This window comes from Streptomyces sp. NPDC017520, from assembly GCF_044329855.1.
GTDB lineage: Bacteria > Actinomycetota > Actinomycetes > Streptomycetales > Streptomycetaceae > Streptomyces.
Map to the genome: position 1 here is coordinate 1 of NZ_JBIRKB010000026.1, position 57,671 is coordinate 57,671.

Sequence of the window (57,671 nt, forward strand, 5' to 3'; positions counted from 1 at the left end):
TTCACCGCGGACCCGTTCACCGTCCACACCCGGTGGATCGAGACCGAGTTCGTCAACGACATCAAGCCCTTCGCCGCACCCGCCGACGCGGACACCGACGACGAGGCCGGCCGGGAGACCGTCGTCGTCGAGGTCGGCGGCAAGCGCCTGGAGGTCTCGCTCCCCTCCTCACTGGGCATGTCCCTGGCCCGCACCGGCCTCGCCGCCGGCGCCAAGCCCAAGCGCCGCGCGGCGAAGAAGGCCGGCTCCGCCGCCTCGGGCGACAGCCTCGCCTCGCCCATGCAGGGCACCATCGTCAAGATCGCGGTGGAGGAGGGTCAGGAGGTCAAGGAGGGCGACCTCGTCGTCGTCCTGGAGGCCATGAAGATGGAGCAGCCGCTCAACGCGCACCGCTCCGGCACCGTCAAGGGGCTCACCGCCGAGGTCGGCGCCTCGGTCACCTCCGGCGCCCTGATCTGCGAGATCAAGGACTGACCGCCCGCACACCCCGAAGGGGCCCGGTCCACGTCGTGAAGACGCGGGCCGGGCCCCTTCGTCACAGTGGCATCCTGGAACCCACAGAAGGTCCGAGGTCCGAGGACCGAGGGAGGGACGGAAGCCATGGCAGGGGCGATCCCGATGGAGACGAGCACGGCACAACCACCGGTCCGGCCGATGCGCGCGGACGCGCGCCGGAACCACGACCGGCTGGTGGGCGAGGCTCGCAGGGTCTTCGCCGAGCACGGCACGGACGCGTCGCTGGAGGACATCGCCCGCCGGGCGGGGGTGGGCATCGGCACCCTCTACCGGCACTTCCCGAACCGGGACGCCCTGATGAACGCGGTCTTCCAGGACGCCCTGAGCTCGCTCCTGGACCGCTCCCGCGAGCTGGCGGCGGCGGAAGCCCCGTGCCGGGCGCTGGTGGACTGGCTGGGCGCGATCGTCACCCATGCGGGTGAGTACCGCGGCCTGGCCCACGGCCTGATGTCCGCCTCGCACAACGGGAGCTCGGCACTCGTCCAGTGTCACCTGCCGCTCCGGGAGGCGGGCGCGGGGCTGCTGCGCCGGGCCCAGGAGAGCGGGTCGGTGCGGGCGGACGTCTCGATCGACGATCTGCTCCAGCTCACCAACGCGATCGCGCTGGCGGCCGAGCAGTCGCCCGACGACCCGGAGTTGGCGGAGCGGCTGCTGCGGCTGACGCTGCGCGGGCTGAAGTAGCGCGCGTGAACCCGGGGCTCCGCCCCTGCGCCCGGCGTGGTCGGCGCTGCGCGGGGCCTCTCCCCGCCCCGCCCCTTCCCGAACCCGGGGCTCCGCCCCCGGACCCCGCTCCTCAAACGCCGGAGGGGCTGAAAGGCGGCCCTACCGCCGCCGCAGGTCCGCCACCCGGGCCCGCTGCTCGCCCGGCACGTCCGCCAAGGCGGAAGCGCTGCGGAGCTGCGGTCCGAGACCGCCGTTCTGCGTGCGCCGCTGGCCGGGCAGCGGCATGTCCCGGCGGGGCTGACGCCCCGGTGGGGGGCCGTCCCCGCCGGACGCGTCCGCGCCCGGGCCGGCCACCGTGATCTCCACACCCTGGTCCGCCAGGGACTGGAGCTCGGCGGCGGCCCGCTCGTCGTGGGGCGGGGGCTCGTCCGTGACCAGGCGGGTGATCAGTTCGGTGGGCACCGTCTGGAACATGGTGTCCGAGCCGAGCTTGGTGTGGTCCGCCAGGACGACCACCTCCGCGGCGGCCTGCACGAGAGCCCGGTCGACGCTGGCCGAGAGCATGTTGGAGGTGGACAGGCCGCGCTCCGCCGTGAGACCGCTCCCGGAGATGAAGGCCCGGGAGACCCGCAGCCCCTGGAGGGACTGCTCGGCCCCGCTGCCCACCAGCGCGTAGTTGCTCCCGCGCAGGGTGCCGCCGGTCATGACGACTTCGACCCGGTTGGCATGGGCCAACGCCTGGGCCACCAGCAGGGAGTTGGTGACGACGGTCAGACCGGGGACCCGCGCGAGCCGGCGGGCCAGCTCCTGCGTGGTCGTGCCGGCGCCGACCACGATGGCCTCGCCCTCGCCGACGAGGCCTGCGGCCAGGTCGGCGATGGCAGTCTTCTCCGCGGTGGAGAGATGGGATTTCTGCGGAAAGCCGGACTCCCGCGTAAAACCGCCCGGCAAGACCGCACCGCCGTGCCGGCGGTCGAGGAGTCCTTCTGCCTCCAGTGCCCGCACGTCCCGCCGTACGGTCACTTCGGAGGTCTGGACGACGCGGGCGAGCTCACGGAGCGATACCGCCCCGTTGGCACGCACCATTTCGAGGATCAACTGACGACGTTCTGCAGCGAACACGGAACTGACAGTAACCTGACCGCAGGTGAGTTTTCAGCAGTTTGCGCCGAATAGCAGAAGTTGTACTTCAAAGGGGCCTCCAAGTGGTATAGGAGGCCCCTTTGTTGGTCGGCGGTGATCGCCAGGCGGTCACCGCGCCGCCCGGACTGCTGCCCCGTTGCGGCGAGATGCCGGAAATGTCGCGCTTGCCGGGCTCTCAGCCCTCGCCCGTGAGCTTGCGGGTGTGCAGTTGCCGGGCCACTTCGGCGATCGATCCGGACAGGGACGGGTACACGGTGAATGCGTTTGCGATCTGTTCCACCGTCAGGTTGTTGTCGACCGCGATCGAGATGGGGTGGATCAGCTCGCTGGCGCGCGGCGCGACCACGCAGCCGCCGACCACGATCCCCGTACCGGGACGGCAGAAGATCTTGACGAAGCCGTCGCGGATGCCCTGCATCTTGGCGCGCGGATTGCGCAGCAGCGGCAGCTTCACCACCCGGGCCTCGATCTTGCCCGCGTCGACCTCGGCCTGGCTGTAGCCGACGGTGGCGATCTCCGGGTCGGTGAAGACGTTGGCGGAGACGGCCTTGAGGTTCAGCGGGGCGACCGCGTCACCCAGGAAGTGGTACATCGCGATGCGGCCCTGCATCGCGGCGACCGAGGCCAGCGCGAAGATCCCGGTGACGTCACCGGCCGCGTAGACGCCGGGGGCGCTGGTGCGCGAGACCCGGTCGGTGAGGACGTGCCCGGAGTCCTTGAGCCGTACGCCGGCCTCCTCCAGCCCCATGCCCGCGGTGTTCGGGATGGCGCCGACCGCCATCAGGCAGTGCGAGCCGGTGATGACCCGGCCGTCGGCCAGCGTCACCTCGACCCGGTCGCCGACGCGCTTGGCGGACTGGGCGCGGGAGCGGGCCATGACGTTCATCCCGCGGCGGCGGAAGACGTCCTCCAGGACGGCGGCGGCGTCCGGGTCCTCGCCGGGCAGCACCCGGTCGCGGGAGGAGACGAGGGTGACGCGCGAGCCGAGCGCCTGGTAGGCCCCGGCGAACTCGGCGCCGGTGACCCCGGATCCGACGACGATGAGCTCCTCGGGAAGCTCGTCGAGGTCGTAGACCTGGGTCCAGTTCAGGATGCGCTCGCCGTCGGGCTGCGCGTCCGGGATCTCCCGGGGGTGGCCGCCGGTCGCTATCAGCACGGCGTCGGCGGTGAGCCGCTCCTCGGTGCCGTCGGCGGCGGTCACGACGACCTGGCGGGACCCGTCGGCGGCCTGGAGCCCGTCGAGCCGGCCCCGGCCGCGCATCACGCGGGCGCCGGCCCGGGTGACGGAGGCGGTGATGTCGTGGGACTGGGCGAGCGCGAGGCGCTTGACCCGGCGGTTGACCTTGCCGAGGTCCACGCCGACGACCCGGGCGGCCTGTTCCACGTGCGGGGTGTCGTCGGCGACGATGATGCCCAGCTCCTCGTACGAGGAGTCGAAGGTGGTCATCACCTCGGCCGTGGCGATCAGGGTCTTCGAGGGCACGCAGTCGGTGAGGACCGAGGCCCCACCCAGACCGTCGCAGTCGACGACGGTCACCTCCGCACCGAGCTGGGCGCCCACCAGGGCTGCCTCGTAGCCGCCGGGGCCGCCGCCGATGATCACGATCCGGGTCACGAAAAGTCCGCCTCGCGTTGTGTAACCCGCGGCCGTCTGCCGCCCCGGCCGGGGGTCCGGGGGATCGCCCCGGGGGAATGCAGTACGTACTCCATTGTCCCGCACGCGCCAAAGCGCTTCGCCCCGGGGCCCTCCATACGGGAAAGAGGGCGTCCCCCGCACGGGACGGAACGGTCGGGAAACCGCACCGGGGCCCACCCCGCGCTCCCCCGACCGGGGCCTTCGTCACAGGAACCGCCGCTCCCGCGCCCACCTCCCGTACCCTCGGTCCCATGTCGCTCTACGCCGCGTACGCCGGCAACCTCGACGCGCGGCTGATGACCCGCCGCGCTCCGCATTCCCCGATGCGCAGCACCGGCTGGCTCAACGGCTGGCGGCTGACCTTCGGCGGGGAGCAGATGGGCTGGGAGGGGGCGCTGGCCACCGTGGTGGAGGCGCCGCGCTCCCAGGTCTTCGTCGCGCTGTACGACCTGGCGCCGATGGACGAGGACTCGATGGACCGCTGGGAGGGTGTCGGGCTCGACATCTACCGGCGGATGCGGGTGCGGGTGCACACCCTGGACGGCGAGGAGCCGGCCTGGATGTACGTGCTGAACGGCTACGAGGGCGGGCTGCCCTCGGCGCGCTATCTCGGCGAGATCGCGGACGCCGCGGAGTCCGCCGGCGCACCGCACGACTATGTGATGGAACTGCGCAAGCGCCCCTGCTGACCAGGGCGGACCAGGGCCCGGTCGCCCCGCCTTCATGCAAAAGCACAAGGACCCGCGGCGCGTCTTTGCGCCAGGACATCTACGCGCGTAGGGATTCAGCGGTTACGCTCGTCCGCGTGAACGCATCTGTTATTCCGGACAACATCCAGGCCGACCCGCGGGCAGCCGCCGCCGGGGCCGCCGCACGCCTGCGCGAGCTGACCGGCGTCGAGACCCATGACGTCGCCCTGGTCATGGGCTCCGGCTGGGCGCCCGCGGGCGAAGCACTCGGCGTCCCGGAGGCCGAGTTCCCCGTGACCGATCTGCCCGGCTTCCCGGCGCCCGCCGTCGAGGGCCACGGCGGCATGGTCCGCTCGTACAGGATCGGCGAGAAGCGGGCGCTGGTCTTCCTCGGCCGCACGCACTTCTACGAGGGCCGGGGCGTCGCCGCCGTCGCCCACGGGGTCCGTACGGCGGTGGCCGCGGGCTGCGGGACCGTCATCCTGACGAACGGGTGCGGTGGGCTGCGCGAGGGCATGCGCCCGGGACAGCCGGTCCTGATCAGCGACCACATCAACCTGACGGCCGCCTCCCCGATCATCGGCGCCAACTTCGTGGACCTGACCGACCTGTACTCCCCGCGGCTGCGCGCGCTGTGCAAGGAGATCGACGACACCCTCGAAGAGGGCGTCTACGTCCAGTTCCCCGGCCCGCACTACGAGACCCCGGCCGAGATCAACATGGTCCGGGTCATGGGCGGCGACCTGGTGGGCATGTCCACGGTCCTGGAGGCCATCGCGGCCCGCGAGGCGGGCGCGGAGGTGCTCGGCCTCTCCCTCGTCACCAACCTGGCGGCGGGCCTGTCCGGAGAACCCCTCAACCACGAGGAGGTCCTCCAGGCCGGCCGCGACTCGGCGACCCGGATGGGCGCGCTGCTGGCGAGGGTGCTCGACCGCGTCTGAGCCGAGCCCTCCGGGACCGGTCCTGGCTTGGACCCTTCGGGACCGGTCCTGGGGACCTTCGGGACCGGTCCTGGGGACCTTCGGGACCGGCTCAGGCGAAGGCCTCCGGACCAGTCCCGGCTGGGCCCTCCTGGCCGAGCCCTCCGAGGCCGGTCCTGGCTGGGCCCTCCAGGGACAGGCTCCGCCCGTTCCCGCCCCTCTTTGCCCCCTCGCCCCTATGCCCTCCTCGGCCCGCCCGGCAGCGTTTCCAGCCCGTCCGGCGTTTGAGGACCGGGGTCCGGGGCGGAGCCCCGGTTTCGGGAAGGGGCGGGGAGGGGAACAGCCCGCGCAGCGCTTACACCACGCCCCGCCCACACCGCCCCGCCCGCACCCCACCCCCGTACCCCCACCCCCGCACCCCCGAAAGGCGGACCCCGTGCAGCACGACCTCATCGCGCAGGCCAGGACCTGGCTGGCCGAGGACCCCGACCCCGAGACGCGCGCGGAGCTGGGCGCGATCATCGAGGCGGGCGACGCCCAGGAGCTCGCCGCCCGCTTCGCGGGCACGCTCCAGTTCGGCACCGCCGGGCTGCGCGGGGAGCTAGGAGCCGGGCCGATGCGGATGAACCGGTCCGTGGTGATCCGGGCGGCGGCCGGCCTCGCCGCGTATCTGAAGGACCGGGGCGAGAAGGGCGGGCTCGTCGTCATCGGCTACGACGCCCGCTACAAGTCGGCGGACTTCGCGCGTGACACCGCGGCCGTGATGACGGGCGCCGGGCTGCGCGCCGCCGTGCTGCCCCGCCCGCTCCCCACCCCCGTACTGGCGTACGCCATAAGGCATCTGGGCGCGGTCGCCGGGGTCGAGGTCACCGCCAGCCACAACCCGCCGCGCGACAACGGCTACAAGGTCTACCTCGGCGACGGCTCGCAGATCGTGCCTCCGGCCGACGGCGAGATCGCCGCCGCCATCGACGCGGTCGGGCCGCTGGCGGGCGTGGAGCGCCCCGAGGACGGCTGGGAGACCCTCGGCGACGAGGTCCTGGCCGCCTACCTCGCCCGTACGGACGCGGTCCTGACCCCCGGCAGCCCCCGTACGGCTCGCGCGGTCTACACGGCGATGCACGGCGTCGGCACCTCCGTGCTGACCGCCGCGTTCGAGCGGGCCGGATTCCCGGCACCGGTCCTCGTCACCGAGCAGGCCGAGCCCGACCCCGCGTTCCCCACCGTGGCCTTCCCCAACCCGGAGGAGCCCGGCGCGATGGATCTCGCCTTCGCCACCGCGCGCCGGGCCGCGCCGGACCTGGTCATCGCCAACGACCCGGACGCGGACCGCTGCGCCGTCGCGGTGCCCGACACCGCCACGGAGGGCGGCTGGCGGATGCTGCGCGGCGACGAGGTGGGCGCGCTGCTGGCCGCGCACCTGGTGGAGCAGGGCGTGAGCGGCGTGTTCGCCGAGTCGATCGTGTCGTCGTCGCTGCTCGGCAGGATCGCGGAGCAGGCGGGCCTCGGTTACGAGGAGACGCTGACCGGCTTCAAATGGATCGCCCGGGTGGACGGCCTCCGGTACGGGTACGAGGAGGCGCTCGGCTACTGCGTGGACCCCCAGGGCGTCCGCGACAAGGACGGCATCACGGCCGCCCTGCTCGTCGCCGAGCTCGCCTCCGTACTCAAGGAGCAGGGCCGTACGCTCCTGGATCTGCTGGACGACCTGGCGCTGGCACACGGGCTGCACGCCACCGACCAGCTCTCGGTGCGGGTGGAGGACCTCTCGGTCATCGCGGACGCCATGGCCCTGCTCCGGGAGCAGCCGCCGGCCGCGCTGGCCGGTCTCGCCGTCACCTCGGCCGAGGACCTGGCGCGGGGCACGGACCGGCTGCCGCCCACCGACGGGCTGCGCTACCAGCTGGAGGGCGCCCGGGTGATCGTCCGCCCGAGCGGCACCGAGCCGAAGCTGAAGTGCTATCTGGAGGTCGTCGTGCCGGTGGCGGACGCGGCCGGGCTGCCCGCCGCGCGGGCCCGGGCGGCCGGACTGCTCGCCGGGATCAAGCGGGACCTGGCGGCGGCAGCGGGCATCTGACGCCCGGCTCTCACGCCGAAGGGCCGGCACCCCGTGGAAGGGAGCCGGCCTCTCACGCCGAAGGGCCGGCACCCCGTGGGAGGGGGCCGGCCCTTCGGCGTCCAGTCGCCCGGGCCCTCGGCCTCTCAGCCGAGCGCCCCCACCACCACGAGCAGGACGGCCCCCGCGACGGCCGGGGCGATCACCTCGTACGCCCAGCGCACGGAGCCCCGGTCCGCGCCCTCGGCGGTCGTGTCGCCGGCCCGCTCGGCGATGTCCCGCAGATCGCGGACCGTCTGGTCGGCGGATGCGGTGCGCGCGGCGGAGTCGCGGACGTCGGCGCTGACGGAGGTGCGGCCGTAAGGGTCGTCGTGCGCCGCGCGGGCCGCGCTGCGCGCCGCGCGCTTGCGGGCGCGCAGGGAGACCGGGACGGCCCACAGCTGGTACTTCGTGCCGTCCTGGGCGAGCAGCTCGGAGGAGTACGAGGCCCGTACGTCGGCGACCTCGGTCCAGGGCAGCTCGATCGTCCGGAACGGGTTGCGGACCCGGACGCGCTCGTCGTCCGCGAAGACGGCGGGCCGCAGGGTGAAGGCCACGACCAGCGGCACCACGAGGAGCAGCGTGGCCGCCGCCAGCCAGGGCACCCGTCCCTCGCCCCGGATCATGGCGTCGCCGGCCATCCAGGCGATCAGCAGGAGCAGCAGCGACCCGCAGACCAGTGCGGCGACGGAACGGTAGGTCCGTGTCGCGGTGGGCGGCTCCGCGGAAGGTGTGGGGCTCGTCATGGGGCCGATTCTGCCTGACGGGCGCGGAGGGCGGCGGAGCGGCCGTCCGCGCCCGTCAGGCGGGCCGCCCCCGCGCACGGCCCCGGAAGCGGAACGCGTGGACGGCCGGGTGCGGGACGCACGGACGGCCCGGCCCCCTGTACAGGTCGCTACGCGCGTAGATATGCTCCCCTGGTGACCATGCCCACCACTGCTCCCGCATTTTCCGACGCGACGGCGTCCGACAGTGCGCTGCGCCGCTTCCTGTTCGGGCTGCCCGGCGTCGACGCCGTCGGCCTCGAAGCGCGCGCCGCCGCCCTCGGAACCCGCTCGATCAAGACGACGGCCAAGGCGTACGCCATCGATCTCGCCATCTCGATGATCGACCTGACGACGCTGGAAGGCGCGGACACCCCGGGCAAGGTCCGGGCTCTCGCCGCCAAGGCCGTCAACCCCGACCCCACCGACCGCTCGACCCCGCGGACCGCGGCCGTCTGCGTCTATCCCGACATGGCGGCCACCGCCGCCGCCGCGCTGGCCGGCTCCGGCGTGAAGGTGGCGTCCGTGGCGACCGCCTTCCCGGCGGGCCGCGCAGCCCTCGACGTCAAGCTCGCGGACGTCCGCGACGCCGTGGCGGCCGGGGCCGACGAGATCGACATGGTGATCGACCGGGGGGCGTTCCTCTCCGGCCGTTTCCTGAAGGTGTACGAGGAGATCCTCGCCGTGAAGGCGGAGTGCGGGGCCGCCCGGCTCAAAGTGATCTTCGAGACCGGCGAGCTGTCCACGTACGACAACATCCGCCGGGCCTCCTGGATCGGGATGCTGGCGGGCGCCGACTTCATCAAGACCTCGACCGGCAAGGTGGCCGTCAACGCCACCCCCGCCAACACCCTCCTCATGCTGGAGGCCGTCCGCGACTTCCGGGCGCAGACCGGTACGCAGGTCGGCGTCAAGCCGGCCGGCGGAATCCGCACCACCAAGGACGCGGTGAAGTTCCTCGTGCTGGTCAACGAGACCGCGGGCGAGGACTGGCTGGACCCGCACTGGTTCCGGTTCGGCGCGTCCAGCCTGCTCAACGACCTGCTGATGCAGCGCCAGAAGCTCAGCACCGGCCGTTACTCCGGCCCCGATTACGTGACGGTGGACTGATAGCCATGGCATCCGCATTCGATTACGCACCGGCGCCGGAGTCCCGCGCCGTCGTCGACATCGCCCCCTCCTACGGGCTGTTCATCGACGGCGAGTTCGCCGAGGCCGCCGACGGCAAGGTCTTCAAGACCGTCTCGCCGAGCAGCGAGGAAGTCCTCTCCGAGGTCGCGCGGGCCGGCGCGGCGGACGTGGACCGGGCCGTGCGGGCGGCCCGCAAGGCGTTCGAGAAGTGGTCGGCGCTGCCCGGCTCCGAGCGCGCCAAGTACCTGTTCCGGATCGCCCGGATCATCCAGGAGCGCAGCCGCGAGCTCGCCGTTCTCGAAACGCTCGACAACGGCAAGCCGATCAAGGAGACCCGCGACGCGGATCTCCCGCTGGTCGCGGCGCACTTCTTCTACTACGCGGGCTGGGCCGACAAGCTGGACCACGCGGGGTACGGGGCGAACCCCCGTCCGCTGGGCGTGGCCGGTCAGGTCATCCCGTGGAACTTCCCGCTGCTGATGCTCGCGTGGAAGATCGCCCCGGCGCTCGCGACGGGCAACACGGTGGTCCTGAAGCCCGCCGAGACGACCCCGCTCAGCGCTCTGTTCTTCGCGGACGTCTGCCGCCAGGCCGGGCTGCCCAAGGGCGTCGTCAACATCCTCACCGGCTACGGGGACGCGGGCGAGGCCCTCGTCACGCACCCGGACGTGAACAAGGTCGCCTTCACGGGCTCGACCGCCGTCGGCAAGGCCATCGCGCGCGCCGTCGCGGGAACGGACAAGAAGGTCACCCTGGAGCTGGGCGGCAAGGGCGCGAACATCGTGTTCGACGACGCGCCGATCGACCAGGCCGTCGAGGGCATCGTCACCGGGATCTTCTTCAACCAGGGCCAGGTCTGCTGCGCCGGTTCCCGGCTGCTGGTCCAGGAGTCGGTGCAGGACGAGGTGCTGGACGCCCTGAAGCGCCGGCTGTCCACGCTGCGCCTGGGCGACCCGCTGGACAAGAACACCGACATCGGCGCGATCAACTCCGCCGAGCAGCTCGCCCGGATCACCGCCCTGGTGGAGACCGGCGAGGCGGAGGGCGCGGAGCGCTGGAGCGCCCCCTGCGAACTGCCTTCGTCCGGTTACTGGTTCGCCCCGACGCTCTTCACGAACGTCACCCAGGCGCACACGGTGGCCCGCGACGAGATCTTCGGCCCGGTGCTCTCCGTCCTCTCCTTCCGCACCCCGGACGAGGCGGTCGCCAAGGCGAACAACAGTCAGTACGGCCTCTCGGCCGGCATCTGGACGGAGAAGGGCTCCCGCATCCTCGCGGTGGCGAACAAACTCCGCGCGGGCGTCGTCTGGGCCAACACGTTCAACAAGTTCGACCCGACGTCGCCGTTCGGCGGCTACAAGGAGTCGGGCTACGGCCGCGAGGGCGGCCGCCACGGCCTGGAGGCGTACCTCGATGTCCGATAACAACCGACTTGGCGTCTTCAAGACCTACAAGCTGTACGTCGGGGGCAAGTTCCCCCGCTCCGAGAGCGGCCGGGTGTACGAGGTGACCGACTCCAAGGACCAGTGGCTGGCGAACGCACCGAAGTCCTCCCGCAAGGACGCGCGCGACGCGGTCGTGGCCGCGCGCAAGGCGTTCGGCGGCTGGTCGGGCGCGACCGCGTACAACCGCGGCCAGGTGCTCTACCGCGTCGCGGAGATGCTGGAGGGCCGCAGGGACCAGTTCGTCCGCGAGGTGGCCGCCGCCGAGGGGCTGTCGAAGTCCAAGGCGGCGGCCGTGGTGGACGCGGCGATCGACCGCTGGGTCTGGTACGCGGGCTGGACCGACAAGATCGGGCAGATCTCCGGCGGGGCGAACCCGGTCGCGGGCCCCTTCTTCAACCTCTCCACCCCCGAGCCGACGGGCGTGGTCGCGGTCCTCGCACCGCGGAAGTCGTCGTTCCTCGGCCTGGTCTCGGTGATCGCCCCGGTCATCGCGACCGGCAACACGGCGGTCGTCGTCGCCTCGGCCGACGCCCCGCTGCCCGCGCTGTCGCTGGGCGAGGTGCTGGCCACCTCGGACGTGCCCGGCGGCGTGGTCAACATCCTGTCGGGCGTCACGGCGGAGCTGGCAACCCCGCTCGCCGCCCACCAGGACGTCAACGCGATCGACCTCACCGGTGCGGACACCGCCCTGGCGAAGGAGCTGGAGATCGCGGCGGCGGACAACCTGAAGCGCGTCCTGCGCCCGCCCGTCGCCCGCCACCACCCCTCGACCGAGGCGGAGGGCGCCGCCCGTCCCTCTCCGGCGGACGCGGACGGCGCGGCGGACTCCGAGGACTGGTCGGCCTCCCCCGGCACGCACCGCCTGACGGCGTTCCTGGAGACCAAGACGGTGTGGCACCCGACGGGCGCCCTGGGGGCCGCCGGCTCCTCGTACTGACACACCCGGTGCCCGGACGGGGCCGCCCTTCCACCCCGGGGCGGCCCCGTCCGCCGTACGTCCGCGCGGGCGTCAGCCGGTGATGAGTCCGGTCGCCGTCCCGACCACGGGCAGGTCGCTCAGCGAGCCGCCACTGGTGATCGGGTCCGTGAGGACGGCCGTGGTCAGCGGCTTGAAGTCCGCGATCTGGGTGCCCACGGCGTTGTCCAGGGGGTCCGTCCCGGTGTTGGCCAGCGGGTCCAGCTGGAGGTCGGTGATCGGGGCGACACTCTCGGTCAGCGAGGTCCCGAGCGCGCTGGTCACCGCCGGTCCGGCCGTCTCGCCGACCGCCTGGAGGGCCGAGGCGCCCTGGTCCGGGATCTCCGCGACCGGGGGCAGCTGTACGGCCCCCGCGGAGCCCGCGCCGGCTCCCAGGGCGGCTCCCAGCGCGGTGAGGGTCAGACCGGCGCGCAGCAGGGCGCGACGTTCGGGCTTACGTGCGTGAAGGGCCATGTTTTCCACCTGATCGACCTGGTCGGGTAATCGTCTGTGCGCGCAGAGTAGTTGAGGTGTGATGCTGGATACCAACAGGAGGCCCGAGGGGTCCCCTGCGCGGGTCAATGCCTCACACTTCTGTTCTGTGAGTTCCCAACCGATCCCGACCCGCGTCGTCCTGCTCGCGGGCCCCTCCGGCTCCGGCAAGTCCGTCCTGGCCGCCCGCACCGGCCTGCCGGTGCTGCGTCTGGACGATTTCTACAAGCAGCACGACGACCCGACACTGCCCCGGGTACCGGGCTCCACGGACATCGACTGGGACTCCGCCGGGTCCTGGGACGCGGACGCGGCGGTGGCCGCCATCGCCGAGCTGTGCCGGTGCGGCCGTACGGACGTCCCGGTGTACGACATCGCCACCAGCTCCCGTACGGGTCACGAGGCCTTCCACATCGAGCGGTCACCGCTGTTCGTGGCTGAGGGCATCTTCGCGGCGGACATAGTGGAGCGCTGCCAGGAACTGGGCCTGCTGGCCGACGCGCTGTGCCTGCGCGGCCGCCCGTCCACCACGTTCCGCCGCCGCCTGGTGCGGGATCTGCGCGAGGGCCGCAAGTCGGTGCCGTTCCTGCTGCGGCGGGGCTGGCGGCTGATGCGGGCCGAACGCCGCATCGTGGCCCGTCAGACGGCCCTGGGGGCGTATCCCTGCGGCAAGGAGGAGGCGCTGGGGCGGTTCGCCGCCGCGGCGGCGGGGCGGTGCCGGCGGGCGGCCGTGGGGGCGCCGGAGTAGGGCCTTTCAGCCGGCCGCGGGGGCGGCGCAGCCGAAGGTCTTGGCGGCGGCCTTCGTGAAGGGGGCGACGTAGGCGTCGCGCTTCGGAAGGTCCTCGTGCCGCTTGCTCGCCTCCAGGTACTGCTGCCCCGATTCCACCGCCAGGTAGAGAGAGCCGCCATCCGCGCAGGGCAGGATGAATCCGACACCCTTGTCGACGATCTCGGCTTCCCGGCCGTCCGGCGCCGTGCCCTTGGCCGTGCCCGGGAACTTCCGCATGGCGTCGATGAGCAGCGGGTCTCGGGTGGCGGAGTACTTCATGAAGCCGTCCGCACGGACAAAGCCACGCGTCTCATCATCCAGAGTCAGCTTGCAGGCCCACAGGGCGGCGGGGGCCCGCTGCCCCTCTTCGAGCACCTTCGTCCCCGCCGGCACCTGGCCCGCCACGGTCAGGCCGTCCAGGCCGCACACCTGTCCGGCGGAGACCGGGCGGGCGGCGTCGGAGCGGGGAGGCACGAGCGTCCCGGGCTTCTCGGGGAGGTCACCGCACTTGGTCCGGGCCGCGATGGTCCGTACGGTGTCGGTGGCCAGGGCGGCGAAGGCCGTGCGGTCGGCAGCCGGTTCGGTGATGCTGAACTCGGCGACCACCGGCCGGTCGGCCCAGCACTTCTCGGGCAGCATGACCCACGCTTTGTACGCATTGACCCCGCCGGTCACCTCGCCGGTGAAGAACGAGGCGCCCGGCGGGTAGGGCTCGCTTTCGAACGCCAGTGGGTCATAGCCCCGTACCCCCCAGAGCCGGACAGTCAGCCCGCTCTCGCCGGAACCGAGGACGACGGACGACTTCTCGACCCTGCACCTCGCATCCGTCAGGTCGTCGTCGTCCAGACCGTCCCCTTCGGCGTCCAGACGCCCTGACCCCGGAAGAACAGCGTCCACCTGCTCCGCCGAGACCAGGTCCCCGCAGAGCCGGTCCGCCGTCAGTACGTTGGTGTTGCGCCAGGCGTGCAGCAACCCCGCGATCACCACGACCACAGCGGCCACGACCGCCCAGACCTTCCACGCCGGACGCGTACGGCCTGCTGCTCCTGCTGTGTTCACGTGCTCACTTCCTTGTTCGCAGGGCCGAATACGCTTCCTCACGGCCGGTGATGTAGCTCTGTCCCGCTTCCTGGACGGCGTTCCGGACGGCGTTGCTCTCCTTCGCGGCCCCACGCGTGTCGGCCCAGTCCTGGATAAGGCCGTTCGTGCTGGTGACGCCCCACGCCGTCTTCTCGCTGACCTGGCCCTTCGCCACCAGTTCCGCCTCGTCCGCAGCACCCTTGGACCACTCGTAGGTTGCGGCGTCCACGGCCCGCTGCGCGATGTCGCCTGCCTGCGGAATCATGTTGGCCACCGCCCCGAACCCGTGGTACGCGTAACGCGCTTGGTCGTTGATCTTCCCGATCTCGGCGTCACGGACGTCGAGGATCATGTCCGTGGCGATGGCGTTCATGCCGCCGAAGGCCTGTCCCACATCACGTGACCTGACATCCCAGCCGGTCACGTTCTCGGTCAAGCTGCTCTGGGGAACGCGGTCGCCCGTGTCCAGGTACTCCACCGCGTACTGGCGCTGCGCCTCATAGAGGGCGTCGAAGACCCGGATGGGATTCCCCTCCTCGTCCTCGCCGGCCACCCCGTCGGACACACCACGCATCACCCGCAGCAGACTGGCCTTGTCGTTGGTGATGGAGGCGCTGTCGCCCGATCCCTCGATGTCGTCCAGGCCGCTCGGGCTGCCCGGCGCGTACCCACCCAGAATCGCGTGTGTATCCGCCGTGTAGTCGTTCAGCACGCGGCCGAGCGGCACCTTGAGGTTCTCGGGGACGGTGTCGCCCTTGGTCCCCTGGTCCAGCGTCGCGATGATGCCCTGCATGACCCGGGCCTGCCCCTCGCTGTGCGGCCCCGGTTTGCCCAGCGGCGCACCCGGCTCGTTCCCCGTCGCGCCGGCCTCCAGCGCGAGCCCCAGGCCGTGGCGGCTGAGCGGGTCGTCGGTGGTGATCACCCTGGGCCCGGCCACGACGTGCTCCTTGGGCCACTCCCGCGCCTCGTCGCCGTTGCCGACCAGGTAGTCGAGGTGCGCCTGCCCGTGGTCCAGGTCCGGGTTGAAGAAGGCGGTCGACGCGTCGGGGTTCTTGCTCATCACACCGAGCAGGCTGTCGAGCGCGTCGGCCCGGCCCTCGCGGTGGTTGCCGCCCCACTGCTGGAATATGGCGCTGTTGTCCTTCTCGGCGGCGATCATGTCGTCGCCGAGCTTGTTGAGGAACTGGTCGTCGAACGGCACGTCGGCGTGCGTCATCATCTCGACGAACGGGCGGTAGCCGTAGAGCGGGTTGGTCTTCGAGTCGAAGTTCTTGGCGCCGGACTCCTTGAGGCCGTCGGTGAACTTCTTGTAGAACGCGCCGTCGCCGCTGCCCAGCCATGCCTGGTACTTCGCCGAGCCGGGACCGGCGTCCGTCATCGAACCCGGAACCTGGGTGGCCGTCGCCACCGTGTTGGCCAGTCCGCCCATCAGCCTGGTGGACTGGGCCCCGGAGGCTCCGCCCTCCCGCTCCCGGTCCGACAGGACGTCGCTCAGCCTGATGGTGTCCTCGGGGCCCAGCTTCGTCAGCAGGGACTGGCTGAACGCCTTGTCACCGGCGTTGTCCCGCATCGAACGCTCGAACTCGGCCAGGTCGGCGGCGGAGACCTTCTTGCCGTCGATCAGGCGGTCCGCGATCTCCTCGGTGTTCCGCGCCTCGTACTCCTCGATGTCGCCGACGGGCTTCGCGTTGAAGCCGTTCATCGTGCCGTCGGTGACGTCCGAGTCCTTCACGACCGCCTTCAGGGCGATCTCCACACCGGTGTCCGCGTCCGACGCGTCCGCGACCAGCCGGTCGATCGCCCGCTGCCAGGAGGCGACCGCGTCCCGCACCGACTTCTGGTAGTCCGGGTCGTGGTGGTAGGCGCTCCGTGCGCCGTCGCTCAGGGTCGTCGTGTCGAAGGCGACCAGACCGCTGTCCGACACCTTCATATCGGCCTTCAGGGCGTCGGCCCGCAGCGCCCGCAGCTTGCCCTTGAACTCCGTGAACTGGGTGTGCGCGTCCCGGAGCAGGGAGGCGATCGCCTTCGCCTCGGCCTGGGCCGCCTTGTACTCGTTGAGCGTGACGCGGAACCGCGCGTTGGCGGCGTCCGAGCTCTGCCCGATCCAGGTCGGCTGCAACGTGATGCCGTGGACCTCTTTCTCGTACTCCTTCTCGCGCTTGCTCAGCTCGCCGGCCATGCCCGTCCACTTGTCCGCGGCGGTGGTCAGGGCGGACAGGTCCGTGGTCATGATCTCGTGATAGGTGGGCATGCCCTTCCCCCCGTTGTCCGGATTACCCGATGAACGTGCCGCATCGGCTCTTCGCGCGCCCCGCGGTCGGTCAGTAGCCGTCGATCGCGGAGGGCGGGCGGAACTGCTGCCCGGACAGCAGGTCCGACCCCTGGAGGTTCAGACGGGCCCCCAGGAGTCCGTTCTCGTCCCCCTCAAGCCGTTTCAGCATGGCCCGCACCTGCTGTTCCCAGGTCTTGTGCGCGTTCTTCAGCGCGCGTGAGGTGACCCATCCGTCGCCGTCCTTGGCGCCGAACGCCTTGACGGCCGCGGCGGTCTCCTCGTCGGCATGGCCGCCGGCCACCTTGCTCTGCGGCCTGATGCGCGTACGGATGGCCTCGGCCGCGGCCTTCTTCCGCGCCGGGCTGGTGGTCAGCGAGGGGCCACCGCCGGCGGCGAACGGCGGTGCGTAGCCGGGGGCGTACGGGACCTGGGCCGGCGGCGCGTTCGGGTCCTGCCCCGGCGCGAACGGCCCGTACACGGGTGGCGGGGAGGGATCGAGGGGAACCTCGTTGAGCCGCATCGACGTCGGCGCGTCGCCCGCCCCGGCCGTCCCTGTCGCGTCGCCTGCCTGGCCGCTCACTTGCCCCCCATGGATTACTTCGAGCCACCCGCGCTTGGCGTGGCCTGTTCAGACTAACAAGGGCCTCTCCAGGCCCTCTGGCCTCTCTGGCCCCTCTGGACCCGGAGTGGCCCCACGGAAAGCGGGGCCGTACAGGCCCCCCCGGCCCGTACGACCCCGCTGTGTCTCCCCCGTGACCCGCGCCTCCCCCGAAGCGACGGGCCGTCCCCCGTGGTGGTTCCCCCGAACCCCCTCGGTCCCCGCTCTTACCACTCCCCCGTTCCCCCGTGCTCCCCCGTGGCCCCCGCCTCCCCCGAGACGGAGGGCCCAGCCTCAGGCCACCAACTCGCCGAAGGACTCCTGCTCGTCACGTCCGAAGCTGAGGACCTCGTCCTCACGCAGCCGGCGCAGGGAGCGCCAGATGCTGGACTTCACCGTGCCGACACTGATGTCGAGGATCGACGCGATCTCCGGGTCGGTGCGGCCCTCGTAGTACCGCAGGACCAGCATCGTGCGCTGGAGTTCGGGCAGCCGGGCGAGTGCCTGCCAGAGCACCGCCCGCAGCTCCGTGCCACGCATCGCGTCCGTGTCGCCCACCGTCTCCGGCAGCTCCTCGGTCGGGTATTCGTTGAGCTTGCGCCTGCGCCAGGCGCTGATGTGCAGATTGGTCATGGTGCGGCGCAGATAGCCGCCGACCGCCGCCTTGTCGCTGATCCGGTCCCACGCCCGGTACGTCGAGAAGAGGGCGCTCTGCAACAGGTCCTCGGCCTCGAACCGGTCACCGGTCAGGTGGTAGGCGGTCGCGTACAGGGAGGCCCGTCGCTCCTGGACGTAGGCCGTGAACGCCGCTTCGGCGTCCGCGTCTGCCGTCCCGGCCGTGCGGTCCCCCGTGGTTTCCCCGTACGCGCTCGCCGGCCCCTTGGGCGCGTCGACCACCGCCATGTACGGCATGCGCACCTGCTCCGCCGCCGCCTGGTGCTGACGCCCGGCGGTGCGAACACACCCCCGCATGTTCGTCACGCCGGACTTCTCCGTGCTCCGCCCGACATCGTGGAGACGCGTGACAACTGCGCTTGAGCTGGTGCTGTGCAGTGCGTTCATCTCGCGCCCCCTATCGGTGGAGTCCGTTCGTTCCCCGTTGTCGAAGAGCTTGCCGGGGCAGTTTCATGGCGCTGTCCCCCGACTGTCACAGGCCTGTCACAGGGGTGGCCGGGGCCGTGCCCGGACAATCGGAGGGGGCCACAGGTCGAACTGAAGCGCCACCATGGGCCAGAATGACGTTCGTGCCTTTCCTGTTGCTGATCGAGGACGACGACGCCATCCGCACGGCCCTCGAACTCTCGTTGTCACGCCAGGGCCACCGTGTGGCCACCGCGGCGACGGGAGAGGACGGCCTGGAGCTGCTGCGCGAGCAGCGGCCCGACCTGGTCGTGCTGGATGTGATGCTGCCCGGGATCGACGGTTTCGAGGTGTGCCGGCGTATCCGCCGCACCGACCAGCTGCCGATCATTCTGCTGACCGCGCGCAGCGACGACATCGACGTCGTGGTGGGACTGGAGTCCGGCGCGGACGACTACGTGGTGAAACCCGTCCAGGGGCGGGTGCTCGACGCCCGGATCCGGGCGGTGCTGCGCCGGGGGGAGCGCGAGTCGACCGACTCGGCGACCTTCGGCAACGTGGTGATCGACCGCTCCGCCATGACCGTCACCAAGGACGGTGAGGATCTGCAGCTCACGCCGACCGAGCTGCGGCTCCTGCTGGAGCTGAGCCGCCGGCCCGGCCAGGCCCTGTCCCGGCAGCAGTTGCTGCGCCTGGTGTGGGAGCACGACTACCTGGGCGACTCCCGTCTGGTGGACGCCTGTGTGCAGCGGCTGCGCGCGAAGGTGGAGGACGTGCCGTCCTCGCCGACCCTGATCCGTACGGTGCGGGGCGTGGGCTACCGGCTGGACTCGCCTCAGTGACCGAAACCGCCAAGCGGTCCCTGCGCGCCGGTCTGCGCTGGACCAGTCTGCGGCTGCGCCTGGTCGTGGTGTTCGCGCTGGTGGCGCTGACGGCCGCGGTCTCCGCTTCGGGGATCGCGTACTGGCTCAACCGCGAGGCCGTGCTGACCCGTACCCAGGACACCGCGCTCGACGACTTCCGGCGGCAGATGCAGGCCACCGCGGCGGAGCTGCCCACCCGTCCCACCAAGGACGATCTCCAGCGGGCCGCCGGGAAGATGGCGGCCGGCAGCCTGGGTTACAGCGTGCTGCTGGAGGCCGAACGCGAGCGCGGCAAGCCGATCGTGGGCTACTCCGACCTGGACAGCTTCACCCGGGCCGATGTGCCGGACTCGTTGCAGAAGCAGGTGGCCCGCAAGCAGTCGCTGACGTCGAGCAACGAGCACGAGTACCACCTGTTCTGGCAGCGGACGAGCATCGCGGGCACGCCGTATCTGGTCGCCGGTACGCGGATCATCGGCGGCGGCCCGACCGGCTACATGCTCAAGTCCCTCGACCAGGAGCGGCAGGACCTCAACTCGCTGGCCTGGTCGCTGGGGATCGCCACGGCCCTCGCGCTGATCGGCTCGGCGCTGCTGGCGCAGGCCGCCGCGACAACGGTGCTGCGTCCGGTGCAGCGGCTCGGCGACGCGGCCCGCAAGCTCGGCGAGGGCAAGCTCGACACCCGGCTCGTGGTCTCCGGCACGGATGAACTCGCCGATCTCTCCCGTACGTTCAACAGGACGGCCGGCTCGCTGGAGAAGAAGGTCGCGGACATGAGCGCGCGGGAGGAGGCGAGCCGCCGGTTCGTCGCCGACATGTCGCACGAGCTGCGGACCCCGCTGACCGCGATCACCGCGGTGGCCGAGGTGCTGGAGGACGAGGCGGACACCCTCGACCCGATGATCGCGCCCGCCGTGCATCTGGTGGTCAGCGAGACCCGGCGGCTCAACGACCTGGTGGAGAACCTGATGGAGGTGACCCGCTTCGACGCGGGCACGGCCCGGCTGGTGCTGGACACGGTCGACGTCGCCGACCAGGTGACCGCGTGCATCGACGCGCGGGCCTGGCTGGACGCGGTGGACCTGGACGCGGAGCGCGGCATGATGGTCCGGCTCGATCCGCGCCGGCTCGACGTGATCCTGGCCAACCTGATCGGCAACGCCCTCAAGCACGGGGGTTCGCCGGTGGGCGTACGGGTGCGGATAGAGGGCGAGGAGCTGGTCATCGAGGTGCGGGACCACGGTCCGGGCATCCCCGAGGAGGTGCTGCCGCACGTGTTCGACCGGTTCTACAAGGCCAGCGCCTCCCGCCCGCGGTCGGAGGGCAGCGGGCTCGGCCTCTCCATCGCGATGGAGAACGCGCACATCCACGGCGGTGACATCACGGCGGCGAACTCCCCTGACGGCGGCGCCGTCTTCGAACTGCGGCTGCCGCGCGACGCCGAGAAGCTCGCGCACCACGGCGAACCGGGGGCGGACACCCCGGACGGGAACGGGGCGACGTGAGGCGCGGCGATGTCACGTACCGGCGAGGCCCGCTCCGGCGGCGTACGGCAGCCTCGCTGGCGGCCGTGCTGGCGGCCGCGGCGCTGGTCTCCGGGTGCGGGATCCGTACGACCTCGGTGCCGGTGGACGCGGGGGCCGCGCCCTCCCGGGTGCCGTGCCGGCTGTCCTCATCGGACGTCGCCACCCGGTCGCCGGACAGCGTGAGCACCACGGTGTATCTGGTGTGCACCTCACAGCTGGTCACCGCGGAACGTCCGGTGGCGGCGGACGCGACCGGCACCGACCCCCTGGTGGTCGCCGGGGCGCTGCTGGAGGAGGTCCAGCAGGCACCGCCCGCGAACGAGCGGCGGGCCGGGTTCACCACCGCGGTTCCGGCGGGGCTGCGGGTGACCCCGGCCCGGGACGGCGACCCGGCGGGCGCCGTGCGGCTCAGCAGCCAGCCGGAGGACCTGTCGGCGGAGGCGCTGGCCCAGCTGGTGTGCACGTACGCGGAGAGCGAGACGCTGGTCCGGGACGGCTCGGTGGTCCTGGGCGGGCCCGGGGACTACCCGCCGCGCGGCTATCTGTGCACCTCGCAGACGAAGTCCCGGCCGGGCGACCTGGCCACGCCGGACAGCGTCCGGCTGGACTGACGCGGGTCCGGGCCGTCCGCGGGGCCTCCCGGGCCGGGGCATGTCCGGGAGGCGGGCCGCGGCGGCGCGCCTCCCGAGGCGGGCCGCGGCGGCGCGCCTCCCGAGGCGGGCCGCGGCGGCGCGCCTCCCGAGGCGGGCCGCGGCGGCGCGGAACCGATCCTGCCGGTCGCGGCGTCTTGGTGGACGTGCGTCACAGTTCGGACGGCGAGACCGTCATCCACTTCCGCGCGGCGGGGGTTACTCTCCTTGTCGCGCATCTGTTGTTCGTCGGGTGGCTGACGCTGCGCCCGCTGGACGTTCCCTGGATCACGGCGGCGAATTTCGAGCCGCTCGCCGGGATCAGGGCGGACCTCGCGCTGGGACCGGCGGAGGCGGCCCGCCGGATCGGCGGGGCGTTGTCGCTGCTGGCCCCGCTGGGGGTGCTGCTGCCGATGGCCGGGGGCCGGATCTTCGTCTCCCCCTGGGTCTCCCTGCTGCGTACGGTCGCCGCCGGCGCGCTGATCTCGCTCGCCATCGAGCTGGGCCAGACCGGGGTGCCCGGTCAGGTCGTCGACATCGACTCGCTGCTGCTGAACACCACCGGGGTGGTACTGGCCCATCTGCTGGTCGTCCCGGTCTGCCGGGCGCGGCTTCGCCGCCGGGGCCTGCCGGGGGTACGGGACCTGCCCTGCTACCGGCAGGAGACCCGTCTCAGGGACGAGGCCCCTGGGGGGCCGACCCCGACGATTACCGGGGTCGGTCTCGCCCCGTAGAGCGATGCTTTGTCCCCCTTCGCGGCGCACCATGGATACATCGGGGAGCGCACAAGGCCGCTCCTCACGCAACCGGTTCGCGAAGGAGCCCACCATGGCCGCACTTGTCCGCCCCCGCGAAGGCCGCATGATCGGCGGAGTGTGCGCGGGCCTCGCCCGGCGCTTCGGTATCTCCGCCAACACGATGCGCGTCATCTTCGTCGTCTCCTGTCTGCTTCCCGGCCCGCAGTTCCTGCTCTACCTGGCGCTGTGGGCGCTGCTGCCCTCGGAGAAGTCCGCCTCCTCCGCGACGGCCTGGTGACGCGCCGGACCACGGGGAGCGAATACGCGCAGTGGGGCGCACACCCTGATCAGGGTGTGCGCCCCACTGGCGTGTGCGGGTGGTGCCGGCTGACCGGGCGCGCGCGGGCGGGCGGGGGGGTCCGGCGGTCTCTCAGCCGCCGAGCGGGATCCCGTTGGCGGTGAGGCCCTGGGTGGGCAGTCCGCCGAGCAGGCCGGTGACCGGGGCGGCAGCGTCGGTGGCGTCGCCGCCGAGGACCTTGCCGACGGTCTCCTGGACCGGCGCGTTCTGGGCCGACTTCGCTACGGTGTCGAGCGCCATCGTCGAGACGGGGAGCACCCCGGCGGCGGCCTCCAGCGGCAGCGAGGGGGCGGCGGAGGCGCTGCCGGCGGCGGCAGCGGCGAAAGCGGCGCCGAGAGCGGCGACACCGAGAGTCTTGGCAGCAGACTTCTTCATGGGGAATTCATCCTTGGGGAAGGGGATGTGAGCGGCTCTGCAAGCTAGCCATCCCGCTGCCCCTGCCGCAAACATCCCGACACGCGGAAAAGGGCCGGGATTCCGCTTCCCGGCCCTTTGACCTATCGGGGTCCTCAGCCCGCAGAGGCCGCGGAACCGCTGGTCACAGTGGTCTGGCGGAAGAGCCACTCGGACTTCAGCTCCGCGTATCCGGGCTTGACGACGTCGTTGATCATGGCGAGACGTTCGTCGAAAGGAATGAAAGCTGATTTCATCGCATTGACTGTGAACCACTGCATGTCGTCGAGCGTGTATCCGAAGGCCTCGGTCAGTCGCTCGAATTCCCCGGTCATGCTCGTGCCGCTCATCAGCCGGTTGTCCGTGTTCACGGTGATCCGGAAGTGCAGCTTGCGCAGCAGCCCGATCGGGTGCTCGGCGTACGAGGTGGCGGCGCCGGTCTGGAGGTTGGAGGTCGGGCACATCTCCAGCGGGATGCGCTTGTCCCGTACGTAGGAGGCGAGGCGGCCGAGGGTGACCGAGCCGTCCCCGGCGGTCTCGATGTCGTCGATGATCCGCACTCCGTGGCCGAGGCGGTCGGCGCCGCACCACTGGAGCGCCTGCCAGATCGACGGCAGGCCGAAGGCCTCGCCCGCGTGGATCGTGAAGTGGTTGTTCTCGCGCTTGAGGTACTCGAACGCGTCGAGGTGGCGGGTGGGCGGGAAGCCCGCCTCGGCGCCCGCGATGTCGAAGCCGACGACGCCCTGGTCGCGGTAGCTGTTGGCGAGTTCGGCGATCTCCAGCGCACGGGCGGCGTGCCGCATCGCGGTGAGGAGGGCGCCGACGCGGATGCGGTGGCCGTGGGCACGGGCGATGCGCTCGCCCTCGCGGAAGCCCTCGTTGACGGCCTCGACGACCTCTTCGAGGGTCAGGCCGCCCTCCAGGTGCTGCTCGGGGGCGTAGCGGATCTCGGCGTAGACGACGCCGTCCTCGGCGAGGTCCTCGGCGCACTCGGCGGCCACCCGGAACAGCGCGTCACGGGTCTGCATGACGGCGCAGGTGTGGGCGAACGTCTCCAGGTAGCGCTCCAGCGAACCGGAGTCGGCGGCCTCGCGGAACCAGATGCCGAGCTTGTCGGCCTCGGTCTCGGGGAGGGAGTCGTAACCCTGCGCGCGGGCCAGCTCGACGATGGTGCCCGGCCGCAGGCCGCCGTCGAGGTGGTCGTGGAGCAGCACCTTGGGTGCGCGCCGGATCTGGTCGGAATCAGGGACGTTCGGGGTCTGGCTCGTCATCTTGGCACTCTAGCGCCTACGCGCGTAGAGCGCCTGGTGTCGATGCGTAACAGTGACCGCGAAGTCGGGTGGAGTACACCTCTCCTTCTGACACTGTTCTGTCATGGGACAGCGCGCACTCCCCCAGCCCGCGGCAAGCCTGGGACGGGCCGTTCGGACGGCCGGAACGATGGACGAGGTCAGCGGCGTGGTGCTGCTGCTCCCGGACGGCCGGGCCGACTCGCACCGTCGCCCCTCCCCCCTGTCGTACGCGGCACAGCTGCCGTTCGCCCGTTCCCTGGCCCGCGCCGGGGCGGGCGACGGGCTCGCGGTGCACGTACTGCGCTACCGCCGCCGGGGCTGGAACGCGGGCGACGCGCGTCCCGTCGAGGACGCCGCGTGGGCGGCCGACGAGGTGCAGCGCCGGTACGGCGACGTACCGGTCTGCCTGGCCGGCCACGGGACGGGCGGGCGGGCCGCGCTGCGGGCCGCGGGACACGGCGCGGTCACCTCCGTCCTGGCGCTGGCCCCGTGGCTGCCGGAGCAGGCGGCGGCCGAACCGGAGCCGGTGGGGCAGCTGATGGGACGGCGGGTGCTGATCGTGCACGGCACCAACGACGAGCGCACCGACCCGGAGTTGTCCTACCGGCTGGCCGAGCGGGCGAAGAAGACCAACCGGGACACCTGCCGCTTCGAAGTCCATTCCGACGGCCACTCGTTGCGCCAGCACCGCTCCGAAGTGATGGCGCTGGCAGCCGACTTCGTACGTGGCTCGCTCTTCGCCCGGTCCTACGCCCGCCCGGTCGCGGACGCGCTCGCCGCACCGCCGCCGCTGGGGCTGCGGATGCCGCTGGCCGCCGGGTTCGGCCGGTCGCTGCGGCACTGAGCGCACACCCCGCCGGGCGCCCCGCTCAGTCCGGCAGCAGGTGGCCCCGGCGCGAGAGCAGGAAGCGTTTGAAGGCGGCGACCGGCGGGGTGTCGGGGTGGCCGTCCAGCCAGGCGACGCCGATCTCACGGGCGGCGCGCGGTGCGGTGACCGTCAGCTCGACGACGCCGGGGCGGGCCACCGCGGGCGGCGGCAGCAGGGCCACCCCGAGCCCGGCGGCGACCAGCCCGCGCAGGGTCTCCGCCTCCTCGCCCTCGAAGGCGACCCGGGGTGTGAAGCCCGCCTGGGCGCAGAGGTCGTCGGTGATCCGGCGCAGCCCGTAACCGGGCTCCAGGGTGACGAACGTTTCGTCGGCGGCCTCGGCGAGCCGGATGCGCCGGCGGGACGCCAGGCGGTGGTCGTCGGGGACCACGAGGCGCAGCCGCTGTTCGTCGAGGCGGCGGGCGACCAGGTCGGGGGCGTCGGGCACGGGTGAGGTGAGGCACAGGTCGAGGCCGCCCGCGCGCAGCCGCTCGATCATCGCCTCGCCGTAGTTCTGCACGAGCTGGAAGCGGACCCTGGGGTGGTCGACGCGGAAGGCGCGGATCAGGGCGGGCACGGTCTCCGAGCCCATGGTGTGCAGGAAGCCAAAGGAGACCCGGCCCGCCGTCGGGTCGGCGTCCGCCCGGACCGAGTCGGCGGCCTTCTCCACCTCGGCCAGGGCGCGTTCCGCCGAGCCGAGGAAGGTGCGGCCCGCCGGGGTGAGCGAGACCGTGCGGCCCCTGCGGGCGAACAGGGCGACGCCCAGGTCCGCTTCGAGCCGGACCATGGCCCGCGAGAGCGTGGACTGCGGGACGCCCAGCTCGTGCGCGGCGCGGGTCACATGCTCGTGCCGGGCGACCGCCTCGAAGTACGCGAGGCGGGGCGCGAGCACGGCCCGGATGTCTTCTTCGTAACTACTGGGTGACAGCCGAGGCCCTGAGCTGCGTTCATGCGCCATGGGATTGATTATCGCAGTTTCGTGCATTGGACGCATGAAACGTCCCGCTCTACTTTCGACGTATGCCTCCCGCCAGTACCGGGGCATCCACCATCGTCGTGGATGCCTCTGCCCCGCAGTCCCCCGTCACCACCACCGCCGCGCCCGCCGCCGCCACCCATGAGCGCCTGGAGCCCGGCCGCCCCGGCTACCGCCGGATGAGCTTCGCCCTCTTCGCCGCCGGTGTCGCGGCCTTCGCACTCCTCTACTCCACCCAGGCGCTGCTGCCCGCGCTCTCCGCGTCGTTCGACGCGAGTGCCGGGCAGGCGAGCTGGACGGTCTCGGCGGCGACCGGGGCGCTGGCCCTGTTCGTGCTGCCGCTGAGCGCGCTCTCGGAGCGGTTCGGGCGGCGGCAGCTGATGACGGCGTCGCTGGCGATCGCGGTGCTCGTCGGGCTGCTGGTGCCCTTCGCGCCCTCGATGGGCGCGCTGATCGCGCTGCGCGCCGTCCAGGGGGCGGCGCTCGCCGGACTGCCGGCCTCCGCGATGGCGTACCTCGCGGAGGAGGTACGGCCCAAGGCGCTGATCGCCGCGATCGGGCTGTTCGTCGCGGGCAACAGCATCGGCGGTATGAGCGGGCGCATCCTCACCGGGTGGGTCGCCCAGGCCTGGGGCTGGCGCGCCGCGCTGGCGGCGGTCGGGCTGCTCGCGCTGGCGTGCGCCGTCGCGTTCCACTTCCTCATCCCGAAGGCCCGGAACTTCCGTCCCGGTTCGCTGAACCCGAAGGCCCTCGCGAAGACCGTCGCCACGCATCTGGCCGACCCGCTACTGGTCCGGCTGTACGCGATCGGCGCGCTGTTCATGACGGTGTTCGGCGCGGTCTACACGGTGATCGGCTACCGGCTCGTCGAGGAGCCGTTCAGCCTGCCGCAGGGCGTCATCGGCTCGATCTTCCTGGTCTATCTGGTCGGTACGGTCTCCTCCGCCGCCGCCGGACGTCTGGTGGCCCGCCTCGGCCGCCGGGGCGCGCTCTATCTGGCGGTCTCCACCACGGCCGCCGGGCTGCTGCTCTCGCTGGCCGACCAGCTGGCCGCCGCCCTGCTGGGCCTGGTGCTGATCACGGCCGGCTTCTTCGCCGGGCACGCGGTCGCCTCGTCCTCGGTGAGCCGCACCGCGACGTCCGGCCGGGCGCAGGCCTCGGCGCTCTACCAGTCGGCGTACTACCTGGGCTCCAGCGCGGGCGGCACGCTGGGCGCGGTCGCCTTCCACGCCGGGGGCTGGACGGCGACGGTGGCGCTCGGGCTGCTCGCGGTCCTCGGGGTCGTCTCGGTCACCCTGTACGGGACCCGGGTGGCGCGCGCGGAGCGGCGGGCGCTCGTCCCCGCCACGCGCTGAAGCACAACCGAGACCTACCCGCGCGCAACCACCGCACCCCTTCGCACGTCTACCAGGCGTAACCAACGACGCACTGTGGGCGAAGGGGAGTTGGCGCGCATGCGAGTCACGGCGAAGATATCCGGAAGACCTCTGCGACGAGGGGTGGCCCTGTCCGTCGCCGGACTGGTGGCCGCCCCGGCCCTGGTCCTGGGCACGGGCACCGCCGCCCACGCGGCGTCCTGCACCAAGTCGGTGGGACCGCACCAGAAGCAGGTCGAGAAGTTCCTGAAGCGGCCCGTGGACGGCAAGCAGTCGGCGGCCGACTGCAAGGCGACCCAGAAGTTCCAGAAGAAGCACGGGATCACCCCCACCATCGGCCACGCCGGCCCGCTGACCTGGCGCACGATGAACACGATGCTCGCCCAGAAGGCGGCCGGGAAGAATCCCAACAAGGCGAAGAAGTGCCCCACCAACAAGGGGCGCATCGCCTGCGTCGACCTGACGCGGCAGCTGAGCTGGATCCAGGACGGCAAGAAGCTGAAGTACGGACCGGTGCCGGTGCGGACCGGCCGGAACGGCGTCGAGACCCGGACCGGGTCCAAGAAGATCTACTGGCGCAACATCAAGCACTGGTCGACCATCTACAAGGTCTGGATGCCGCACTCCCAGTTCTTCGACGGCGGCCAGGCGTTCCACTCGGTCACCAAGTCCATGTACAACCCGCCGGGCTCCGGCGGCTGCGTCAACATGCGCCCCGCCGACGCGAAGGCATACTGGAAACTGCTGAAGAACGGCGACGACGTGTACGTGTACGGGCGCAAGCCCGGGACCTGAGCGAGGCGCTGAGCGCATCCCGAGGGGTGCCGGGCGGATCGTGGCCGAGCCACGGCGTCCGGTGCCCCTTGTCCTCTTTCCGCCCCGGCTGTCAGTGGCCTGCGGTAGCTTCCGACGTACCGGGTGACGGATGCCACAGCGCGGCTGCGCGCGACAGGGGTGGAGCGATGAGCGACCTGACCACGACGACGGACACGGAAGCGGCGGCGGGCGCCGGGGGCGCCGACGCCGCCGGGATCGACAGCCGCCTGGAGGGGCACCGGATCGAGCTGACGGGGTACTGCTACCGGATGCTCGGCTCCGCCTTCGAGGCCGAGGACGCGGTGCAGGACACCCTGGTCCGGGCCTGGCGCAACTTCGACAAGTTCGAGGGCCGTTCCTCGCTGCGCTCCTGGCTCTACCGGATCGCCACCAACGTCTGCCTGGACATGCTGAACGCGGGCAACAAGCGGGCCCGCCCGGTCGACCTGACGGGCCCCACACCGCTCGCCCAGGCCGCGCTCAGCCCCCGCCCGGAGAACGTCTGGCTGAAGCCGATGCCCGACGGCCGGATCCTGCCCTCGGTCCAGGACCCGGCGGAGGCGGCCGTGGCGCGCGAGTCGGTGCGCCTCGCGTTCATCGCCGCCCTCCAGCACCTGCCGCCCAAGCAGCGGGCCGTGCTGATCCTGCGCGAGGTCCTCGCCTGGAAGGCCGCGGAGGTGGCCGAGCTGCTGGAGACCTCCGTCGCCTCGGTCAACAGCGCTTTGCAGCGGGCCCGCGCCACGCTGACCGAGACGGAGGGCCGGGCGGGCGAGGTGGCGGACCCCCTCGACGAGGAGCAGCAGAAGCTCCTGGAGCGCTATGTGAAGGCGTTCGAGGGGTATGACATGACCGCCCTGACCGCGCTGCTCCACGAGGACGCGGTGATGACGATGCCGCCGTTCGACCTGTGGCTCCGGGGCACCGGGGACATCACGGGGTTCATGACCTCCATCGGCGCGGCGTGCGCGGGCTCCAAGCTGGTGCCCGTCCTGGCCAACGGCTCCCCCGGCTTCGCGCACTACAAGCCCGCCGAGGACGGGGACGGGTTCGTGCCGTGGGCGGTCCAGGTCATCGACATCCAGGACGGGGCGATCACCGGGATGCACTGCTTCCTGGACGTCCCGCGCTGGTTCCCGCTGTTCGGGCTGGCCGACCGGCTCCCGGCCGACGCGTAGCGGTCAGCGACCGGGGCCCGGCACCCCGCAGCGACCCGGGGCGACCCGGGGCGACCCGGGGCACCGGGCCGGCACACCCGGCGCGGCGGGCCTCTGCTGACAGCCGTACGCACGTGGGCGCGCGCCCGGTACAGGCGCGCGCCCACCGACGGAACAGGTCCGGTGACGGTACGGGTCCGGCGCCCGTGCGCGCCCGACGTCAGCGCGGGTCGGGCACCCGCCCTTCCGGTCCCTCCTCCAGAGTCACCACGTCGCCCAGCCCCACCAGGTCCAGCAGCGAGCGGAGTTCGGGGGGCACGCGGCACAGCCGCAGCGTGCGTCCGGACCGGCGGGCGACGAGCGCGAGGCGGGCCACCGCCTCGACCAGGGTCAGATCAGGCCGGATCACCCCGCCCACATCGCAGTCCACCGCCGCTCCCGGGGCGGGGGCAGCCCCGCGTGGGTCGGCGAGAGCGCGCTCCAGCTCGGCGCAGAGGCCGGGTACGACGGCGCGGCTGACCTGGCCGGTCACGGTCAGGACGATCGGATTCTCGGTATCCACACCGGGCAGACTGGACCAGCGGGCGAAATTCATCGGCCCCCTCCGTGCGACCTCGCCACGGAGGGGGCCGTTTTGCGACAACTGTGAGCTCTTGGCACCCGGCGCGTGAACCAACTCCCCCAGCCTTACCTCTAGTTCGGTGAACCGACGGGCCGCAGCCGTCGTTCCTGCGTCGCTGCGGACCGGCGGGACCGAGAAACCATCGAGTTCTCCAGGGGGAGAGTTGCGCAGACACGTGAGAACCGCGTGCATACCGGCGGTCGCCACTGCCGTGGCCGTGGCGCTGGCGGCGGGCATGACCTCGTCCGCCGTCGCCCAGCCGGATCCGATGGCGTCGTCCGACGCCCGGGCCCAGGACCGTTCCCAGGAGGGGGAGCTGCGTCGGCTGACCCTCGTCACGGGTGACCGGGTCACCGTCGACGCCCAGGGCAAGCCGGTCGCCTTCCGGCCCGCGAAGGGCCGGGAGAACATCCCGGTACAGCGGATGAGCAGCAAGGGGCACACACTCGTCGTCCCGGCCGACGCCCATCGGCTGATCGTCTCCGGCAAGCTCGACCGAAGGCTGTTCGACGTCACCGAGCTGAGCCGCCCGGAGAACCTCCGGGCCCAGCGCGACGGTCTGAAGCTGATCGTCGGCTACCGGGGCAAGCAGGCCGCCGCCGCGAAGGCGGAGGTCCGCGACGCGGGCTCCACCGAGGTGGGCCGGAGCCTGAAATCGCTGAACGCCGAGTCGGTGACCACACCGACCGCCGACGCGCCGGCCATCTGGCAGGCGCTCACCGACCGGCGCGCGGGCGGTGAACGGGTCACCACCGCGGCCGGCATCGACCGGGTCTGGCTGGACGGGGTGCGCCGGGCGAGCCTGGACAAGAGCGTCCCGCAGATCGGCGCCCCGGCGGCGTGGAAGGCCGGGTTCACCGGCAAGGGCGTCAAGATCGCGGTCCTGGACACCGGGACGGACGCCACCCACCCCGACCTCAAGGGCCAGATCCTCGCGGAGAAGAACTTCAGCGCCGCCAAGGACACCAAGGACCGGGTCGGCCACGGCACTCACGTCGCCTCGATCGCGGCGGGCACCGGCGCCAGGTCGGGCGGGAAGTTCAAGGGCGTGGCCCCGGACGCCAAGCTGCTCGCGGGCAAGGTGCTCGACGACGACGGGTACGGCGAGGACTCCGGCATCCTGGCCGGAATGGAGTGGGCGGTCGCCCAGGGCGCCGACATCGTCAACCTGAGTCTCGGCGGGACGGACACCCCGGAGGTGGATCCGCTGGAGGCCGCGGTCGACAAGCTGTCGGCCGAGAAGGGCGTCCTGTTCGCCATCGCCGCGGGCAACGAGGGCGACGGCGCCGGCACGGTGGGCTCGCCGGGCAGCGCGGACGCCGCGCTGACCGTGGGCGCGGTCGACGACCAGGACAAGCTGGCGGACTTCTCCAGCCGGGGCCCGCGGGTCGGGGACGGGGCGGTCAAGCCCGACGTGACGGCCCCCGGCGTGGACACGACGGCGGCCATCCCGTCCGGATCACTGATCGCGAAGGAGGTGGGCGAGAACCCCGCCGGCTACGCGACGATCTCGGGTACGTCGATGGCCACTCCGCATGTGGCGGGCGCGGCCGCCCTGCTCAAGCAGCAGCACCCCGACTGGGCGTACACCGAGCTGAAGGGCGCGCTGACCGCGTCCACGAAGCCCGGCGCGTACAACCCGTTCCAGCAGGGTTCCGGCCGGATCGCGGTGGACCGGGCGATCGCCCAGACCGTCGTCGCCGACCCGGTCTCGGTGAGCTTCGGGGTGCAGCAGTGGCCGCACACCGACGACAAGCCGGCCACCGAGAAGGTCACGTACCGCAACCTGGGCACGAGCGACGTCACCCTCGATCTGAAGGTGACGGGCACCGGCCCGGCGGGCAGGCCCGCTCCGGCCGGCTTCTTCACGCTCGGCGCGGACCGGGTCACCGTCCCTGCGGGCGGCACGGCGGAGGTGACGCTGACCGCCGACACCCGGCTCGGCGGCACCAGCGACGGCACGTACTCCGCGTACCTGGTGGCCACCGGCGGCGGCCAGACCGTGCGCACGGCCGCCGCGGTCGAGCGTGAGGTGGAGAGCTACGACGTCACGGTCAAGCACATCGGGCGTGACGGCCGTCCGGCCGTCTACGCGGACAGCACGCTCTTCCGCTTCGGCGCGGAGTCCGGCAACCCGTTCCTCAGCCCGCGGGTCGTCGACGGCACGGCGAAGATCCGGGTGCCCAAGGGCACGTACGTGGTCAACTCCACGGTCTACAACGACCCGGACGACGTCACCAAGGGCGCCGACTGGATCGCCCAGCCCAAGATCGCGGTCACCAAGAACACCTCGCTGACGTTCGACGCCCGCAAGGCGAAGCCGGTGAAGGTCACGGTGCCGGACGCGAAGGCGAAGGCGCAGCTGTTCTCCCCGGACTACGTGGTGGAGGAGGCGAACAACGCGGTCTCCTTCGGCTGGCTGATGGAGTCGCCGGCCGGCATCCGTACGCTCCACGCCGGACCGAAGATCACCGACGGTTCGCTCGCCCAGCACTGGACGGGCACGTGGAGCAAGGGCGCGTCGACCGAGTACGACATCGCGGTCGGCGGCACGGTCAAGCAGCTCGCGACCGGCTTCGACCGGAAGTTCACCACCAAGCAGCTGGCCAAGGTGAAGATCGTCATGGGTTCGGCCGCGCCGAAGAAGAAGGGTTCGATCACCGCCTTCCCCTTCCTGCCCACGCAGGGCGGCACCTGGGCGACCTCGATCGACCAGAAGCTGCCCGGCACCCGCACGCTGTACGTCTCCACCGGGGACAAGGTGGCCTGGAGCTTCGACTTCGACCAGCAGGGCCCGCCCGACGCGGACGGCTGGCCGACGTACGAGGCCAACTACCGGGTCGGCAAGGAGGCGGCGTACAAGGCGGGCAAGACGTACGCGAAGTCCGTGAACACCGCGGTGTTCGGCCCGCTGGTGGACAAGGACTACGGCGTCGTCCGTGAGGGCAACGACATCACGGGCTCCCTCCCGCTGCTGGCCGACGGCCGGGGCAACGCGGGCGGGATGCTGTTCACGTCGGCCAAGACCGTCCTGTACCGCAACGGCAAGAAGCTCGGCCAGAACGGCGACCCGGTGGGCGGCGGCGAGTCCTTCCGGGTCCCGGCGGGCGCGGCCGACTACCGGCTGACGACCACGGTCCGGCACAGCGCGAAGGTCAGCCCGCTCTCCACCCGGGTGGACGCGGCCTGGACGTTCCGCTCGAAGAAGACCGCGTTCACGATGCTGCCCGTCTCCACCGTCCGGTTCACCCCGGCCGTGGGCGCCGACGGCCGGGTCAAGGCGGGCAGGACCGTCTCGGTGCCGGTGAAGGTGCACGGAGCGGCTGCGGGCAAGAACCTGAAGTCGCTGAAGACGTACGTCAGTTACAACGGCGGCAAGACCTGGAAGAAGGTCACCGTCAAGAAGGGCTTGATCACCGTCAAGAACCCGGCCAAGGGCAAGGCGATCTCCTTCTCCGCCAAGGTCACCGACAAGAAGGGCAACGCCTCGTCGGTGAAGATCTACAGCGCGTACCTGGGCAAGTGACGGGCGAGCGCGGGTAGTTCACCGCACGCATGACGGCGGCCCGCCGCACGGATCCTCTCCGTGCGGCGGGCCGTCCGCGTGTCAGCTGATGGGGAAGACGCCGGTGTCGATGATCAGCTCGAACGGGGTTCGACGGTGAGTGCGCTCATGGCGGCCTCCTCTATCGGTACGTCACCTGGGGCCTCGCCTCCGAGTCCAGCATGCCGAACGGGACCGGTGGCAGTCCACCGATCCCGTTCACCCGTATGGGGAAACCGCAGGTCAGGCGATACGTTCCCGTACCACCGGCAGCGGTGCGAACGACGTGCCGGCCGGGGCGATGTCGTACGCCTCGGGCAGCGCCTTCAGCGCGTAGTCGAACTTCTCCGGGGTGTCCGTGTGCAGCGTCATGAGGGGCTGGCCCTCGGTGACGGTGTCGCCGGGCTTGGCGTGCAGCTCGACGCCCGCGCCCGCCTGCACCGGGTCCTCCTTGCGGGCGCGGCCCGCGCCGAGGCGCCAGGCGGCGACGCCGACGTCGTAGGCGTCCAGGCGGGTCAGCACGCCGGAAGAGCGTGCGGTCACCACGTGCTGCTCGCGGGCGGTCGGGAGCGTGGCGTCCGGGTCGCCGCCCTGGGCGGAGATCATCCGGCGCCAGACGTCCATGGCGGAGCCGTCGGCGAGGGCCTTCTCCGGGTCGGCGTCCTTGAGCCCGGCGGCGTCGAGCATCTCGCGGGCGAGGGCGAGGGTCAGGTCGACGACGTCCCTGGGGCCGCCGCCGGCCAGCACCTCGACGGACTCGCGGACCTCCAGCGCGTTGCCCGCGGTGAGGCCGAGCGGGGTGGACATGTCGGTGAGCAGCGCGACCGTGCGCACCCCGCTGTCGGTGCCGAGCGCGACCATGGTGGAGGCCAGTTCGCGGGCGTCCTCGATGGTCTTCATGAAGGCGCCGGAGCCGACCTTGACGTCCAGGACGAGTGCCCCGGTGCCCTCGGCGATCTTCTTGGACATGATCGAGCTGGCGATCAGCGGGATCGCCTCGACGGTGCCGGTGACGTCGCGCAGCGCGTACAGCTTCTTGTCGGCGGGGGCGAGTCCGTCACCGGCGGCGCAGATGACCGCGCCGGTGGTGTCGAGGACGTGCCGCATCTCCTCGTTGGAGAGGTGGGCCCGCCAGCCGGGGATGGACTCCAGCTTGTCCAGCGTGCCGCCGGTGTGGCCGAGGCCCCGGCCGCTGAGCTGCGGCACGGCCGCGCCGCAGGCGGCGACCAGCGGGGCGAGCGGCAGGGTGATCTTGTCGCCGACGCCGCCGGTGGAGTGCTTGTCGGTGGTGGGGCGGGACAGCCCGTCGAAGGTCATCCGCTCGCCGGAGGCGATCATCGCGGCGGTCCAGCGGGCGATCTCGGTGCGGTTCATCCCGTTGAGCAGGATCGCCATGGCGAGGGCGGACATCTGCTCGTCGGCGACCTCGCCGCGGGTGTAGGCGTCGATGACCCAGTCGATCTGCTCGGGGGTCAGCTCGCCTCGGTCCCGCTTGGTGCGGATGACGGAGATGGCGTCCATGGGAATCCTTCCGGCCGGGTGCGTACGCAAGAGTCCTCACTGACTCTACGCGCATAGAGAGAGGGAGGGCGGTGGCCCTTCCGGGAAAACGGAAGGGCCACCGCCGAGGAATACGGGGTTCAGCCGAGGTGCTGCGGGCCGAACGCCTGGGGCAGCATCTCGTCCAGCGTGCGCCGCCCGTCGGGCGTCTCCAGGAGGAGCTCCGGACCGCCGAACTCGTACAGCAGCTGCCGGCACCTGCCGCACGGCACGAGGATGGACCCGGTGCCGTCCACGCAGGTGAAGTGGGTCAGCCGGCCGCCGCCCGTGGCATGGAGCGCGGAGACCAGACCGCACTCGGCGCAGAGCGAGAGGCCGTAGCTGGCGTTCTCCACGTTGCAGCCGGTGATCGTGCGACCGTCGTCCACCCGGGCGGCGACACCGACCGGATAGCGCGAGTAGGGGACGTACGCGCGGGACATGGCGTCCCGGGCGGCCTCGCGCAGGGCGTCCCAGTCGGCCTCGCCGAAGGCCGCGGCCGGCGGTCCTCCGGCGGCGGGCGTCGTCACTTGCCCTCGCCCTTGCGGTACGGCACGCCGTCCGCCTTGGGCATCCGCAGCCGTTGCGCGGAGAGCGAGAGGACCAGCAGCGTCGTGACGTACGGGGCGGCGTCGACGAACTGGCTCGGCACCTGGTCGGTCAGGAAGTACCAGGTGAACAGCAGCGCCGAGACCGCCGCCGAGATCACCGCGGCGACGTACTTCTTCCGGTACAGCTGCCAGAACACCGCGATGACCAGCAGGATCGCCAGCAGGAGCAGCATCGCGTGGACGTTCTCCGCGCCACCGCGCAGCTTGAGGCTGTCGGTGAAGCCGAAGAGCCCGGCGCCGAGCGCCATGCCGCCCGGCATCCAGTTGCCGAAGATCATCGCGGCGAGGCCGATGTAGCCGCGGCCGCCGGTCTGGCCCTCCTGGTAGATGCCGGTGGCGACGATCGCGAGGAACGCGCCGCCGAGGCCCGCCAGACCGCCGGAGATCGTGACGGCGATGTACTTGTACTTGTACACGTTGACGCCGAGGGTCTCGGCGGCCGTCGGGGACTCGCCGCAGGAGCGCAGCCGCAGCCCGAACGGCGTGCGCCAAAGGATCCACCAGGTGGCGGGGATCAGCAGCAGGGCGACGACGGTGAGCAGGGAGAGCCCGGTGACGAGCCCTCCGATGATGCCGGCGATGTCGGAGATCAGGAACCAGTGTTGTTGTTGCAGGTCCTGCATCCAGTCCGAAAGCCCTGGAACGGTGATCCTGTCGATCGGATCGATGCGCGGGGACTGCTTGGAGGAGCCGCCCTCGATGCCGTCGAAGGCGAAGTTGGAGAGGTAGCGGGTGACGCCGACGGCGAGGATGTTGATGGCCACACCGGAGACGATGTGGTTCACGCCGAAGGTGACCGTGATGACCGCGTGCAGCAGGCCGCCGAGGCAGCCGCCGAGGATGCCGAAGAGGACGCCCACCCACGGGCCCCACTGGAACCCGGCCCAGGCGCCGAACCAGGTGCCCAGGACCATCATGCCTTCGAGGCCGATGTTGACGACGCCCGCGCGCTCGGCCCACAGGCCGCCGAGTCCGGCGAGGCCGATCGGGACGGCGAGTGACAGGGCGCCGCGGACCTGGCCGACCGAGGTGATGTCGTTGGCGCCGCTGATGAGGCGCACCAGCGAGATCAGGGCGAGCGCGCCCGCGATGATGAGGAGGACGATGGGCAGGGTGAGCTTGCGGCGCCCGCCCTTGGTCGGGGCGACGCGTGCGGCGGTGGCTTTGCTCGTGCTCACAGGGCCGCCTCCTTCTCGGTCTTGATGGCATGGCCGGCGGCGAGCTCCTCGCCGACCTTCTGCTGCTGGCGGCGGATCCCGTACCGGCGGACCAGCTCGTAGGAGACGACGACCGAGATCACGATCAAGCCCTGCATGATCGTGGCGATCTCCTTCTCGTACCCGAACTGGTCGAGCGAGGCCGACGACTTGTCCAGGAAGGCGATCAGCAGGGCGCTGAAGGCGATGCCGAGCGGGTTGTTGCGGCCCAGGAGCGCGATGGTGATGCCGGTGAAGCCGATACCGGTGGGGAAGTCGAGGCTGTAGGTGTGGGTGTCACCGAGCAGGGTCGGCATACCGGCCAGGCCCGCGACCGCACCGGAGATCAGCATCGAGGTGAGGATCATCTTCTTGGCGTCCACGCCGGAGGCCTGGGCGGCGCTCTCGCTGGCGCCGGTGGCGCGCAGGTCGAAGCCGAACCGGGTGCGGTTCAGCACGAACCAGTACAGGAGGCCGCAGCCCGCGGCGACGAACGTGAACCCGTAGATCTCCCCGGCCATGTCGCCCATCGGCAGCCCCGGGAACCAGCCGGACTCCGCGATCTCACCGGTGGTCAGGTTGTTGGAGCCGGCCGGCTGCTCGCCGAAGTTCTTCGGCAGGATCAGCCAGGCGACCAGGGCGGTGGCGATGGAGTTGAGCATGATCGTCGAGACGACCTCGCTCACCCCGCGGGTGGTCCTGAGGAAGCCCGCGATACCGGCCCAGAACGCGCCGACCAGCATCGCGACGATCACGATCAGCGCGATGTGCAGCGGTCCCGGCAGGCTGACGCTCGCGCCGACCAGCGCGGCCATCATGGCGGCGAGGCGGTACTGCCCGTCGACGCCGATGTTGAAGAGGTTCATCCGGAAGCCGACGGCCACGGCGAGTGCGGCGAGGTAGTACGTACCGGCCTGGTTGACGATCAGGACCTGTACGTCGACGTAGCTGGCCGACTCGAACATGATCCGGTACGGCTCGAAGGGGTTACGGCCGGAGGCGAGCAGCACCACGGTCGTCAGCGCGAGGGCGACGACCAGGGCGAGCACCGGGCCGGCGAAGCCCAGGATCAGCCGGTCCTTGTCGAATTTCTTCATCGGGCCTCGTCCTCCGGGCTTTCGAGGTGCCCGGTGGCGGCGCCGGTCATGGCCGAGCCCAGTTCCTCCGGGGTGATGGTGGCCGGGTCGGCGTCGGCGACCAGTCGGCCGCGGTACATGACGCGCAGGGTGTCGGAGAGCCCGATCAGCTCGTCCAGGTCGGCCGAGATCAGCAGGACGGCCAGCCCTTCGCGGCGGGCCTCGCGGATCTGGTCCCAGATCTGCGCCTGCGCGCCGACGTCCACGCCACGGGTGGGGTGGGCGGCGATCAGGAGCTTGGGCGCGTGGCTCATCTCGCGGCCGACGATCAGCTTCTGCTGGTTTCCGCCGGAGAGGGAGGCCGCGGTGACCTCGATGCCGGGGGTGCGCACGTCGTACTCGCGCACGATCCGCTCGGTGTCGGCGCGGGCCGCCTTGTTGTCCAGCAGCCAGCCGCGGCTGTTGGGCTTCTCGGTGACGTGGCCGAGGATGCGGTTCTCCCACAGCGGGGCGTTCAGCAGGACGCCGTGGCGGTGGCGGTCCTCCGGGATGTACCCGATGCCGGCCTCGCGCCGCTTGCGGGTGGGGACGTGGCTGATGTCGTCCTGGTCGAGGGTGATCACCCCGCCGTCCGGGTCGCGCATGCCGATCAGGGCCTCGATCAGCTCGGTCTGCCCGTTGCCCTCGACCCCGGCGATGCCGAGCACCTCGCCCTGGTGGATGGTGAGGTCGATGCCGGCGAGCACGTCGCGGACGGTGCCGTCGGGGTCGGTGACCGTGAGCGCCAGGTCCCGCACGCGCAGCATCGGCACCTCGGTGACGGTGGACTCGCGGGTCTCCGGCGAGGGCAGCTCGCTGCCGACCATCAGCTCGGCGAGCTGCTTGGTCGTGGTGGACGCCGGGTCGGCGGTGCCCACGGTCGTGCCGCGGCGGATCACGGTGATGTCGTCGGCGACGGAGAGCACCTCGCCGAGCTTGTGCGAGATGAAGATGACGGTCAGGCCCTCGGCCTTGAGCTCGCGCAGGTTGGCGAAGAGCGCGTCGACCTCCTGCGGTACGAGGACCGCGGTCGGCTCGTCCAGGATCAGGATGCGGGCGCCCCGGTAGAGGACCTTGAGGATCTCCACGCGCTGCCGGTCGGCGACCCCGAGGTCCTCCACGAGCGCGTCGGGCCGGATGCCCAGACCGTACGCGTCGGAGATCTCCTTGATCTTCTTCCGGGCGCCGGAGCCGATGCCGTACAGCTTCTCGCCGCCCAGGACGACGTTCTCCAGGACGGTGAAGTTGTCGGCGAGCATGAAGTGCTGGTGCACCATGCCGATGCCCCGCTCGATGGCGTCGCCCGGGTTGGAGAACGAGACCTGCTCGCCGTTGATCGCGATGGTGCCCTCGTCCGGCTTCTGCATGCCGTAGAGGATCTTCATCAGGGTGGACTTGCCGGCGCCGTTCTCACCGACGAGGGCATGGACCGTGCCCTTGCCGATCGTGATGTCGATGTCGTGGTTGGCGACGACACCGGGGAAGCGCTTGGTGATGCCGTGCAGTTCTACGGCAGGGGGACTGCTGGACGCGTTGATGACGCACTCTCCTTGGCCGGACAGGAGCGGGGGCGGAGGGGCAAGGGGGCTCTGGGGGGCGGGGGTGAAGTTATCGCGCCGGAGGGCTGTCTACACGCGTAGCGCTGCCGAATCGTGAAACACAGGTGCACGTCACGGTCCGGACGCGCGGTCCGGACCGGGTGGGAGAGCACTGCGAGAGGCGGATCTTCTTCGGGTGGTGTTGCGGAAGCTCGGGTGCTGCCGCGGATGTTCGGGTGGAGCTGTGGAAGCTCGGGTGGTGCCGCGGATGTTCGCGTTCCGCGGGTGTTCGGGTGCTGCCGCGGAAGCTCGGGTGCTGCCGCGGAAGCTCGGGTGCTGCCGCGGATCTTCGCCTTCCGCGGCGGGAAGCCTGTCCGTCCGGCGGGGACGGGCCCGCGGCCCTGTCCGTCCACCGGCCGCGGGCGCGGTGCGGGGACGGACAGGGCCTGGGGAAACCAGCTGTACGGCAGGGAGCTCCGGGCTGCTCGTTACGGAGCGGTCTTGACGGTGATCTTGCCGTCGATGATCTCCTGCTTGGCCTTGTCGACGGCTGCGATGACGTCGGTCATCTTGGCGAACGCCGGGTTGGACATCGACAGGCCGACGCCGTCCTTGTCCAGGCCGTAGCGGATCTCACCGGTGGTCGGCTTGCCGTCCTGGACCGACTTGATCAGGTTGAACACCGAGTCCTCGACGTCCTTGGTGACCGAGGTCAGGATGGACTCCTTGTAGGCCGCGAGGCCCTTCTGCTGGTACTGGTCGGAGTCGACGCCGATGTTCCACTTGCCGGCCTTGGAGGCGGCCTCGATGGCACCGGAGCCGGCCAGACCGGCGGCCGAGTAGATCACGTCGGCCTTCTTGTCGAGCTGGCCCTGGGCCGCGGCCTTGCCGAGGTCGGGCTTGGAGAAGCCGTCGAAGTTCGGCGGCTGCGTCAGGTACTGCGCGAGGACCTTGACCGCGGGGTCGGTGTCCTTGGCGCCCTGGATGAAGCCCGCCTCGAACTTCTTGATCAGCGGGGTCTCGACACCGCCGATGAAGCCGATCGTCTTCGTCTTGGTGACCTTGGCGGCGGCGACGCCGGCGAGGTAGGAGCCCTGCTCCTCGTTGAAGACGATGTTGGCGATGTTGTCGCCGGTCACCGAGGCGTCGTCGATGATGCCGAAGGTGGTCTTCGGGAACTTCGGCGCGACCTTCTTGATGGCGGGCGCGTAGGCGAAGCCGACGCCGATCACCGGGTTGTTGCCGGAGCGGGCCAGCTCGGTGAGGCGCTGGACCTTGTCCGCGTCGCCCTCACCGTCGGAGGGCTCGGCCTCGCTGCCCTTGACGTCGAGTTCCTTGTCCGCCTTGTCGAGTCCGGCGTAGGCGGCGTCGTTGAACGACTGGTCGCCACGGCCGCCGATGTCGTACGCGATGGCGGCCTTTTCGCCGCCCGAGTCGGAACCTGCGTCCGACGACGATTTTCCGCCACAGGCGGTGACACTGAGAGCAAGCGCCGCGGACGCGATGCCCACGGTGGTGATCCTGGTGATCCGGCGCAAGGGAAGGCTCCTTCAAACCTGACCGAAGCGCCTCTTCCGGCGCTGGTTTCGCGGCGATCGTAACGCGCGTAGATGTCAGATAAGAGCACGTACGGAAGCCGTTATCGGATCGTCGTGAACAGAAGGCCGCCCGCAGGTCCACGAACGGCCCACGAAGACCGCGTCAACGCTCCGCTAACGGTTCCCGTCGAACAGCGCCGCGGCGGTGAACAGCTCGACCCCCACGGTGATGGCTTCCTCGTCCACGTCGAAGTTGCCGCGGTGCAGATCGAGACCGCGCGTGTCGCCCGGGGTCCGGACGCCGAGGCGGGCCATCGCGCCGGGCACCCGCTCCAGGTACCAGGAGAAGTCCTCGCCGCCCAGGCTCTGCTCGGTGTCCTCGATCGCGTACGATCCGCGGCGCTCGGTCATCGCGGCGTCCAGCAGGCCGATGGACTCGGCGTCGTTCACCACGGGCGGCACACCGCGCACGTAGTTGATCACGGTCTTGGCCCGGTGCATTCCGGCCACCTCGTCGATGGCGGCGTGCACCAGGTCGGGGGCCGAGCGCCAGGCGTCCAGGTCCAGGCAGCGGACGGTGCCGGAGAGCTCGGCGTGTTGCGGGATGACGTTGGGGGCGTGCCCGGTCTCCAGCCGCCCCCAGGTCAGCGCGAGCCCGGAGCGGGCGTCGACCCGGCGGGCGAGCAGCGCGGGCACGTCGACGGCGATCCGGGCGGCGGCGGTGACCAGGTCGGTGGTCAGGTGCGGCCGGGCGGTGTGCCCGCCGGGCCCGTCGAGCGCGACCTCCAGCCGGTCGCAGGCCGAGGTGATGGCCCCGATCCGCAGCCCGATCCGCCCGACGTCCACCTTCGGGTCGCAGTGCACACCGATGATCCGCCCGACGCCCTCCAGCACCCCGGACTCGATCGCGTCGACCGCGCCCCCGGGCAGGACCTCCTCGGCGGGCTGGAAGATCAGCCGCACGGCGTGGGGCAGCAGCCCCTCCCGGTGGAGGCCGGCGAGCACGAGCCCCGCTCCGAGCACGGTGGTGGTGTGCACGTCGTGCCCGCAGGCGTGCGCCCGGTCGGGCACGGTGGAGCGGTAGGGCACGCCCGCCTTGGTGTCCGGGATCGGCAGCGCGTCGATGTCCGCCCGCAACGCCAGCATGGGCGTCACCCCGTCCCACTCCCCCACGTCGCACATGAGCCCGGTCCCTACGGCGAGGACCTTCGGCTCCAGCCCGGCCTTCTCCAGCCGGTCCTTGATGGCCGCGGTGGTGCGGAACTCCTGGTTGCCCAGCTCGGGATGCATGTGCAGATCCCGGCGGAAGGCGATCAGCTCGGCACGCAGCTCGTCGGAGAGTCTGCCGGGCAGCGCACCTCCCCCGGACTGGCCGGCCGGGTCGTGGGGGCGGGAGGCGCGGGACTTCAACTGGTTCACCCTAGGAAGCGTAGGCCCCTTGCCCCCTCAACTGGCCACAGATCAACAAAACTTCAGCCGTGCAGGCGAACAAAGTCCGCGTGGGGACGTGTGACGCGGAGTGGTTTCGGGTATACCCGTTCACCTTCCACCGCCACCATCCGCCGCTCACTACAGCGCACCGGAACCGGCGGCCTCACCCTCCTGTCCACCAAGACCCGCGCATCCGAACGCCGCATCGCCCTCCCCACCGAATGCCTCCACTCCCTCAAGGAGCACCGGGAACGGCAGGACGAGGAACGCGAAGCGACAGGATCAGCCCGGCAAGACAGCGGCCTCGTCTTCACCACGCCAACCGGGCCTCCCGCCCCGGCCAACCTCACCCGCCGCATCCGCTTGCCCGACCTCCGCCACTCGACCGCCACCCTGCTCCTGGAGCATGACGTCGACCTCGTCGTCATCAAGGAACTCCTCGACCACGCCCACATCGGCGTCACCGGCCGGCGTCTACGCCCACGTCCGACTCCACCTCCAACGCCAGGCCATCGACACCCTCGGCGACGCCCTCAGCCCCACTGGCGACGCCCCCGACGGCCCACCCGCCACAGCCGTCGTCCGCTGACGTTGCCGTCACCGTTGCCGTCAAGACCCCCAGAAGCCCCACCGGAATGTAATCCGGTGGGGCTTCTGGGGGACCATATTAATGATCCGACTCTGGCAATCCGAGTCCGTCGCGGTGAGCCCGCGCAAGGGCACTCTCTTCGATGCCAATTTTCCCTTCACTGGCAATACGAAGGAGAGCGGTTCTCATGGATGCATAATCAACTTGCGGCGGCACGTCGATTGCCCACAAAGATCCGGTTGCATCAATCTCCCAGGGACAATCAAAGGCACGCAGCGTGGCGTCAACTTCTCCTTCCGCGCCGTCGCCTTTGATGATGACGCGGACCGCCGAATGACCGGCCCCAGAAACGAACTCCTCGAACACGAACTCCCTGCGCTCGTGATCAGCCCTGACACGCACGATATCCCCGAAGGCAACACCCTTCACGTAGAAGGGGGTGTTCCGAACCTGAACCTCCATCTTCACGGAAGTCTTCCCAGTCCAGAGCCGCTCCGCAGACGCACGAGCCCAGTGGGCTATCTCTTCAGGGAGGTCGAAGGCAACCTTGTACAGCCTCTCAGGCTTACCCTCCGACGCCGACTCACCACCGCTAGGGTTCGAGGAACTCTCTGTACTCATCGTCCCACTCTTCCATAGTCTTTGTGGATTTATCTCTGTTGCATCGACGGCAGGCCACGGCACCATTATGCTCGCCGCCGTGCCCACCACTGGCCCTCGGCTCTACGTGATCGATCTGGGCATCGTCGGACCTCCCCTTGATGGCGTTTCCATTGGCATCTCGCGATGCACGCCGTTCCACCGTCTGCCCACAGTAGTCACACTTGTACTCGCCGCCATTCTTCGCGGCGTTAGCATCGTAGACTTTCTGCCTCTCAGCATCAGTGAAATCCAAACCAGCTCTGTCGCAGTTATGAACAAGGAGCGGCGTCTCGCCCGCCAGCACATAGTACGTGTGGATATCGTTGACCGTCAGGTCGTGCGTCTGCTGCTGCTTCTTGTAGTGCCGCGTCGACGTGACCTCAACGGAACGCCCATCCGACGTCACCAGCTCGGTACCCACACGCACGCCGCCGGCGTCGATCCACTTCTTCTCGTTCACCGACCAGAACGGATGAGTGTCCGTCGCAACGATGCTGGCCTCACCCTTCGCCGTCATGACGGTGAGTTCGGTGAAGTCCTTGTCATCCCTGGTCAGGATGGTCTCGATGACTTCCTTGGCGCGCGTCTCCCCCGTGTCAGGGTCGGTGGCCAGGACGACATCGCCCTTCTCAACGTCCTCGATCTTCTTGCTCGTGCCGTCGGCAAGCAGAACCCGCGTCCCAGGAAGGAAGCTGTGGCACTTGGTCTTCACGTCCGAGGCGGCATCGATGCCCTTCTTGATCCCCTTGGCCGCCTTCAGAGGCTTTAGCAGAGGGATGTCAGTCGCCGACCAGGCGCACTGACTCAGGTCGCCGCCCCCGCAGTCCGCCCACGCCTGCACATCGGGGAGCAGGACCGAGACCGCGACCGGGGCGACGTACTTCGTGTAGAAGTTGCTCGGCGCCACCTTCGGGTGCTTGATCGTGTACCGCCTGGGCGGGCTCCCCTTGGCCTTGACGCGGGAGGACCAGTTGTACTTGACGAGGGTCAGCCCCCCGACCTTCGATGACATGGGAGCCGGGAGGTACACCTTGTGCCGGTAGCTCCACCCGCCGTAGGTGTCCCGGAACCAGCCGCTGCCCGCGCGGGCGACGCTGTAGCTGCCGTCCTTCGGGTTGCGGCTGTCGTTGATGTCCGACCCGCCCACCGGGCCGTCCGGGCGGAGGCCCGTGGGGTCGCTGAACGCCACCGGGTTGTTGTTCGCGTACGAGTAACCGTGGGTCTGCTGCGGGTCGGCCAGGTCCAGGATCGGGTCCACGCTGATGAAGCGGCCCGTGGCCGGGTCGTACTCGCGTGCGCCCAGGTGGGTCAGACCCGTGTCGGCGTCCTTCGTGCCGCCGACGAATCCCTTGTCGCCGAGCCAGCTGGAGGGCTGCGTACCGCGCGGGGCGCCGAAGATCGTCGTCTTGCGGCGGGTGACGGCCTGTTTGGCGTCGGCCGAGACCTGGGTGGTGGCCGTGTCCAGGTGGTCGCTGATCACGTAGGTGAGTCCGGCGCCCGTGCGCATGGCGACCGTCTCGCCCGCGGCCGCGTAGTAGCGCGTACCGCTGACTTTGCCGCCCTTGTCCAGGCGCAGTTCGTTGCCGGAAGGCAGGTACAGCGTGGTGCCGGTGGAGTCCCGGCGGATCATGCGGTTGCCGGCCGTGTCGTAGAGGTAGCTGGTCGTGTCGGTGACCTTGGTCACGGACGCCAGGTGGCCTTCCGGGTCCCACTTCAGGTCCTGCAGGTCGGCGTTGCCGATCTTGCGGGTTTTCGTGTTACCGGTCTCGTCGTAGGTGTACGTCTCCGTGTGCGGGTCGGTACCCGTCTGGGTGACGCCGGGCAGGTTGTGCGTCCCGGCCTTGGGTGTGGCGTACGTGCGGACGGTGTCCGTGGCAGGGCCGGCCGCAGCAGTGTGCTGGGTCTCGGTCTTGCGGTTGCCGACCGCGTCGTACGTGTATGACGTCCAGTAGGGGTCGGGCCCGCCAATCACCGCCGGGGCAGGTGCGGTCGCCTTGCAGTCGTCGGTTGCCGTCCAGGCCTCGGTGACACGGCGCAGCGCGTCCAGGGCGAAACACTGCGTATCGACGACCGGGGCGGCGTCCGGGCCGGTGGTCGTGCCGATGCGGCTGATGTTGCCGGCCGGGTCGTAGGTGTAACGCACGTCGTCGATGCGCTCGGGGGCGACCTCCCGTCGGGAGAACGCGCGGGTCACGGCACCCGTGTGCTCGTCGTACTCGCTGCCCAGCCAGACATGCCGGGCGAATGCGCCGAGTTCCTTGATTCCGGGGCGCCCGTAGTGGTCGTACGTCACTGAGGACAGGAGCGTGTCGCTGCCCGCCGACACCGAGACCGGGAGTCCGGAGCCGAAGCCGTAGGCGTTGATGACGTCCTCGGCGGGCAGGTCACCCATGGCCGGCTGGGACGTCTCCATCAACTGTCCGGTGGCGGGGTTGTAGATGTCCGTCCACTCGTACGTTCCGGCCAGAGCGCCCTCGGACGCCGGGATGGTCACGCGGCTGATGGTGGGCTTGTAGAGCCCGTTGTAGCCGACCACCGTGCTGGTGTAGCGGTTCGTTCCCTCGTACCGGGAGGTGCTGGAGAGCTGGCCCAGCCCCTTGGTCGCCTTGTCGTACTCCCAGTCGGCTCGCTTGGTCGTGCCTTGGAGCAGTGCTGTCGGTCGGCCAAGATCGTCGTACTGGGTGGTCAGCGTGATGTTGCGCGCGTCCGTAACTGCAAGAGGGCGTCCGCCCTTGTCGTAGATCGTGTCGGAGGCACCCTTGTCCGGGTCCTCCACGCGGGTCTGCCGGCCGGCGACGTCGTAGCCGTACTTCCAGACCGCGCCCGACGGGTCGGTGACCTGGGCCAGTTGCCCGAGTTTGTTGTACGTGTAGGTCGTCGACTGGGACGTGGTCCTGGCCGCGTCGGTGTACTGCTTCAGTTCGGTGACTCGGCCCAGGGCGTCGGTGACCGTCGTGGTCGCGGTGCCGCCCTTGGGCGGGACGACGGTGGTCGTATCCCCGGTGTAGCTCGTGACGGTGCGCTTGGTCTCGTCGCCGAACTTTTTGGAGACCGTCGCCGTCGGGCGGCCCGCGCCGTCGAAGAGGGTCTCCGTGGCGGCGGGGTACTTCAGCTCCTGGCCGGTCACGGGAACGGGCTCGGCAGCGCCTTCGGCGTAGAAGACACCGGAGCTGTGCCAGACCTCGCCCCTGCTGTTGTAACGGCTCTCGGTGACCAGTCGTCCCTTGTCGTCCGGCGACGGCGCCTGGGTCTGCATCTCCCTCATCAGGCCGTCGTAGAACTCGTACGAGGACTGGTAGGTGTCCACGTGATTCAACGTGTTCGTCGTGATCACCGTCGGGCCGTCCCGACGGATCTGGTAGGTGAACGACTGACTGGGTGAGTCCGGGAACGCAGTCGCCGAGCGGGTGGGCAGCCATACCTTCGTGACACGTCCGAGCGCGTCGTACGCCGTGGAGGTGACCCGCCCGTTGGCGTCGGTCACCTTCGCGGGCACTCCGCGCAGCGGATCCACGTCCGTCGTGACCTGGTGGCCGAGCGCATTGGTGACCAACGTCTTCGTCGGAACCTCGCCCTTGGCAGGCGTGTAGGCGGTGCGGGTCTGCTTGCCGTACGCGTCGATGGCCGACAGCGCGCGCCCGTAGATGTCGAACTCGCTCGCAGGGGTCGATGCGACGGTGTCGTACCCGTTGCCGAGGCCGTTGATCTTCTCGACCTTTGTCACGTCGCCCTTGGTCGGCGCGGCCAGCAGCGTGGTTGCCCCGTCGTGGTACATGCGCTCGTCGCTGATCAGGTCTGCGGTGCCCGCCGCCTGGCCGCAGAGCGCTGCCACCGTCTTCTTCTGCGCGACCTTGTCGACCAACCGAGTCGACGCGTTGGCAGCGTAGGTGGTGGTCGTGCACTTCTCGTCGCCGGTCTTCGCCGAGTCCCCCGTGTCGGACTCCGAGACCGTCTGACCGAAGTCGTCGAACGTACGGGTCAGGGAACTGCCGCGGACACCGGTCGCCGTCTTGGTCCGCTCCTCCTCCTTCAGCGTGCCGGTCAGGTACGCCTCCAGGTCGGGAAGGCCTGCCCGGGGCCGGCTGGCCGTGACCGCCGAGCGCCACGGAGTGTAGGAGACCGCGGAGACGAGCTTTGAAGTGTCGTCGCCGTTGTAGGTCGCGCTTTCGCGCATCACACCGGCAAACTGCTCGCGGTCCGTGACCGCGACGCCCGCCGAGTCCTTCACCGCCGCACCGTCGATGCCGCGGAAGTAGCGCGCCTCGGTGAGCGTCGGTCCCTCCTCGACGCCTCCGACGCGGGTCTGCACCCTGCCGTAGCCGCGGGCCACCGAGTAGGTCCGGTCGTCCTTCTTCGTGAACTCGTCCGTGCTCTTGGCCCAGGCCGCGCCGTCCAAGTAGGTGTACTCCGTCGTGGTGTCCGGGGTGCTGACGACGTAGTCCCCTTCCAGGACCTTGGTGACCACATACGAGTTGAACCAGTCCTGCTTCGCGGTCTCCCCCTCGAAAGCCCATTTCACCGGGTAACAACGGGTCTTGTTGGACTCGTCGGCGGCGGGAAGGGAAGCAGCGGTGCAGTCGGGCGCGGAGTAGTAGGCGCCGATGGTGCCGCCGGTCTCATTGGTGATCTGTGACATGCGGAGGCGGATGAATGGGGCGAGCCCGTCGCCGGTCTTGTCGACCCTGTTTGCCATCTGCACGCCGGAGAAGGTGACGGGCGGCAAGGAAGTGCTGCCGGCGGTCCGGCCCATGCGCTGAATCGACTCCAGCCACATCGGCGTCGATATCCCGTCACCCGAGGCGGGGAACCCCTGAGTCAGCTTCCAGGTGTCCACCTCTCTGTGGACGCCGCCGGTCAGCACCTTCGTTGTGATCGTGGAGAGCCGCTTGCGCGACCAGAAACTTGGGGAGTACTGATCCTTGCACTCGGTCGCGCCGTCCTTGCAGGACAGGTCGTACGGGACATCAGGCCAGTTCTTGGCGTGCGAGGCGTCGAAAGTTCCACAAGCCGTCAGGCAGCGCTCCTCGACACCGAAGTCGACACGACCCATGGCCTTGGTCGTGTACGCCGCACCGTCGCGCAGTCCGTAGTCGATGTGGTCGAGGTAGCCGCCCCGGACGTACGGGGTGACGGTCGCCTTGCTCGTCGTAGTGGAAACGTTGCGGCCGTAGTTGTTCTTCTCGTTCTTCCAGTAGTAGGCCATGGCGTTGCCGTGCACGTCGACCACGTAGTCGAGCTGCCAGCGCCATGCCTGCTGGCACCAGGCGGAGGCGAACGAGGCGTTGTAGCAGGGCTCACCGGACTGGTTGCCGAAGACCGGGACGGTGAGAGTGGACTGAGTGACCGAATCGTCGGCTGCGGTTCCGTTGTCGTTCCAGCCAGGAAGCCGGTTCAGGCCGAAGAAGTACTGGGTACCGTCCGTCGTGGTGATCTTCCAGTGCTCTCCGACGCCGTCGACTCCGGCTGTTCCCTTGTCGCCGTTCGTCGCTCCGGTGAGCTTCTCGATCTTCTCCCCCGAGTCCTGCGCCGTACGCCAGCCCGCCTTCGCATCGTGCACCAGTTCGGTGGTCCGGCCGCCAAGAGAGAGCGTCGCGTTGTCGTTGAACCAGCACTGGTCCCCGACTTTGGTGGAGTTGGTGCCGCCATCCTTGTCATCGTTGCAGGGCTTGTACCGTCGCTCGACATAGCCCGGCTCCCAGGACCAGCCGTCGCCGATCCAGCTGGGCTGGTTGTTAGACGCGGCCGTGCGGCCGTCAACACTCTGCGACGAGTAGTTGAGCGACACGGTGGGCTGGAGCCCACCGGGGACAGCGGGGATCCCGATGGGCTGTGACCAGTTGAAGGCTCCGGTCGACCCGCCGGCGCTCCACGACCCCGACGGCTGGAGGGGCGTCGCCTTGAAGGAGCCGGACGACCCCGATTCGGCAGCTGTCGCGGCCAGGACGGTCCGCGAGCCCGAGGCTGCGACGGCGGAGGCCGACACTGTCTGCTTCTCGGTGTCGTTGGTGCTCTTGAGCGCCTTGCTGGTTCTGCATGCGGCCTTGTGCGGGGTGGTCAGGGCGCACGCGGGCATCTCGACCATTCGAAGCCTGGCCGCCCAGTCTCCGCCGTACGCGCCGCGGAATGCGGAGTAGTCGACTGCGACCCGCACCGGCCGGTCGGCGGTGGCGCTGTCCGTTCGTTGCACTGACAGCAGCAGGCCGTCGACGCCGGCTTCGTCCGCTGCCTTCCGGTCGGCGACGGTCACACGTGCGGTGGCGGGCCCGGTACCACCATCCGCCTCTGCCGACGCGGTCCTCCGCGCACTGGCGTCCGAGATTTCGACAGGCAGCTCCCGGGCGGCTTTCGGCCGTGCCGCGGAGCCGCCGAGCGTTACCTCGAAGCTGGCGGCAGCCGGCCAGGTGACCTCGGGGGACCGCCACGGATGGCTTTTGGCATCGTCCTTGCGCTTCGTGCCGCCGAACTTCACCGGTTCGACCGGAACCGGTTCGGGTTGCTGGACACCAGCCGAGGGTTGCTGAGCGAGGAGGTCCGGGTCCGCCGCGAAAGCAACACCCGGAAGAGCACTCACCAAAAGTGCAGCAGCCAATGGCACACCCAACCAAGACTTGCCGAACCTACTCATTCCCCACCCCTTGCAGACCCTGTGATCAACCGTCGGAAGCTAACAGGATCTCCACAGGAAAGTCACTACGAATTCAGGTCGTTATCGACTCGATGACAATTTCAGCACTTTTGTCACTTTCTGCCGCACATGCAACTCCACTAGAGCGCCCCATAAGGAACTTGCGGCACCCAAGGGGCCTTAAATCGCATATCGACCACAAATGGCCCCGACTGCTGAGTGAAGTTTCGAATTTCGGCCTCAGATAACGGGCATACGTGACCCCCGTGTTTCCGATACCGAGTCGGCGACCTATCGTCGGCGCGGAAAATGTGAACTTCTTGGGGGGAGTGAAATGAATCGCACGATCACTCGTGATCGAAGAAAAAACAGACCACTAAGCCGGTCTGTTTCGATGCTTCTGGCGATGGCCATCGGAACGGCAGGGGCGCTCGTTCCGACCGTCGCCGCGGCCGGGCCCGCCGACATGGGCCGGGCGTCCGCTGCTCCGGGGGCGCAGGCCGACGACGGCTCAGTGAGTGAGGAGGACCAGGCCCTGGCCGCAGCGGTTTCGACCGGCCTTCCGGCCGAGCTGGAGTCGGCCCGCACGGAGATCTCGGACACCTGGGTACACCCGGACGGATCGTTCTCCGTCAAGCGGTACGGGTCCCCGGTCCGCCTGTTCCGCAGTGGAACCTGGATTCCGACCGACCCCGCTCTGGCGTTCGCGGCGGACGGCAGCGTGGTGCCCAAGGCCTCCACGGTGGACGTGTCGTTCTCCGGCGGTGGAACGGGTCCGTTGCTGTCCGGTGTCAAGGACGGGCGCACGCTTGCCCTGTCGTGGCCCACCGCACTGCCCAAACCCGTTCTCAACGGAAACGTGGCCACCTACCCGGAGGTACTTCCCGGCGTGGACCTCCAGCTCAAGGCGGAGGTCGAGGGCTTCTCTCAACTCCTGGTCGTCAAGACCGCACAGGCAGCGAAGAATCCGGCCCTGGCCACCCTCTCCTACAGGGTGAAGACCGTGGGGCTGTCCGTGTCGGCCGACGCCGATACCGGCAGTCTCGCCGCGGTCGATCCTGCGGGCCAGACGGTCTTCACCAGCCCGACTCCGCTCATGTGGGACTCCCGGACGACCACATCGGCTCCTGCGGCCAGATCTACGTTTGCAGCCGCGGCTGAGAGCACGGTCCCAGGAGATGCTTTCGAGCCACCTCCTGGAGCAGTAGATGCCCAGATGCCGACCACGGTGGACGGCGACAGCATCCAGATCACGCCCGACCAGAGTCTGCTGACCGGACCGGAAACCACCTACCCCGTCTACATCGACCCCTCCTGGGCCTGGGGGAAGAAGGAGAACTGGACCCGCGTCTACAAGAAGTTCCCGAGGTCCTCCTTCTGGAACGCCAACGAGGTTGCCCGAGTCGGATACGAGAACGAGACCAACGGTCTCTCCCGCTCGTTCTTCCAGCTCGACACGGACAGCATCAAGGGCGCGCAGGTGAAGTCTTCCACCTTCCGGATCAAGAACGTGTGGTCCTGGTCCTGCCAGGCGCGTCCCGTCGAGCTCTGGCAGACGACATCGATCTCGAAGAAGACCACGTGGGAGAGGCAGCCCAGCAAGGTCGGTGGCTCGCCGCTGAAGACCGTCAACGACTCGAAGGGCTGGAGCAAGGACTGCGGGGCCGGCAACCTCGAATTCGATGTCACCGCGAAGGCGCGTGAGGCGGCCACCAAGAAGTGGTCAAGCGTCACTCTGGGGCTTTACGCCGGCAACGAGAGCGACACGTTCGGCTGGAAGAAGTTCGACGCGAAGACCGCAGTCCTGGAGACCAAGTACAACAACCCGCCGAAGACGCCGTACGGACTGGGAACCAACCCTCGGACGTCGTGCGCCGCAGGCGGGCTCATCGGCAACACGCGAGTGAGTTTGCACGCCACCGTAGACGACCCGGATGCGGGAAACCTCGAGGCACAGTTCCAGGTCTTCCCGAAGGGCAGTACGACTCCGGTCGTCGATCAAGCGCTCTCCGCGCTCAAGAAGCGTGTCGTCACGCTCCCCGTCACCGATGCAAAGCTCCCGACGGGTGACTACACCTGGAGGGTTCGAGCCAAGGACCTGGACGGCGCCACGTCTGCCTGGACCTCCAAATGCGCCTTCTCCGTCGACCGCTCGCGCCCCAGCAATCCACCCGTCATCACCTCTCAGAACGACAAGTTCCCGTCGGGTGAGAACGGATGGCCGAGTCCGACCGGAAAGGCCCGCGAGGAGGGCAAGTTCACCTTCGCGCCGAACGGGGTGACCGATGTCGACCACTACGTCTGGTGGACCGACCACGCGCCGGAGCTCAACGAGACCAAGCCAGGAGTACCGGCAACGGTGCGCCCGCCCAGTTACGGACCGCACTTCGTCCACGCCTACAGCGTCGACAGAGCCGGCAACCGATCCGACGCGACGAGCTACTTGTACTACGCCACACGCTCCGCCGAGCGCGATGCCCCCGGCGACCTCAACGGGGACGGGAACAAGGACATCTGGAGCATTGACTCCAACGGCACGCTGCTGACCTACGCGGGACAGCAGGACGGAAGCTTCTCCTCAGCCACCAACGGGGGGCAGGCCTTCGGGGACGCCGACATCTCCTACCGCACCGACTGGGGGCAGGACGGCTATACGGACCTGGTGACCCTGGAGTACGACTCCGTCGCCAAACGGAAGCATCTGTGGACCTACCCCAACAACGGCCTCGGCATCGCGACGACCGACCACCAGGAGGGCAAGCAGCGTCTGACCGTCAAGTGCCCCGTGATCGACGAGGACTACGGCTGTGTGGGCGAACCGGGTTGGACCGGGAACGACCACTGGAGCGATGCCGACCAGATCGTCACCCCCGGTGACATTAATGCCGATGGCAAGCCGGACCTGCTCGTCCGGCAGGGCAAGCTCTTGTGGGCCTATTTCGGCGACTTCACCAAGCGCCTCAGCACGCCGGTCCTGGTCGGAGGCAATGACTGGGACCAGTTCACCGTCCTCGCACCCGGTGACCTGAACAACGACGGCATCGCCGATCTCTGGCTTCGCCACAAGGCCTCGGGTGACATCCTGAGGAGCTACGGAAAGAAGGCATCCAACGGTCTTCTCGACCCGACCACTTGGGGCAGCAGCGCGGACCGGGTGAAGATCGGCACCGGAGTGACGGCGAGCCTCTACCCGGCGGTCGGATCGATCGGTGACCTCACCGGCGACGGCTTGCCCGACCTCTGGGCGCGCAAGGCCGACAACACCATGGTCGGCTGGCCCGGCAGGACTACCGGAACCACGCTCTTCGGTAGTTCCTTCGCCATCGACGGGGCCATAGGCGGAACGCGCATCCCGGCCGGGACGACTCTCATCGGCGGTCAGTCCTATACCTCCCGGTCGGCCAAGCTGACCATGAAGGACGACGGTGATCTGGAGATCACCTCCAACGCAGGCAAGCGGCTGTGGTCGACGAAGACGGCAGGGAACGTGGGGGCGAAGGCGGTCATGCAGACCCAGGGCAACCTGGTGATCTACAAGGCGGACGGCACCACCGTCCTGTGGGACTCGAAGACGAGCGGTGCTGAGGGGTACGCCGTACTTCAGGACCGCGGAAACCTCGTCATCCACAACGCCAAGGGGCAGTCGCAGTGGAGCAGCGGCACCGCGATCCGGCACGACTACAACGGTGACGGGCGCAGCGACCTGGCCGACTGGTACGACCATGCCGACAAGTCGGACTCCATTCACAGCTTCCTGGCGAACTCGGACGGTACGTTCAAGAACCCGTTCGCCGGGTGGAACGTGCCGCCGGACTCATGGAACGCCGACCTCATGAAGCGCACCACCGGCGACTACAACGGGGACGGCATCGGTGACGTGGCCGCTGTCTACGGATACCAGGACGGACGCGTGTCCCTGTGGACCTGGCTCGGCAACTCGCAGGGGAAGTTCGCCTCGCCCTTCGCATCATGGAAGGTGCCGGCCGGGAACTGGAGCTTCAAGCGGATGAGGCTCAACAGCGGTGACTTCAACGGTGACGGACGGGACGACGTAGCTGTCTGGTACGACTACGCCGACGGACGCGATGCCCTGTGGACCTTCACAGCGAACGTCCGGGGTGGCTTCAACTCGCCGTTCACCTCGTGGACAGGACCTGCGGGCAATTGGACGGCGTCCCGCGACAAGCACGTGACCGGCGACTTCAACGGTGACGGACGGGACGATCTGGCGGTCTTCCACGGGTACTCCGACGGAAGCAACAAGATCTTCACCTTTCTGACCGCTCCGACCGGCGGGTTCAAATATCCGTTGGGTTCCTGGACCAGTACGTCCTGGGGCAGTTGGGACCGCACGACGGTCCACGCCGGCGACTTCGACGGGGACGGCCGCGACGACATCGCCGGTTGGTACGACTACGCCGACGGTCACGACAGCATCTACGTGTTCCCCAGCAGCCCTACAGGGACGTTCAGCTCCACCTCGGAAGCCTGGACGACCCCTGCGGGGAACATGTGGCGGGACCACATGTCGATCGCCATCGGTGACTACAACGGCGACGGTCTGGACGACTTCGGGGCCCTGTACGGCTATGACGACGGCAGCATCAAGGCCTGGACATGGTCGGCCCGATCCAACCGCACCTTCGCCACGCCGGTGAGCAGCTGGGGTGTGACCTCAGGGTTCAGCTTCGCCCGGGCTCATGTGGTGGAGCGCTACGGCAGCTGATTGACCGGACGCGGTCGATCGCCGCGTAGGGTCGCAAGACGGAGATGTGACCACTGTGTGTCCCATCGCACAGTGGTCACATCTGTATTCTGTGTTCTTCGCACTCGTACGATGAGCGATTGGCGACAGGCATCACACAGTTCTCTTGTGCTCCACCCGTCGCACACGTACCGACGCGTGGGGCGCGAGGCCCGGCGTCCAGGCCTCGGAAGGTTCTTCCATGTCTTCTGTCTCGCGTCGTGCTGCCCTGGGCATTCTCGGGGTCGGGGCGGCGGGTGCCACCGGGCTGGTCTACGGCTATGTGAACGATGACGTGCCGACCGACGTCCTGCCCACCCGAGCCGCCAGCCGCACCGGCAAGAATCCCGTGGTCACCGAGAACGCCCGCGGCGGCACCCGGGCCTGGCAGATAGAGGGCGACGAGACGCGCGCGGCGAACGACCGGGACGGGCAGATCCAGGGGTACGCCTCCACGACCTCGGCCGCGGCCGGGGAATCGGTGGCGTTCCACGTATCGGTGCGTCCGGCCCAGGAGTTCACGGTCACGGTGCACCGGATCGGGTACTACGGCGGACAGGGCGGCCGTGAAGTGGCGCAGAGCCCCGCGTTGCGCGGTGTCGCCCGTGCCGTTCCGGAAGCCCATCCGGAGCACGGGCTGATCGACTGCGGCTGGCCCGTCTCCTGGACCCTGGACATCCCCGAGAACTGGGTCTCCGGTGTCTATCTCGCGGTTTTCACGACGAAGGACGGGCATCGCGGCAGTACGCCGTTCGTCGTCCGGGAGACCGGTCGGGCGTCCGACATCCTGGTGGTCCTGCCCTTCACGACGTACCAGGCCTACAACGCCTGGCCGCAGGACGGGCGGACCGGTAAGAACCTCTACAAGGGGTTCGACGCCCAGGGGAAGAACGGCGGGAACGCGGAGCGTGCCTTCAAGGTGTCGTTCGACCGCCCGTACTCCGACGGCGGACACCCTCTGTGGTTCGAGATGGACAGCAGTCTCGCCCGGTGGGCCGAGATGTCCGGCTACGACGTCACCTACGCCTCCAGCCTCGATCTGCACGAAGGCCGGGTCGATCCCACGAAGTACGCGGCCATGGTCTTTCCCGGCCATGACGAGTACTGGTCCCGGCAGATGCGTGACGTAGCCGAGAAGGCCGTCACCTCGCGCACCCATCTCGCCTATCTGGGCGCCAACAACATCTACTTCCACATCCGCATGGAGAAGTCGTCGGCGGGCAACGAGAACCGCGTCGTCGCCTGTTACAAGCAGGACCCCGATCCCACTCCGGACGAGCACGGTCCGACCGTGCGCTGGCGCGACCTGGAGAAGAAGCGCAAGCACGCCGAGCAGCGCCTGCTCGGCGTGCAGTACAACGGCATGCTCGCCAAGCCCGTACCGCTCGTCGTGCGTCGGTCCGACCACTGGCTGTGGAAGGGCACGGGACTCGCAGACGGCGACGAGATACCGAACCTCATAGGCGTCGAGGCCGACGGCCGTGACCGCAAGACCAAGCTGCCGCGCAAGGCGGCCCAGCAGTTGCTGTCCCACTCGCCCTACCCGGACAGCATGGGGCGCGGTGAGAGGATCCAGAACACCAGCCTGGTCCAGCACCGCGACGGGACCATGGTCTTCGTCGCCGGCACCTTCTTCTGGCCGCTGGCGCTCATCTCCCCCGACCACATCGACAGCCGGATACAGACGGCCACCAGCAACCTCTTCGACCGGATGCTGACCCGCACCGTACGGGCCTAGGTCCTGTCGTCGAACTCCCGTCGTCGCCCGGAGGGCGGCCCCGCGGGGTCAGGTGCGTGCTCTCGGCGCGCCGGGCGCACGTCCTCGTACTGGACGTACTCGGGCGGGTGCCCGGTGCGGCGAGAGTGCGTGCATGGCGCCGCGGGGCAGACGGGAGTTCGACGACAGGACCTAGCCCTCACGTCACCACCGACGACAGCCGCTGCACCCCCCGTGCCGTCTCCGTGACCCCGCTCAGGAAGCCCTGGGCGCGGGGCGAGGCCGTGGTGCGGAGCCATTCCGGGGCGATGTCGCAGACCGCGACGTTCACGCCCGTGCCGGCCAGGGCCAGCGGGAGGGTGTGGACGACCGTGGAGGGGAAGCTGACGATCGTGCGGCCGATGGGGCCGCGGCGGGCAATCAGTTCCAGGGGGAGGTCCGGGCGCACGATCTCCAGGCCCGTGGCGGCTTCCAGGGCGTGCAGCTTCTCGGCGGACTCGCGGCGGTGGGCGAAGTAGCGGGTGGCGCCGTGGGCGCGGGCCAGGGCCGTGACCGCCTCCTGGTACGGGGCGGGGTCGACGACGCCCGTCTCGACCAGGGAGGTGCCGACCAGGTCCGCGCCCTTGCCGATGGTGGGCGGGCCGAAGCGGGCGCGGGTCCAGGCGAAGGTGTTGGGGGTGACCGCGATGCCGGGCGGAGCCTCGACCGGCATCGCGGTGAACACCTCGACCGTGTGGTTCGCCGTCGGGACGAAGCGGCGGCGGGCCGTCGCCGTGACCGGGGCCAGGACCAGTTCGCGCGGTCCGGTGCGGCCCCTGCGGTGCCAGCGGGTGAGGCGTTCGCCCCGGGCCAGCTGGGCGACGAACTCCATGGTGGCCGTGCCGTCGTCGACCACCGTGAGGCGGTCGGCGCGGACCAGGGTCAGCAGGAGCTGCACATAGCGGGAGAACGGGTCGCCGATCACTATGTGGTCCGCGCGCCGGACCA

Annotated in this window: 43 protein-coding genes and 1 pseudogene (1 of these 44 running past the window's edge); 22 read left to right on the forward strand and 22 right to left on the reverse strand. The window is 70.1% G+C overall.

Annotated elements, in window-relative coordinates; genetic code table 11:
* Both ACH4KB_RS35700 and ACH4KB_RS35705 read left to right on the forward strand, forming a co-directional pair.
* Positions 1 to 474, forward strand: a 474-nt coding sequence (locus tag ACH4KB_RS35700) for an acetyl-CoA carboxylase biotin carboxyl carrier protein subunit (RefSeq protein WP_398070911.1), incomplete at its 5' end; no start/stop codon positions are given.
* Positions 475 to 600: 126 nt separating this feature from the next.
* The gene (locus tag ACH4KB_RS35705) at positions 601 to 1,197 is read left to right on the forward strand and encodes a TetR/AcrR family transcriptional regulator (protein WP_398070913.1); all 597 of its coding nucleotides are present in this window, start codon (positions 601 to 603) and stop codon (positions 1,195 to 1,197) included.
* A 141-nt stretch (positions 1,198 to 1,338) separates the two neighbouring features.
* Here ACH4KB_RS35705 and ACH4KB_RS35710 read toward each other — a convergent pair whose 3' ends face one another.
* Both ACH4KB_RS35710 and ACH4KB_RS35715 read right to left on the reverse strand, forming a co-directional pair.
* Complete coding sequence (locus tag ACH4KB_RS35710; RefSeq protein WP_398070915.1) at positions 1,339 to 2,301, reverse strand: DeoR/GlpR family DNA-binding transcription regulator; 963 nt, start codon at positions 2,299 to 2,301, stop codon at positions 1,339 to 1,341.
* Between the two features lie 196 nt (positions 2,302 to 2,497).
* Positions 2,498 to 3,937 carry an NAD(P)H-quinone dehydrogenase gene (locus ACH4KB_RS35715; RefSeq protein WP_007458836.1) on the reverse strand — a complete coding sequence of 480 codons (1,440 nt, stop codon included), beginning with the start codon at positions 3,935 to 3,937 and terminating at the stop codon, positions 2,498 to 2,500.
* Positions 3,938 to 4,209: 272 nt separating this feature from the next.
* On the opposite strand from ACH4KB_RS35715, the gene ACH4KB_RS35720 reads away from it, so the two are divergent.
* The 3 genes from ACH4KB_RS35720 to ACH4KB_RS35730 all read left to right on the forward strand — a co-directional run bounded on the left by ACH4KB_RS35720 (position 4,210) and on the right by ACH4KB_RS35730 (position 7,644).
* A complete protein-coding gene (locus tag ACH4KB_RS35720) occupies positions 4,210 to 4,647 on the forward strand; it encodes a gamma-glutamylcyclotransferase (RefSeq protein WP_007458837.1) in 438 nt (145 codons plus the stop codon).
* A 116-nt stretch (positions 4,648 to 4,763) separates the two neighbouring features.
* Positions 4,764 to 5,588 (forward strand): purine-nucleoside phosphorylase, encoded by an 825-nt coding sequence (locus ACH4KB_RS35725; RefSeq protein WP_398070917.1) that lies wholly within the window; start codon positions 4,764 to 4,766, stop codon positions 5,586 to 5,588.
* A 415-nt stretch (positions 5,589 to 6,003) separates the two neighbouring features.
* Positions 6,004 to 7,644, forward strand: coding sequence for a phospho-sugar mutase (locus ACH4KB_RS35730; RefSeq protein ID WP_398070919.1), 1,641 nt, complete (start codon positions 6,004 to 6,006; stop codon positions 7,642 to 7,644).
* Positions 7,645 to 7,769: 125 nt separating this feature from the next.
* On the opposite strand, the gene ACH4KB_RS35735 is transcribed toward ACH4KB_RS35730, so the two are convergent.
* Complete coding sequence (locus ACH4KB_RS35735) at positions 7,770 to 8,408, reverse strand: PH domain-containing protein (protein ID WP_398070921.1); 639 nt, start codon at positions 8,406 to 8,408, stop codon at positions 7,770 to 7,772.
* A gap of 180 nt (positions 8,409 to 8,588) precedes the next feature.
* Here ACH4KB_RS35735 and deoC point away from each other — a divergent pair, with 180 nt between their 5' ends.
* The 3 genes from deoC to ACH4KB_RS35750 are packed head-to-tail and all read left to right on the forward strand — an operon-like array spanning position 8,589 to position 11,939.
* Positions 8,589 to 9,536 carry a deoxyribose-phosphate aldolase gene (deoC, locus tag ACH4KB_RS35740; protein WP_398071029.1) on the forward strand — a complete coding sequence of 316 codons (948 nt, stop codon included), beginning with the start codon at positions 8,589 to 8,591 and terminating at the stop codon, positions 9,534 to 9,536.
* Positions 9,537 to 9,541: 5 nt separating this feature from the next.
* A complete protein-coding gene (locus ACH4KB_RS35745) occupies positions 9,542 to 10,981 on the forward strand; it encodes an aldehyde dehydrogenase family protein (protein ID WP_398070923.1) in 1,440 nt (479 codons plus the stop codon).
* Positions 10,971 to 11,939 carry an aldehyde dehydrogenase family protein gene (locus ACH4KB_RS35750; RefSeq protein ID WP_398070925.1) on the forward strand — a complete coding sequence of 323 codons (969 nt, stop codon included), beginning with the start codon at positions 10,971 to 10,973 and terminating at the stop codon, positions 11,937 to 11,939. Before ACH4KB_RS35745 ends, ACH4KB_RS35750 begins: the two co-directional genes overlap by 11 nt.
* Before the next feature lie 72 nt (positions 11,940 to 12,011).
* On the opposite strand, the gene ACH4KB_RS35755 is transcribed toward ACH4KB_RS35750, so the two are convergent.
* Positions 12,012 to 12,431, reverse strand: a complete 420-nt coding sequence (locus ACH4KB_RS35755; protein WP_398070927.1) for a hypothetical protein — start codon at positions 12,429 to 12,431, stop codon at positions 12,012 to 12,014.
* Between the two features lie 61 nt (positions 12,432 to 12,492).
* On the opposite strand from ACH4KB_RS35755, the gene ACH4KB_RS35760 reads away from it, so the two are divergent.
* Complete coding sequence (locus ACH4KB_RS35760) at positions 12,493 to 13,197, forward strand: uridine kinase (RefSeq protein ID WP_398070929.1); 705 nt, start codon at positions 12,493 to 12,495, stop codon at positions 13,195 to 13,197.
* Positions 13,198 to 13,203: 6 nt separating this feature from the next.
* On the opposite strand, the gene ACH4KB_RS35765 is transcribed toward ACH4KB_RS35760, so the two are convergent.
* From ACH4KB_RS35765 to ACH4KB_RS35780, 4 genes are all read right to left on the reverse strand, one after another.
* Positions 13,204 to 14,220 carry a hypothetical protein gene (locus ACH4KB_RS35765; protein ID WP_398071031.1) on the reverse strand — a complete coding sequence of 339 codons (1,017 nt, stop codon included), beginning with the start codon at positions 14,218 to 14,220 and terminating at the stop codon, positions 13,204 to 13,206.
* Positions 14,221 to 14,281: 61 nt separating this feature from the next.
* Positions 14,282 to 16,549 (reverse strand): hypothetical protein, encoded by a 2,268-nt coding sequence (locus tag ACH4KB_RS35770; protein ID WP_398070931.1) that lies wholly within the window; start codon positions 16,547 to 16,549, stop codon positions 14,282 to 14,284.
* Between the two features lie 70 nt (positions 16,550 to 16,619).
* Positions 16,620 to 17,090, reverse strand: a complete 471-nt coding sequence (locus tag ACH4KB_RS35775; protein ID WP_398071033.1) for a hypothetical protein — start codon at positions 17,088 to 17,090, stop codon at positions 16,620 to 16,622.
* A 372-nt stretch (positions 17,091 to 17,462) separates the two neighbouring features.
* Entirely contained in the window at positions 17,463 to 18,230 is a 768-nt protein-coding gene (locus ACH4KB_RS35780; protein WP_398070934.1) for a SigE family RNA polymerase sigma factor, read from the reverse strand.
* Between the two features lie 182 nt (positions 18,231 to 18,412).
* On the opposite strand from ACH4KB_RS35780, the gene afsQ1 reads away from it, so the two are divergent.
* From afsQ1 to ACH4KB_RS35805, 5 genes are all read left to right on the forward strand, one after another.
* On the forward strand, positions 18,413 to 19,090 hold the full coding sequence (afsQ1, locus tag ACH4KB_RS35785) for a two-component system response regulator AfsQ1 (RefSeq protein WP_006127084.1): 678 nt from the start codon (positions 18,413 to 18,415) through the stop codon (positions 19,088 to 19,090).
* Positions 19,087 to 20,616, forward strand: coding sequence for an ATP-binding protein (locus ACH4KB_RS35790; RefSeq protein ID WP_398070936.1), 1,530 nt, complete (start codon positions 19,087 to 19,089; stop codon positions 20,614 to 20,616). The genes afsQ1 and ACH4KB_RS35790 overlap by 4 nt, the downstream gene beginning before the upstream one ends.
* Positions 20,613 to 21,248, forward strand: coding sequence for a hypothetical protein (locus tag ACH4KB_RS35795; RefSeq protein WP_398070938.1), 636 nt, complete (start codon positions 20,613 to 20,615; stop codon positions 21,246 to 21,248). The genes ACH4KB_RS35790 and ACH4KB_RS35795 overlap by 4 nt, the downstream gene beginning before the upstream one ends.
* Positions 21,249 to 21,427: 179 nt before the next feature.
* Positions 21,428 to 22,000: a VanZ family protein gene (locus ACH4KB_RS35800; RefSeq protein WP_398070939.1), complete on the forward strand. Its 573-nt coding sequence runs from the start codon at positions 21,428 to 21,430 to the stop codon at positions 21,998 to 22,000.
* A 94-nt stretch (positions 22,001 to 22,094) separates the two neighbouring features.
* Positions 22,095 to 22,301, forward strand: a complete 207-nt coding sequence (locus ACH4KB_RS35805; protein ID WP_215111184.1) for a PspC domain-containing protein — start codon at positions 22,095 to 22,097, stop codon at positions 22,299 to 22,301.
* A 132-nt stretch (positions 22,302 to 22,433) separates the two neighbouring features.
* Here ACH4KB_RS35805 and ACH4KB_RS35810 read toward each other — a convergent pair whose 3' ends face one another.
* A complete protein-coding gene (locus ACH4KB_RS35810) occupies positions 22,434 to 22,736 on the reverse strand; it encodes a hypothetical protein (RefSeq protein WP_228922517.1) in 303 nt (100 codons plus the stop codon).
* A 134-nt stretch (positions 22,737 to 22,870) separates the two neighbouring features.
* Entirely contained in the window at positions 22,871 to 24,025 is a 1,155-nt protein-coding gene (locus ACH4KB_RS35815; RefSeq protein WP_398070942.1) for an adenosine deaminase, read from the reverse strand.
* Between the two features lie 187 nt (positions 24,026 to 24,212).
* Here ACH4KB_RS35815 and ACH4KB_RS35820 point away from each other — a divergent pair, with 187 nt between their 5' ends.
* A complete protein-coding gene (locus tag ACH4KB_RS35820) occupies positions 24,213 to 24,890 on the forward strand; it encodes an alpha/beta hydrolase family protein (RefSeq protein WP_398071035.1) in 678 nt (225 codons plus the stop codon).
* A gap of 25 nt (positions 24,891 to 24,915) precedes the next feature.
* Here the strand turns inward: ACH4KB_RS35820 and ACH4KB_RS35825 are convergent, their stop codons facing one another.
* On the reverse strand, positions 24,916 to 25,869 hold the full coding sequence (locus ACH4KB_RS35825; RefSeq protein WP_398070944.1) for a LysR family transcriptional regulator: 954 nt from the start codon (positions 25,867 to 25,869) through the stop codon (positions 24,916 to 24,918).
* A 62-nt stretch (positions 25,870 to 25,931) separates the two neighbouring features.
* On the opposite strand from ACH4KB_RS35825, the gene ACH4KB_RS35830 reads away from it, so the two are divergent.
* From ACH4KB_RS35830 to ACH4KB_RS35840, 3 genes are all read left to right on the forward strand, one after another.
* Positions 25,932 to 27,242 carry an MFS transporter gene (locus ACH4KB_RS35830; protein WP_398070946.1) on the forward strand — a complete coding sequence of 437 codons (1,311 nt, stop codon included), beginning with the start codon at positions 25,932 to 25,934 and terminating at the stop codon, positions 27,240 to 27,242.
* 99 nt (positions 27,243 to 27,341) lie between these two features.
* Positions 27,342 to 28,058 (forward strand): L,D-transpeptidase family protein, encoded by a 717-nt coding sequence (locus ACH4KB_RS35835; protein ID WP_398070948.1) that lies wholly within the window; start codon positions 27,342 to 27,344, stop codon positions 28,056 to 28,058.
* A 167-nt stretch (positions 28,059 to 28,225) separates the two neighbouring features.
* Entirely contained in the window at positions 28,226 to 29,254 is a 1,029-nt protein-coding gene (locus ACH4KB_RS35840) for a sigma-70 family RNA polymerase sigma factor (protein ID WP_398070950.1), read from the forward strand.
* A 199-nt stretch (positions 29,255 to 29,453) separates the two neighbouring features.
* Here the strand turns inward: ACH4KB_RS35840 and ACH4KB_RS35845 are convergent, their stop codons facing one another.
* Entirely contained in the window at positions 29,454 to 29,828 is a 375-nt protein-coding gene (locus ACH4KB_RS35845; protein WP_398070952.1) for an STAS domain-containing protein, read from the reverse strand.
* A 262-nt stretch (positions 29,829 to 30,090) separates the two neighbouring features.
* Here ACH4KB_RS35845 and ACH4KB_RS35850 point away from each other — a divergent pair, with 262 nt between their 5' ends.
* Complete coding sequence (locus ACH4KB_RS35850; protein WP_398071037.1) at positions 30,091 to 33,381, forward strand: S8 family peptidase; 3,291 nt, start codon at positions 30,091 to 30,093, stop codon at positions 33,379 to 33,381.
* Positions 33,382 to 33,642: 261 nt separating this feature from the next.
* Here ACH4KB_RS35850 and ACH4KB_RS35855 read toward each other — a convergent pair whose 3' ends face one another.
* The 7 genes from ACH4KB_RS35855 to ACH4KB_RS35885 form a co-directional block, all read right to left on the reverse strand.
* Positions 33,643 to 34,920: a thymidine phosphorylase gene (locus tag ACH4KB_RS35855; RefSeq protein ID WP_398070954.1), complete on the reverse strand. Its 1,278-nt coding sequence runs from the start codon at positions 34,918 to 34,920 to the stop codon at positions 33,643 to 33,645.
* A gap of 119 nt (positions 34,921 to 35,039) precedes the next feature.
* Entirely contained in the window at positions 35,040 to 35,468 is a 429-nt protein-coding gene (locus ACH4KB_RS35860) for a cytidine deaminase (protein ID WP_398070956.1), read from the reverse strand.
* Positions 35,465 to 36,727, reverse strand: a complete 1,263-nt coding sequence (locus ACH4KB_RS35865; RefSeq protein WP_398070958.1) for an ABC transporter permease — start codon at positions 36,725 to 36,727, stop codon at positions 35,465 to 35,467. The genes ACH4KB_RS35860 and ACH4KB_RS35865 overlap by 4 nt, the downstream gene beginning before the upstream one ends.
* Positions 36,724 to 37,842, reverse strand: coding sequence for an ABC transporter permease (locus tag ACH4KB_RS35870; RefSeq protein ID WP_398070960.1), 1,119 nt, complete (start codon positions 37,840 to 37,842; stop codon positions 36,724 to 36,726). Before ACH4KB_RS35870 ends, ACH4KB_RS35865 begins: the two co-directional genes overlap by 4 nt.
* The gene (locus ACH4KB_RS35875) at positions 37,839 to 39,422 is read right to left on the reverse strand and encodes an ABC transporter ATP-binding protein (RefSeq protein WP_398071039.1); all 1,584 of its coding nucleotides are present in this window, start codon (positions 39,420 to 39,422) and stop codon (positions 37,839 to 37,841) included. Before ACH4KB_RS35875 ends, ACH4KB_RS35870 begins: the two co-directional genes overlap by 4 nt.
* Before the next feature lie 464 nt (positions 39,423 to 39,886).
* Positions 39,887 to 40,936, reverse strand: coding sequence for a BMP family protein (locus tag ACH4KB_RS35880; RefSeq protein ID WP_398070962.1), 1,050 nt, complete (start codon positions 40,934 to 40,936; stop codon positions 39,887 to 39,889).
* Positions 40,937 to 41,110: 174 nt separating this feature from the next.
* Positions 41,111 to 42,346, reverse strand: a complete 1,236-nt coding sequence (locus tag ACH4KB_RS35885; RefSeq protein ID WP_398071041.1) for an amidohydrolase — start codon at positions 42,344 to 42,346, stop codon at positions 41,111 to 41,113.
* 138 nt (positions 42,347 to 42,484) lie between these two features.
* Between ACH4KB_RS35885 and ACH4KB_RS35890 the strand changes: the two are divergent.
* Positions 42,485 to 42,956: pseudogene (locus ACH4KB_RS35890) on the forward strand (tyrosine-type recombinase/integrase); the annotation flags it as partial.
* A gap of 78 nt (positions 42,957 to 43,034) precedes the next feature.
* On the opposite strand, the gene ACH4KB_RS35895 reads toward ACH4KB_RS35890, so the two are convergent.
* Both ACH4KB_RS35895 and ACH4KB_RS35900 read right to left on the reverse strand, forming a co-directional pair.
* Complete coding sequence (locus tag ACH4KB_RS35895) at positions 43,035 to 43,577, reverse strand: DUF4265 domain-containing protein (RefSeq protein WP_398070964.1); 543 nt, start codon at positions 43,575 to 43,577, stop codon at positions 43,035 to 43,037.
* Positions 43,549 to 49,845, reverse strand: a complete 6,297-nt coding sequence (locus tag ACH4KB_RS35900) for a polymorphic toxin-type HINT domain-containing protein (RefSeq protein WP_398070966.1) — start codon at positions 49,843 to 49,845, stop codon at positions 43,549 to 43,551. Before ACH4KB_RS35900 ends, ACH4KB_RS35895 begins: the two co-directional genes overlap by 29 nt.
* Positions 49,846 to 50,629: 784 nt before the next feature.
* Between ACH4KB_RS35900 and ACH4KB_RS35905 the strand changes: the two genes are divergently transcribed.
* Both ACH4KB_RS35905 and ACH4KB_RS35910 read left to right on the forward strand, forming a co-directional pair.
* A complete protein-coding gene (locus tag ACH4KB_RS35905) occupies positions 50,630 to 54,949 on the forward strand; it encodes an FG-GAP-like repeat-containing protein (RefSeq protein WP_398070968.1) in 4,320 nt (1,439 codons plus the stop codon).
* Positions 54,950 to 55,169: 220 nt separating this feature from the next.
* Complete coding sequence (locus ACH4KB_RS35910) at positions 55,170 to 56,705, forward strand: N,N-dimethylformamidase beta subunit family domain-containing protein (protein WP_398070970.1); 1,536 nt, start codon at positions 55,170 to 55,172, stop codon at positions 56,703 to 56,705.
* Between the two features lie 178 nt (positions 56,706 to 56,883).
* On the opposite strand, the gene ACH4KB_RS35915 is transcribed toward ACH4KB_RS35910, so the two are convergent.
* Positions 56,884 to 57,671 carry the 3' portion of a hypothetical protein gene (locus tag ACH4KB_RS35915; protein WP_398070972.1) on the reverse strand. Its footprint extends 244 nt past the window's final position, so only the last 788 of its 1,032 coding nucleotides appear in the window; its start codon lies off the right edge, out of view; it ends in the stop codon at positions 56,884 to 56,886.

Excerpts from the sequence above, each read along its gene's own strand:
- ACH4KB_RS35705 (WP_398070913.1), top strand. The coding sequence starts at position 601 with ATGGCAGGGGCGATCCCGATGGAGACGAGCACGGCACAACCACCGGTC.
- ACH4KB_RS35910 (WP_398070970.1), top strand. The coding sequence starts at position 55,170 with ATGTCTTCTGTCTCGCGTCGTGCTGCCCTGGGCATTCTCGGGGTCGGG.
- ACH4KB_RS35870 (WP_398070960.1), bottom strand. The coding sequence starts at position 37,842 with ATGAAGAAATTCGACAAGGACCGGCTGATCCTGGGCTTCGCCGGCCCG.
- ACH4KB_RS35850 (WP_398071037.1), top strand. The coding sequence starts at position 30,091 with ATGACCTCGTCCGCCGTCGCCCAGCCGGATCCGATGGCGTCGTCCGAC.
- ACH4KB_RS35855 (WP_398070954.1), bottom strand. The coding sequence starts at position 34,920 with ATGGACGCCATCTCCGTCATCCGCACCAAGCGGGACCGAGGCGAGCTG.
- ACH4KB_RS35895 (WP_398070964.1), bottom strand. The coding sequence starts at position 43,577 with ATGAGTACAGAGAGTTCCTCGAACCCTAGCGGTGGTGAGTCGGCGTCG.
- ACH4KB_RS35815 (WP_398070942.1), bottom strand. The coding sequence starts at position 24,025 with ATGACGAGCCAGACCCCGAACGTCCCTGATTCCGACCAGATCCGGCGC.
- ACH4KB_RS35810 (WP_228922517.1), bottom strand. The coding sequence starts at position 22,736 with ATGAAGAAGTCTGCTGCCAAGACTCTCGGTGTCGCCGCTCTCGGCGCC.
- ACH4KB_RS35830 (WP_398070946.1), top strand. The coding sequence starts at position 25,932 with ATGCCTCCCGCCAGTACCGGGGCATCCACCATCGTCGTGGATGCCTCT.
- ACH4KB_RS35825 (WP_398070944.1), bottom strand. The coding sequence starts at position 25,869 with ATGGCGCATGAACGCAGCTCAGGGCCTCGGCTGTCACCCAGTAGTTAC.
- ACH4KB_RS35905 (WP_398070968.1), top strand. The coding sequence starts at position 50,630 with ATGGCCATCGGAACGGCAGGGGCGCTCGTTCCGACCGTCGCCGCGGCC.
- ACH4KB_RS35780 (WP_398070934.1), bottom strand. The coding sequence starts at position 18,230 with ATGAACGCACTGCACAGCACCAGCTCAAGCGCAGTTGTCACGCGTCTC.
- deoC (WP_398071029.1), top strand. The coding sequence starts at position 8,589 with ATGCCCACCACTGCTCCCGCATTTTCCGACGCGACGGCGTCCGACAGT.
- ACH4KB_RS35745 (WP_398070923.1), top strand. The coding sequence starts at position 9,542 with ATGGCATCCGCATTCGATTACGCACCGGCGCCGGAGTCCCGCGCCGTC.
- ACH4KB_RS35845 (WP_398070952.1), bottom strand. The coding sequence starts at position 29,828 with ATGAATTTCGCCCGCTGGTCCAGTCTGCCCGGTGTGGATACCGAGAAT.
- ACH4KB_RS35770 (WP_398070931.1), bottom strand. The coding sequence starts at position 16,549 with ATGCCCACCTATCACGAGATCATGACCACGGACCTGTCCGCCCTGACC.
- ACH4KB_RS35840 (WP_398070950.1), top strand. The coding sequence starts at position 28,226 with ATGAGCGACCTGACCACGACGACGGACACGGAAGCGGCGGCGGGCGCC.
- ACH4KB_RS35720 (WP_007458837.1), top strand. The coding sequence starts at position 4,210 with ATGTCGCTCTACGCCGCGTACGCCGGCAACCTCGACGCGCGGCTGATG.
- ACH4KB_RS35775 (WP_398071033.1), bottom strand. The coding sequence starts at position 17,090 with ATGCGGCTCAACGAGGTTCCCCTCGATCCCTCCCCGCCACCCGTGTAC.
- ACH4KB_RS35750 (WP_398070925.1), top strand. The coding sequence starts at position 10,971 with ATGTCCGATAACAACCGACTTGGCGTCTTCAAGACCTACAAGCTGTAC.
- ACH4KB_RS35835 (WP_398070948.1), top strand. The coding sequence starts at position 27,342 with ATGCGAGTCACGGCGAAGATATCCGGAAGACCTCTGCGACGAGGGGTG.
- ACH4KB_RS35760 (WP_398070929.1), top strand. The coding sequence starts at position 12,493 with ATGCTGGATACCAACAGGAGGCCCGAGGGGTCCCCTGCGCGGGTCAAT.
- ACH4KB_RS35735 (WP_398070921.1), bottom strand. The coding sequence starts at position 8,408 with ATGACGAGCCCCACACCTTCCGCGGAGCCGCCCACCGCGACACGGACC.
- ACH4KB_RS35755 (WP_398070927.1), bottom strand. The coding sequence starts at position 12,431 with ATGGCCCTTCACGCACGTAAGCCCGAACGTCGCGCCCTGCTGCGCGCC.
- ACH4KB_RS35805 (WP_215111184.1), top strand. The coding sequence starts at position 22,095 with ATGGCCGCACTTGTCCGCCCCCGCGAAGGCCGCATGATCGGCGGAGTG.